The following is a 57,671-nucleotide window of genomic DNA, read 5'->3' as shown; positions in this document are numbered from 1 at the left end:
TAGGCGGCGGTGCAACAGTTGGCCGTGTAGCGTTTGTTTATGATACGGGTATTGTTGTTTTCCTTGCCCTTTTGGGGGTTGTCATAAGTCAGCTAATCATTGGCTTCTTTTTTGCCCCCCGCATTAGCAAAATGGAAAATGTTTATTCCATCGGGGATATTATGGAATTTTACTTTGGCCGTTCCGGACAAATTATCTCTAGTATACTAGCGTTCTTGTTCATGATTAGTATATTCGGTGTTCAAGTTTTAGCCCTGGGGCGTATTTTGGAACCAGTGCTCGGGCTGCCTTTTATTACGTTAACGATCATTGGAGCCTTGGTGACCATTGTTTATACTTGGGCAGGAGGAATGTTAGCCGTTATTTATACAGACGCCATGCAATTTATCCTGTTGACTGTCAGTATCGCTACTGCCGCCGTTATCGGGGTTGTGAAAATGGGCGGTATGACAGAGATTATTGAAAAAGTAGGAGCTATTGATCCCGGACACTTAGTCTTCTTTGGAGGGCCGTGGACCACTGGTGTGTTTATCGCAACATTCTTAAGTTTTCTTTTAGGAGAAGCACTTGCTCCACATTATATCCAAAGATATGCAGCATCTAAAACAGCTAATATCAGTAAATGGAGCACGGTTTCATTTGCCATCATGTATATTTTTCTTACGATTGTCATTATGATTATCGGGTTAATCGGGTTCGTCAAATTCCCAGGAATTAATGGCGATGTGGTATTTGTCACATATGCACAAAAGTACTTGCCGATTGGCATTATCGGACTGCTTTTCGGAGGATTACTTGCAGCAGTCATGTCAACTGGAAGTTCCATTTTAAATACAGCAGCTGTTATTTTCACGAGGGATATTTACGGTAAATATGTAAATAAGAATGCTCCCGATCAGGTTTTATTGAAATGGACAAAATACGCTACCATATTCGTTGGTATAGGTGGTGTCATTGTTTCTCTATGCCTTCCTAGTGTTATGGGCTTGATGCTTTATGTATTTCAATTATGGGCCCCATCCATCCTTCCGCCAATGGCAATTGCCATCTTATGGGGAGGACCTACAGAACGAAAAGTATCACCATATGCGGGACCTCCTGCTATTATCGCGGGGTTACTTATGACACTTTTATGGCTGAATGTTTTAGGGCAGCCTTTTGGAATTCCGGCCATTGTCATGGGGATTCTCACGAATTTACTAGTCTTTTTCATTACTCATAGCTTGACGAAAAATAAGATTCCTTCCCACCTTGCAGACAATAAATCAATAAAAGGATAAAAAATCTTCTTAAATAAAGGAGGACGTAAGAATGAGCGGATGGGATCTTCTTATATATTTCTCGGCCGGTGTTTGTTATTTTGCCGCAGGTGCAGTGGTCGTCGGTTGGTTTAGACATGGAATGAAAAAATAATCTGCAAGATTTATAGAGTGAATCTTGATCTAATAGGGAGAGAAAAGAATGAAGCAAAAGGTAGTCATAATTGGCGGTGGGATCATTGGGCTTTCGTGTGCCTATTACCTTCGCAAAAATGGTTTAGAGGTAACGGTTCTCGAGAAGAATGATTTCGCCGCTGCCTGCTCAAGCGGGAATCAAGGCTGGGTCTGCCCCGCCTTACATGCACCTGTGCCTGAACCCGGTCTTGTTGCGACTTCAATAAAATGGTTGATGAAAAAAGATAGTCCGTTATATATTAAACCTTCTGCCATGCCTCAAATGACCGGCTGGCTTACCCAGTTTATGAAGTATTGCAATAAAGAGGATTTTAAAGCAGGTGAAAAAGCACTTCTCCATCTTAGTCTCTCTACAATAGCATTATATGATTCCCTGGAGGCTGATGGGCTGGAATTTGAAATGCATCGTGAAGGAATGCTTTTTGTATTCCTTAATGAGGCAGAGCTTAAACATAAGGTTGAAAAGCTTCGGGACAATGAAAAGTTATACGGACATGATACCCCGATTGTGCTATCTGGCGACGAAGTACGCGAACTAGAACCTAACATTTCAGAAAAGGTCGTTGGTGGAATTTTGCTCAAAAAGCAGCGGCATGTCCGCCCTGAATCATTGGCAAAAGCGTTTATGAACAAACTAACTTCATTAGGTGTTCAGCTGCGCTCAAAGACAGAGATTACAGGTATTGAAAGGCAGAATGACAAGATCGTCGCCGTTATGTCTGGACAAGAACGATTTGAGGCTGATAAATTTTTACTCACGGCAGGTGCATGGTCAGGTGATTTAGCAAAACAACTGGGTTATTCCCTGCCTATGCAAGCAGGAAAGGGCTATAGTATTACGATATCCAATCCTAATTTGAAACTTAAACATCCATTGTACTTGGGAGATTCAAGAGCTGGGGTCAGTCCCTTTAATGGAGCGATTAGGATTGGAGGAACCATGGAACTTTCCGGAATTAACACCCATTTAGATAAAAATCGAATACAAGGAATCCGACAATCCGTATCAAAATATCTCACAGAAGAATTACATGGGGATTCTGAAATGGAGTGGACAGGGATGCGGCCGATGACACCAGATGGTCTCCCTGTTCTTGGCAAGGTTCCTCAATGGGATAATGCTTTTGTCGCCACCGGCCATGGCATGGTTGGGATTGCGATGGCTCCGGCAACCGGTAGAATTATGGCAGATCTCATTTGTTCTGGAGAAACTGAATTTGATATTGAATGTTTCTCCCCTAGCCGTTTTCAAAAAGAGCCCAAGGAGCGCTCCTCCGTATGAAGAACCATTACAGCGTAATTGTTGTCGGTGCCGGCTCTGTTGGAATGGCGACTGGATATTATTTGGCTAAGAAAGGAATTGACACGTTACTGATTGATTCCTTTGATCCCCCTCACGGAAGAGGAAGCCACCACGGAGAAACCCGATTAATCCGCCACGCTACTGCGGAAGGCAGCCATTATGTTGAACTTGCCCTGAAGGCACAGGAACTATGGCATCAATTAGAAGGAGAAATTGACAAAACATTATTTATTCCCACCGGTACGCTAATGGTTGGAGAATGTGATTCACCATTTATTGATGAAACAGTAAAGAGTGCTAAGGAGTATTCCCTGCCTTTAGAGACATTACATGCAGCAGAGATTCGTATAAGATGGCCTGGATTTTCAGTGCCCAATCATTATATCGGCTATTTCGAACCCAGTTCTGGTGCCCTTTTAAATGAGCAATGTATCATGGCTTACAGAACATTAGGGTTACACTATAAAGCTCATTTACAACCGAATACGAGAGTTGACAGTATCGATTTTTCTGCTGGCGGTGTCATTGTTAGAACGGCGGAGAATACTTATTATGCTGATCAGGTCGTTATTTGTGCCGGAGCTTGGACAGGTAAAATCCTTTCCTCCCTAGAATTGCCTTTAGAACCTGTACGCAAAACGTTGGGCTGGTTTGAAACAAATGATCCATACTATCACTATCCGAAGTTACCTTGTTTTTATTTTAGTTTAAAAAATGAACGATACTACGGCTTTCCTAATATCAATGGGAGCGGCGTAAAGGTTGGGCGGAATGATTCTGAGAGAACAGTAGACCCAGATTTCATGAAGCAGGATTTCAACCAATATCCTAGTGATGAAGGCGATTTAAGAAGCTTTTTAGAGAGATTTTTACCTGGCGCGGCGGGAAGATTAAAACAAGGGACATCTTGCATGATTACAAAGACTCCTGATATGGATTTTATCATAGACCAGCACCCTGAGTATCCACATGTAAAAATAGCTGCTGGTTTTTCAGGCCATGGTTTTAAATATTGCAGCGTTTTGGGTGAAATATTATCCCAGCTTGTTATAAATGGACGGACTGAATATGATATATCGAAGTTTTCTATTACTAGGAGTGCGTTGGTGAGCAATGCAAACCATTCCCCTAATTAATAAAATCAAAAGGAGTAGCTAGATTCTTTTTAAAAACATAGGTTATAATAATTTTAATAAATTAATAAACCGAACATGCAGCAACATGTCCGGTCCAGCAATAGACGGTTCCCTCTAAGGGTCGTCTGTAGTGAAAATAATCCACCTTGGCGCGCTTGAACTCAAGGGTGGATTATTTTTTATTGTGAAATGACAGAATTGGTATGATTAAACTAGTAAAGCTGATGACAAACATCAGAGCTTGAAAAACTGTCATTCAGCATCACCCCCTTTCTGTCTGGGAGTGTGCCGGCCATTCTTGAAAATCCTATTCTATTGCCATTTAATTTTAACAAATCATTGTTATTGTTGATGATTACCTAAGTGAACCCTAATAAATGTTGTGCTACTGTTTTTTCTAATTTCACTATTCTATTTCTTCTATAAAACAAATTCCTTGTGCGGAATGTTGTTTTGCAGGACTAAACATATAATTGCTTAGTAGATTAGTTGCTAAACCTAGAATCACTGATAGGATATTCACTAAAACCACATATTCGATCCTCATGTCTGAAAACAATAACCCGCCTGGCGCTACAACTTTTACAATCAAAAAAAGAAACCATTAGACAATGATTTCTCACTTACTGACTTCTAAAACCTTATTTTCTTGGTAAATTGCTCCACTGCTACTCCTTAACCACTTGACTGATACAAAGGTGCTAACAAGCAGCACGAATGCTCCGAACAGATATGGCAGATTGATATGAATATCGAATAAAAGTCCAGCAAGTATTGGGCCAAAAATTTGTCCGAGACTCATATAGGCATTATTCAACCCTGAAACAAACCCTTGCTCATCACCTGCTTCCTTCGATAGAAGCGTGTTAATTGCCGGCCGTAAAATGTTATTAAAGGTAAAAAAGAACATCGTTATTACCATCACATAAAAGAAGTTACCTGAGAAAAGCAAGAACACTAGCGATACAGCCGATAGCAAGAGCATGCTGCTAATAATGGGCTTTTCCCCAAATCTTTGAATAAGGCGGCTGGTCAGCATTACTTGGTTGAATGTACCAATCAGGGAACAAACCATAAACAGAACGGAAATCTCCCTAATCGTAAATCCATAACTCTGAGTAACGAACAGTGGGAAAATCGCTTCAAAGTGTGCAAGTCCAAACGTAAGAGCGAATATCATGAACAATAGGATAAAATAACGAGATCTCACCGATTGTGCCAGTTGAAGAAAAATATTTTCTCTCTTTGGATTTGAGTGCAAACGCATAAGGCGGATCTCTATAGATTGGGATTCTGTCAATAAAAGTGTGGAGCATACCACGGCTACCATCCCTATACCTGCGGATACGAAGAAAGGTGCCCTTGTTCCAAATTCTGCAAGAAAACCACCCAAACCCGGACCAATAATGAAACCGGATGACATCGAGGCACCTAAAAACGACATGGCTCTGGTCCGCTGTTGTTCTGTCGTGATATCAACAATATAAGCCATAATAGACGGGACTAATGCCGCAGAACCCATTCCACCAATTAAGCGTGCGGCAACTAAAAACGAGAAATGGCCTGCAGTGGCAGCCACTAGGTTGGAAATAGCGAACATACACAGTCCAATGACAATCATTGGCTTGCGGCCGTATCTGTCAGAGAAATAGCCAGCAATTGGCGAAAATAAAAACTGTGTAAGTCCGAAGGCCGACACTAAATAACCTGCTGCTTTCCCATTTGCTCCGAATTCTTTTAAAAGCTCAGGCAGTATAGGAATAACAAGACCAATGCCCAGCATGGCAAGGAACATATAAATCAGTAAAAACGGAAACGCAGATTTTGATGTCATGAATTTTTCTCCTACATTTTTTTACTTCGTTTAAAGCGAGCCCGAGCGATATTTCCTTTGAACATCTATAGCTATACTTTTAGTCCTTCTCGCAATAGCTTCTACAAAACGACCAGTCCGTTTGAAAATATCTCCGTTGGAATTTTATACATACTGGCTATTTTGCCCCTGCTTTTAATAAAATTTTTTCAATCTCTTTAAAGCCTTTTTTACGAGCATGCTGTAAAGGAGTCACCTTATTATTGTCTGGAATGTTCACATCCGCCCCATGCTCTATCAGCAATTGCACCGTTTGCTGCTGCTTATCGTCTCCATTATTCAAAATAATCGCTTCTAATAATGCTGTCCAGCCAAGATTATTGACATGATTCACATCAATATCCGTATGCGTGATAAGTTCTTTTACTACGTCCACATAACCATGTTCTGAGGCAGGGATTAAAGCAGTACCTCCATAGCGGTTTGTAATCGCCGGGTCTGCCCCAGCTTCAATCGTAAGTTTTAGAATATTTATATATCCTTCTGCACCAGCATAGAGGAAGGGATTGTTTTTCATATCATCCCTAATGTTCACATCCGCCCCTGCCTTGATCAGTACTTTTGCGGTTTCTACATCATTGTTATAGGTCGCAATCATAGTGGCAGTCCTTCCTTTTGAATCCTGTGCGTTGATATTGGCCCCCTTCTTAATAAGTTTGCTTATGGTGTCTGCATCACTATGTTCCGCTGCTTGAAGCAACTGTTTATTTATGCCTTCACTCATGATTTCCTTCTCCTTTTCCTGTTTTTTTGGTTCGCCTTCAATGTTTGAAAAACAACCTTGAAGCAAGAGAATACATCCGATAAATGCCATCATCCACTTCCACATAAAATATTCGCCTCTATTCAAATATTGTTGATGCTTAGCTCTTTTTCCATGAGGAGTGGAATTTTTTTATTTTGCATCCTTTTCTCTCGGAAAACGTGTCTCGTTAAATATGTTATTTATTCTTTTCTTCCCAAAGAGCAAAAGGATTTTTCTCATTAGGATATTTATCCAGCTTTATTAATTTAATGTCTCGTTGTTCAATTGGAAGAGCTATTTCCTGATAAACGTATTTCGTTCCTAATCCAATTTCTTCTTCCTCTTGTGCAGTATAGGAAAAATACACATGTTTAAGGTTCGCCCAGTAAATGGCGCTTAAACACATCGGACACGGCTCTCCGCTTGCGTATAGTTCACAGTCGGACAGATCAGGTGTACCAAGAGTGCGACAAGCCTGACGGATAGCTAGAAGTTCAGCATGCGCAGTGGGATCGTGTGTTTTGAGAACATCATTTACTCCCTTCGCAACAATCTCACCATCTTTTACAATCACCGCACCAAATGGTTTTCCATTTTTATTTTTGGTATTGTCGTAAGCTAACTCGATTGCCAATTTCATATATTCTTCATGACTCATTTAAAAACACTCCTTGAGAAATTAAATATGAAATATGATTTTTCTTAAAAATGCATCGCGGTTTCAAACCGTTACGAGAAATTTCTTTTCAGCTAAAATTATGATATCTTATTACGTAATATATGAAAAATATAAAAAAAATTAATTTTACTTAGGTTTTTCATATAGTAAGGGGGTTTTTCCGCTAATGGACATTAGACAACTGCGATATTTCATAGCAATTGTAGAAGAAAGAAAAATTTCTGCTGCGGCTGAAAGGCTTCATATTTCCCAGCCACCGCTAAGCCAGCAATTGAAAACTATGGAAGATGAATTAGGAACGAAATTAATAGAGAGAAATGGGAAATATTTAGGAGTGACGGAAGCAGGAAAAGCCTTATATAAGTATGCTCTGCAAATGACTCAGTTAATGGAAGAAGCCAGAATGGAGGTAAAGGAAGTCGGAAACGGGGGAAGCGGAAGACTGACGATAGGTATCAATACTTTTTCGGTAGTCGGTTTACCTGAGTTGCTTCACCAATATCACAAAAAATATCCTAAGGTTACCTATAAAATTCATCAAAATGAGTCATCTCATCTTTGCCAATTAGTGAGAGACCGGATTGTTGAGCTGGCGATTATACGATTACCGCTCGGATTAGATGATTTTTCAACTATCCATCTATATACAGAACCTTTTTACTTTATTACTTCCAATAAAAAGCAGCTTTTTAATGATCAGGTTATGCTTGCTGACATTCAAAACCACCCTTTGATTTTACCGAGTACAGAAGGATTGGGAGTTTATTATATGATTATGGAAGCATTTTCGAAAGCTCAACTACATCCGAACATTATTGCCGAGTGCTCTGATATCTCCCTTTTATTAGATTTAGTCGCTTGTCAATTAGGAGATGCAATTGTTCCAGAAACCGTCATTAAGCAATACAAAAACTACAATATCCAGGCTTTCAAAATTACAGATACAGAGATATCTGCAAATACTGGCTTAATATGGCTGAAGAATCATTATCTATCAAAAACTGCTCAAAACTTCACTAAACTGTTAACGGGGTATCTCCAGCAAAACGCAGATTTACAGCATTAGGGATATTTCAGTATTTAAAATCCCAATTTCTCAGTGTCATAATTAAGAAGTTGGGATTTATTTATTTGACTATATAGCCCTAAAAGGAAAAAGGACGCAAAACCTTGTTCCGTATATGTTGGAAATAGGTATGACATTGATAGTATCTCCAGCTTTTCTCCTGCTCCGCACGGAATTGATGGTTTCCCATCATTCCGCCTCCCCTATAACGTTTCAAGTTACTCTTATTGATTTTTCCTGCTCTGTTTCTTAAATAAGAAAAAGGCTTTGCCCGTTATTTTAAACAAAGCATCTTTTAATTTAATTCAATAATCTCAGATTTATCACTATTTTGTTATCTATATTTAGCAGATTCTTTAAGTTTAGGTGATAAAATTATGAATCCTACAAATTATATGTTACTATTGTATTTACCATTTGATTTACTGTTTTCATTTTCCCTGCTCATAAGTGAGTGGGGTTTTTTATTTTTTTTTGATAAATAAAAAAACAGACTCTAAAAAAAGAGTCTGTTCATGTTTGCATTATAATTAAGCTTTACGAACGTTAGCTGCTTGTGCACCACGTTGACCTTGCTCAACATCAAAAGTCACTTCTTGACCTTCTTCTAATGATTTGTACCCTTCGCCTTGGATAGCTGAGAAATGAACGAATACATCTTCTCCACCTTCACGTTCGATGAATCCGAAGCCTTTTTCGCCATTAAACCATTTTACTTTACCTTTTTCCATGTTTGTTGCCTCCTAGTGTGCTATCACACACAATGTATTACTATCCTTGCTCTCAGTGATCATCAAGACGAAAAGTTTTTACTTATACTATCCTTTACACCGAACAAAAATAATTCTTCTTTATAATAGCATTTTTAGAAAAAGTTTGCAAGGAATCTGATCTTTCAACTAATCCCTTTTTTAAGTACATTCGTTCACAAAGTATTTATAGGATCTATTCTCACTCTTTTTGGAAGTATATTTTTGAATTGCATTTTTAAATGATACAAAAAGTATTAAGTCTGGATAGTCTACTAACTCTTCTTCACAATCTTAGTCGAAGAAGAAATATATCATTTAAGATTCAAAAGTTTAAAGAATTCTTGTTCAGGTTTTGCTATTTTTGTACCCTTTTCCGATTGAAGATAAATTTCTTTTTCGTCTTCATGCAACACATTAATTTGTATATCCCCAGTGTCAATAATACTTGTTTTTTCACGAGGAAAAACTTCCTTATCCCAATCAATAGCGTCATTGATAAAACGAACAATTCCTTTTATTTTGGTTCTGTCTTTTATTACAGAACAACGTTCCTCAGAAGAACTTTGGTAGATACAGATACTTGTTGGAACTTTATAAATCCAAGTTGTTGCATGCCCAATAGAAGTTTTATCAAAAATAACTTCAGTTCGGTTAGTCATTTTAAAATAGTCTGCCGAAATATATAACTCCCATTCTAATCCGTTTTTTCGCCATCCGGATATAAAACCATTTACATCTTCATTTGATGATTTTTGTTCATAATCAAGTTTCCAACCATACTTCGGAAGTTCCATAGAATAAAAATTGTAAATATCCTTCCAGTGATTTCCTTCCATTACATATTTATGTTCTGTTGGTTTCAAGCCTTTAAATAAAGGGACATCCTTGGTTTGTTCAGGAATAATGGACATCCCTTCATAAGTGTCATCTGTGATTTTTTGAATTGTAAACCACCCTACTACAATTAAAATTACAATAGTACTATACACTAACCCTTTTATTCTTTTCATTGACTCCCCCCTAATCTCTAACCTCATGTAACCAAAAATCATAACCGCAAGTTCCATTAAACTGAAAGTTTAGTGTAATTAGCTACAACTCAAATTTTACAGGTCTAAAGAATAGGTTTTCTAATGTTTCTTTAGTTACCTATCCCATACTTTTTCAGAATAGATTTTCTTTTCGAAACACATTATAATATATCTTGGTAACGTTTGGAAACAAATTGTTTAAAATGTTTATTTTTACAAGGAGGCAGATTAATGGAAATATTTAAAGAAATTACAGTAGAAACAACTGTTCAAGCACCTGTTGAAAAAGTATGGGAATACTGGACAGAACCCACTCATATGACAAAATGGAACTTTGCTTCAGATGAATGGCACTCCCCTTTTGCTGAAAATGATTTAAGAGAGGGCGGGAAGTTCATTTCAAGAATGGAAGCCAAAGATGGTAGTTTTGGTTTCGATTTTGAAGGAGTTTATGATGAAATAAAACTACATAAGTTAATTTCTTATACAATGGCGGATGGAAGAAAAGTGAAAATCACTTTTAACGACCGAGGAAACGAAACAGAAGTAATTGAAACTTTTGATGCTGAGACTACGAATTCAATTGAGTTACAACAACAAGGGTGGCAGGCGATTTTAAATAATTTTAAAAAATACGTAGAGCAAACATACAATTAAAATTTTCTCCATTTAATCATGAATATTTTTCATCAAAATAATAGGCGGTTTATTTGTGGATATTCAATACCCACAGAAACCGCCATTTTTTACTTTTTTCAACAAGTTATTGGCTTATTAAACCATCAAATTTTTTACTCAAAAATAGCGACTGGTCTTGCCCAGCCGGCGCTTGCACCTTTAATTTTTATCGGAAACACGGCGACTTTAAAACCAAATCTTTTTGGCAGCAGGTCAAGGTTTGCCAGCTTTTCTATCTGACAATACTCTGCTTCTTTTCCTACATAATGGGCCGCCCACAGGACACCATCACGTGGATTTTTCTTATAGTCCTCAGCCTGGTTGTACAACGGGATATCCCAGCCCCATCCGTCTGTCCCCATTACCTTAATCCCCTTTTGGATTAACCATCTCGTTGCCTCCGCTGAAACACCGGCATGAATAGCAGCATAATTTTCTTGATAGTATTTTTTGTCGGCATCCGTTCGGACCAAGACAATATCATAAGGCTGTAACTCATAGTCCATTTCATTCAACTGTTTTTCAAAGTCTTCCACCTGAATTTCGTAGCCTGGAGGTTGATTACTGAAGTCGAAAAGAACTCCATTCCCGTAAAACCATTCAAGCGGCAAGGTATCAATTGTTCTTGAGGGTTTGCCTGCGGTGGTATTGGCATAATGCCAGGGTGCATCAATATGGGTACCCGTATGTGTTGTCAGCGTAACCGTTTCAACGGCCCATGCTGCGCGATCTGGAAAATCACTTGGTTTTAAGCCTAAAACTTTCGCCGCCTGTAAGGCCCCTTGTTCATGCGTTTCATATTCAATCCTAGGAGGAAAAGGCTCTTTCGCTGCGTTATCCAGCGGTACACTAAGATCAATAATACGTAAATTGGACCGATTCATTTAACTTACCCCTTTCGTTAACGATCGGTTCATATATATTAAGGGGAGTTAAAGAAAATGTTAGTTACTTTATTTGGATCAATCGCTATTATTTTTTAAAATTATTCCGGGATTGTAGGATATAAGACTAATTTTGATAATATAAAGAGAAGTACTAGAAACAATCCAGCACTGCTGAATCCCTGTGTTGTTCATTAAACAACAACCCTATTTTGAATATTTTGCTTTCCTTTTCATTCCTGATTAAAACCACAATGGATCTTTGTTATCAACATCGCCATTGTAATTGATTAGAATCTCTTCTCCTGCTTTTATATCTGTGTGAGCATAGAAGTCAAAGGTTTCCTTTTTAAAATTAATCTCATAAATTGCATTAGGTTCATACGAATGGTTAAACAATATTCCATAACCAAGAAGGATTGCAGAATGATTTTTTCCATACTCGAAAGTGTAATCAGCGAGTAAGGTTTGCTCAATATATCGATGCTGGTCGTTTGGATAAGAAATGACAGGTGCTTCGTGTAAAAGCTCTCCTTTTTTGATATCACAGGTAGCAAATACCCCTCTATTGAATTCTCCATCACTTAGTGGAGATTTTTTTACCTCAATCATGTTTTACGCCTACTCACTTTTAAATTTTTCTTTCTACCTGTAACCATTCAATTGAACAATGGTCTCTTTTTATATAGAAAAGAGAATATCCAATATACCTTTAGGATATTTACTTCTGACTACTTCCATAACCTATTGGTAACCGGACTTGGCTCCATCAATTAATTTTTGTAGTGACAGAGGATTAATACAAGATGAAGTCATCACTATGGCTGGCGGTCATTTTCACCGTCCGTTTTTTTTGTCCCTTTACTTATATAAGGTTTGGCACTCTTTGATTTGTTGGCACTAGCTTGCCAACGATTCCATCCCTTCTTGCCTGTACCTCTGCCTGTTCCGCCTTTACTCTTAGCTTTACTCAAATCATCACCCCAATATTTTTCTAGGTTGAGCAACCTCTTTGATACACGAAATTTCCTTTTTTATTAACCTGCTTCGCTAACACATTCAGAAAAAGTGATCCTACAATCATAGCACATTTAATTGTTTCAGTCTGTTTCTATGTTGCCCACAGAGTTTTCCTCTAAAAAAAATACAAGAAAATTAGGTGATTCACAATTTATATGCTACACTTGGTTTACCATTTGATTTACCGTTTTCAAGTACCCTGCTCATAAGTGAGTGGGGTTATTTGTTTTTCTTAGAAAAATAAATAACAGACTCTAAAAAGAGTCTGTCCATGTTTGGCATTATAATTAAGCTTTACGAACGTTAGCTGCTTGTGCTCCACGTTGACCTTGCTCAACATCAAAAGTCACTTCTTGACCTTCTTCTAATGTTTTGTACCCTTCGCCTTGGATAGCTGAGAAATGAACGAATACATCTTCTCCACCATCACGTTCGATGAATCCAAAGCCTTTTTCGCCATTAAACCATTTTACTTTACCTTTTTCCATGTTTGTCGCCTCCTAGTGTGCTAAGCACACACAATGTATTACTATCCTTGCTCTCAGTGATCATCAAGACGAAAAGTTATTACTAATACTATCCTTTACACCGAACAAAAATAATTCTTCTTTAAAATAGCATTTTTTGAAATTATTTGCAAGGAACCCTAATTGTTAATAGAAATAATGTATTAAATACATGTTCTCTTGTATTGGATAACGAGAAATATCAGTTGATAACAACTGAACTTCAGTTCTGATTCTAATCCTTCCCCCCTCCCTTCCACGTCCCAATAATCATTGGTTTTAATGAATCTTTTTCACTAAAAGACACCTTTTTTTCATGATAAATCAGTAATTTGTTCTACAACTCAACACGAACACAAACACCAACATTAATGACCAAATTGTGATGAATATAGGAAAATAAATAAAGTCTGACCACCATTATGGAAAGTATATTTCTATTAGTTAGTGAAAAAATAACTATTGTAGAATGAATTAACAAGGAGGAATCAATATGGCTAACTTCTCTGATCTTCACCTTACTGGAGAAACGGTAATTGAATCTGGACAATATATAGATTCAGGTGGAACAAAGAAGGAACTTCGTCAAGGCGCAACATTTCCAAATTGCCCTGTTACAGGAAAGGCAACAACCTGGACCCATGCAAGCCACACTCATCTAACAGGTGAAACTGTTTTAGAATCTGGAAATTATATAGATAAACATGGGGAACATGTAGTTCTTCAACAAGGAGACAAGTTCCCAAATTGTCCAAAGACTGGTGAGTCAATTACTTGGACACATGAACAATAATTGAAAAGTTACCATAATAACGATATAAAATGAGAAAAAGTTTAAAAAATGGCTTAGAAAAAATCTAATCCATTTTTTTGATTTTTATTATGAACTAATGATGACTATTATGTGAGTAGCTGTTTGTTTTTATATGTATTGCATTTGCAGTAAGCCCGTTATTTTCATATCGGAAAGATACAGTTTATATATGGAAAAAGATTCAGCATTATGCTGAATCTTTTCATAGGGGGGAATTGCAAATTGTCCTAGTTTGCAAAATTAATATTACCGAACTTTTATGAACATCTTATGAACAATGTTTTACCATACATTAAATAGCTAGCAAAATTACTAACCAAACTACTCTGTATGTGGAATAAGAAAAAGATGAATTAGCAACCCCTGCTGTTCAACTAAAGCTACCTTTTCATTTTAGTTAATCTCTTCTTTCGATAGATTCTATTTTTAGCAGATACTTTGAAGTTTAGGTGATGGAAAGGTATGATTTCTACAAATTATATGTTACAATTATGTTCACCATTTTATTTACTGTTTTCATGGTCCCTGCTCTTAAGTGAGTGGGGTTTTTTGTTTTTTATGATAAATAAAAAAAGCAGACTCTAAAAAAGAGCCTGTCCATATTTGGCATTATAATTAAGCTTTACGAACGTTAGCTGCTTGTGCTCCACGTTGACCTTGCTCAACATCAAAAGTCACTTCTTGACCTTCTTCTAATGTTTTGTACCCTTCGCCTTGGATCGCTGAGAAATGAACGAATACATCTTCTCCACCTTCGCGTTCGATGAATCCGAAGCCTTTTTCGCCATTAAACCATTTTACTTTACCTTTTTCCATGTTTGTTGCCTCCTAGTGTGCTAACACACACATTGTATTACTATCCTTGCTCTCAGTGATCGTCAAGACGAAAAGTTATTACTAATACTATCCTTTACACCGAACAAAAATAATTCTTCTTTATAATAGCATTTTTAGAAATAGTTTGCAAGGAACCTGATTTTTTAGGACAGCAGCACCACAAAAAATGAAGATGGTTTAGAACTGTTAATACAGATACTAACCATAATCCCGTCATGCCCTCCTTTTTTTTTGACTATTGAGCAGGGTCTTCATGTCTAAATATAAAAAGGCAATAAAATGTAAGCTGGTTTTATCTTCAATTAACCTTCACCCGTTAATATATGCGACCCTAGTTCTTTAAGCATCGTAACTGTTGGTTGAAAAAGATTAGTTTGTAGTTTTTAGGGTAATGAACTGGATTTTAAATATGGATTGGTATATAAATCTCTACTTCCTCATCACCATTTTCCAGTGGATGATAGGTCTCAACAATATAAGATTCAAAATCTCTTTTATAATCTTGATGATCAGCCCATTTTAATAAATGTTTATGTAGGGTATCGATATTAATCATTTTCCCCCTTGTCGTGACATAAGCTTGAGTAGTTTCGATATAATCCATTCCGACTGGAACTTCTTTTAGAGTCTCATTAACAATTACTCCTACATAATAGTGACCTTCCAGATGGTTAGCATCTCTTTTCGGTTCAAAAAGAGCAATTTCAGTACCCGAATGATTTTCAATTTCATCTAAACGAGTTAGAAATTGCTGAGCCTGTTTTGGAATTTCTTTACCAAAGTTCACAAAAGCTCCACTGCCTTTTAGGCCTACAACTCTAAAGATTTTTTTTACCTTTCTACAATCCACCATTATCCCCCCAAAAGATTTTTCGACAGTCACATTTTTTCCTTGTTGATTTTTTATAAAACTATCCTGCCTCGTTGCTTCAGCAAGAAATGGCTACCGTAGCAATCATAAACTTTAATTAACGCCCCCGTTTGTTGGAAGCAAAGCATTCTCAAATGATTTATTCTTTATCATTCTCAGTACGGTCAATTTGTTCTAAAATCCAAGGTTTATCCCCCTCTTTTGTATACGAGGAAAAATACTCTCTGTTCTCCTCAATTAAATTCCAAACCATCTCTTCTTGAACTACAATTTTAAAAGCTTGTTCCTTCGTTTGATTATTCGGGTCATATGCTTTAATCCAATATTCTTTATAGTCGCTTGAATGCCCTTTTTCAATAACAGTTAACATCGAAGTAGTGGATGTAAAAGGGCCCCCGCATGATGTAAGCACTAATAAAACAATTATCATTAAAAAATTTGAAGTTTTTTTCATCCATCTCGTCCCCCCTCCCGCTATCCAATCGTTCAATACCCAATGTTGTCATTTCTATAATGAAGGCAATAATTCCTCTAAATATAACCATTTTTAGAAGGGATTATATTGCTGTTATCAAAAGCCTGGGAACATTATGTATCTGTTAAAAGGATGGAAAGGTTTCCTCCATTGTTGAAATCATTTTATTTATCCTGATTTATTAAAATTAATTTTCACTTTCCAATTTAATGAAATATTAATCTTTCATTCAGACAACGTACAGGTTCGTTTTATATACTCAATTTGCTCAATTTTGTTAGCTGTATCATTTGAGGAGGTAACCATGAAAAGATTAGTAGAGGCGACCATGCAAAGAGCAATTCTCATGATTGTGTGTGTTGTCATTATATTGGCTTGGGGAGGTATTTCTGCTTACCAGATGCAAAGAGATTATTTGCCTGGGATTAACAATACGACCCTTTCCGTTAGTATGAGAGTGCCTGGTTATCAAGCAGCACAGGTAAAACAGCAAGTGACGGATAATCTAGCAAGTGCCGTCAAGACAGTAGATGGTTTATCGAATGTTGAAACCACTTCTTATGATGGTGGATTGTTTATGAGTTTGTATTTTCCGATGAATACAGACATGAAACAAGCGGAGGATCAAGTAAACAAGGCATTAGCAAATGCGGATCTTCCGCAGACAATTACTACTACTCCTTCAGTAACTCGTTTAACAACTAGTTCTTTCCCAATTTTGACTTATAGTATTACCAGTTCAAAATTGGATGAACAAACATTACGTTCAACTGCCACACAAGAAATTGTGAAACAATTAAAATCAGTGCCAGGTGTCTCGGACGTATCCGTAATCGGTGGAGCAAAGGATGGATATGTTTTAACAATCCGAATGAAAGACCTGGTGAAAAACGGATTAACATTGGATGATGTAAATAAATCATTTGCCTTAGCTGTTCCTTCCATGCCCCAAGGGAACATTGTAAACAATCAGTTATCAATACCTGTATCTTTTGATGGTTTGAAATTAACTGAACAGCAAATGGAAAACGCAACGATTAAGAATAAAGAAGGAAATGCGATTCCGGTTTCCGCTTTTGGGACAATCACTCATTCCTTAAATGACCTGAAAACAGTTTCCAGAACAGACGGAGCACCAAGTGTTACGTTAAATGTGATCAAGACACCTTCCGCCAATATTACAGATGTTGCTGACCAAGTAAAAGATCGTGTTGCACACCTTCACTTGGACACTGTTAATCCGAAAGATGTTTCATTTAAAGTTTTACTTGACCGGGAGAAGGAATTAAATAGCTCACTTTTCGGATTAGTTCGTGAAGGATTACTTGGTTGTTTATTCTCTATGATTTGTGTGTTCTTCTTCTTCCGAAATGTAAGAAGCACATTAATAATTGCTATTTCATTACCAATTTCATTACTAGCAACTACTGCCTTTCTAAAATCAATGGGTATCACATTAAACATTTTAACCGTTTCTGGTTTAATTGTTGCCATGGGCCGAATTGTGGATGATTCCATAGTAATCTTGGACAACATGTATCGTAAGAGGGAAGAATCGAAGGAACAATCTAAGCTTTCAGTTCTTGCGTCATCTGTTGTTGAAATGATTCCTGCCATATTAGGTTCTACGTTAACGACCATTGCTGTTTATATTCCTATCGCATTTGTCGGTGGAGTCATCAGTGCTTCATATAGCGGATTTGCTTGGTCTGTTGTGATTGCACTCATTATTTCTTTCTTAGTTGCTATGCTGGTCATCCCTGCTCTTGCTTTTATGGGATGGAAAGGTGGAACCGGACAAAAACAAACGGTCACACTCGATGCAAAAATGAAACCAATTCTTCAATCTGCTTTTGAACATAAAAAAGCGATGATTATTGTTTCTATATTAGTCTTTTTAGCTGCTGGTATCTATTCTGCTTTTCTTCCCGTAAGCTTATTACCTAGTGGGAAAATCGGACAAATTGCCGTTAAAGCAGAATTACCTAAAGGAAGTACGTTAATTCAAGTAGATTCTGAAGTCCAAAAAATCGAAAAAGCCTTAAAAGATAATCCAAAGGTGGATGCTTATTCAGCCAATTTCGGTTCGACGATGATGCCACAAAGTGATGACGTATTTGACCAAGGTGGAGGTTTTATCACCTATCCAAACGTCGCAAACCTTTCTGTTGTATTGAAAAACGACAAGGATGCCGATTCTGTCATCAAGCAATTACAACAACAGCTACCGACATTATCTAAAAACGTTATATATACTGTAACCAGCCAGAACATATCTGGTGATGATTCACAAATGCGGATCCTGTTTACAGGTTCAGACCAAGTAACATTGGATAAAGTTGCGCAGGAAGCAAGAACCAATTTATCAAAGATTGATAACTTAAGTGTAGATGGAAAAGTTGATTTAACGAATGGTTCACCTAAGTTTAAAGTTACTTTTGACCAGAAAGCGATTCAAGACAAAGGTGTACAGGTTTCCGACATTCTAGCAGTGATTAATCGTTACATGTCTTCATCCAAAGATGCAACGATTACAGTGGACCATAAAGCACTTCCTGTGGACCAATATTTAGATCAAATAGCAACAGGAGCAAACTCTAGCATTACGTTAAACGCAACTGCCGATGATGTGCTTGCTTCTCTTGCCGGTGAAACAGTAAAAGGTAATAATGGTGAAACGGTTCGTTTTGACCAAATTGCTAAAATTGCAAAAGATTCTTCTGCTTCTACCATTAATGAACGAGATGGTCAGCCATTCTCTCTTGTTACAGCACAGATTACATCAAATGATATTAGCAAAGTGTCTAGCCAAGCAGAGAAAGCTCTAAGCAGCATCCAACTTCCTAAAGATGTAACCTATTCATTAGGAGGAATTTCTGAACAAGTAAAACAAATGATTTTCGATATGTCCGTTGCAGTTGCATTTTCTATCCTTTTAGTGTTACTTATCACCTCTTCCATCTTCAAAGGATGGAGAGCGCCTTTGGCTGTACTGTTAAGCATTCCACTAGCTTTAAGTGGTGTCGTAATATCATTAATTCTTTTCCACGGAGAATGGAATCTTGCAGCGTTAATTGGTGTTCTAATGCTTACAGGTATCGTGGTTACAAACGGTATTGTGTTAATTGATAAAATCGAAAGAAACCGAAAAGAAGGAATGCCTGTTAAAGAGGCTGTATTAAATGGCAGCCTTTCAAGGATTAGACCTATATTAATGACAGCAGCTGCAACAGTCCTTACGTTGTTGCCACTTGCATTCTCGCATAATGCAGATACGGTTATTTCACAAACACTTGGAATTGTCGTAATCGGCGGTATGGTAACATCAACCATTAACAGCTTTATTATCATTCCAATCATTTATGAATGGTTGCATAAAAAAGTATCAACAAATGTATCTTTAAATACAAAAAGTATCAGCTGAATTTATTAGGCTTGGACATCCAAGCCTTTTTATCCTACAAATTATATGTTACTATTATATTTACCATTTGATTTACTGTTTTCATGTTCCCTGCTCATAAGTGAGTGGGGTTTTTTGTTTTATTATGATAAATAAAAAAACAGACTCTAAAAAAAGAGTCTGTCCATGTTTGGCATTATAATTAAGCTTTACGAACGTTAGCTGCTTGTGCTCCACGTTGACCTTGCTCAACATCAAAAGTCACTTCTTGACCTTCTTCTAATGTTTTGTACCCTTCGCCTTGGATAGCTGAGAAATGAACGAATACATCTTCTCCACCTTCGCGTTCGATGAATCCGAAGCCTTTTTCGCCATTAAACCATTTTACTTTACCATTTTCCATGTTTGTTGCCTCCTAGTGTGCTAACACACACAATGTATTACTATCCTTGCTCTCAGTGATCATCAAGACGAAAAGTTATTACTAATCCTATCCTTTACACCGAACAAAAATAATTCTTCTTTATAATAGCATTTTTAGAAATAGTTTGCAAGGAACTCAATTTTTCAACTATATTAGTTATTATTCAGGAATATTTCAGGATGGAGCACCTTTCGCTATTGATTATTCTTCTTCTCTTAACAAAAGGGCTTCCTTCGCCATAACGGCAAGTTCAATTGTTTCAAGGGTTTTGCAATAATTATTTAAAATCTCCCCATCTAAACTAACTTCTTTATGAATATATTCCAGAACATGCCAATCCTCAAACCAATCATCGCTCTTCGCATCTTCATGAGGGATATTCGGCCAGGCGTATTTTAAAGGCGGGCTGTACAGCCTCACCGCACCCTTTCTCAATACGCAATTCTTCACCCGTCGCTTATAAAGGGATCGGGGAAAAGATTCATTGATATCATTAAACAAATCAGGCCAATAATCTTTCCGTGAGCCCGTGTGAGGGTGTTCATGCACCCATTTCAAGACTCCCGCCAGAATCTTTTCACGCTGAAATAGAAGGGAATACAATTTTTTTCCGAATAAAATTCTTTCATGGAGCGAAGTGAAATACCGTGAGGTGGCGCCGACAAGTGAAGCTTTCTCCCCTTTTTCTCTTGCACAGTAGGGAAAAATAATGTTATTGAGGCGCAAAAAATCATACATTTTAAAGCTGATCGTACCTGTCACGCTTTTTTTGAAATGATTATTTTGAATCAATCTTTTTTCTAAATAGCTTTGTTCATTTATTACCATCGCAATCGCCAATGTATAGCTATCCCCACTGTGCCAAAAATAACGCCACATCGTCTCCATGAAGGTGGAGATGTGAAAAAAAGGTAATAGATGGAACATTTCTCGCCTACCCCTCACACTCAGATCATAAACCAAAAATTGAGGGAACACATCTTGAAAAATCAACCAACTGCCGCGTTCCAAAAAGGAAAAAATACCTTTCTGATCTCTTTCAGGCAGTAATTTTGTCAGCAATTCCCCTTTTAAATCCGTCATGTTCCATCCGACGTTTCGTGATACCATATGTCCGAGAAGGGCCCAATGTATTTCAGGGTGCTGAAGATAAAACTGAAAATAGGCTTGCGTCCGTGTTACATTGTTTTCGTTAAGTTGTCTCGTCTGTTCTCTTATAAGGTGAATATATTGTTTATCATTTTCTGATAAGCAAGGCAGATGGCCGGAAGATTTCTTTTTCATCTTTTTTTTTAATTCTTTTTTTACCTCTGAGAAAGAGTTCAGCAAAAACGGCATCATCCTTTTCACAATTCATTTTGAGTGTTTCGGTCATTCCCATCAAAGGAATGCATATTCATATTGCTCACGGAATATGAATACAACGATGAATATTCGGGAGAGGATGGGTAATATGAGGCATCGTGTATATAGGGAAATGAACAGAATCGCTAATCAGTTAATCCAGGACCAATCAGAGGACGGGGCCTGGCATTACCCTTTCGAGACCGGGATCGCAACGGACTGCAGTATGATTATTTTATTACGGACATTGGAGATAAATGATGAAGAGTTTATAAAAGAATTGGTGAAACGTATCGCTGGAAAACAGCAGGAAGATGGGTCATGGAAGCTGTTTCATGATGAGGAAAAAGGAAATCTGACATCCACGGTGGAAGCTTATTATGCCCTTCTTTATTCTGGTTACCGGGATGGAAAAGACCCGGAAATCCTGGCAGCAAGAAGGTTTATTATGGACAACGGAGGGGCCACGGAGGTCCATATGTTTTTGAAAATCATGTTGGCATTAACAGGACAATGTGAGTGGCCTCACTTGCCGATAAATATTGAAGTGATGCTTTTACCAGACTCCTTTCCCATCAATCTTTTTGATCTCTCCGTGTACGGAAGAGCGAATATTATCCCTTTTTTGATTCTCGCCAATACGAATTTTCGTAAGAGAACGCCTCGATCGCCCAATCTCTCCGATTTGTTTCAAAATAAAGAGGTTCGTTTTTTTTCAGAGGATCAAACTGAAGAGGCCCGTTCGATCATCAAAATGATTAAACAGGGGATTCAGGGGCTGAAATCCCCTGTTAACCTTCGCGAATTGGCATTATATCGTGCCGAAAAATATATGCTGGACCGAATCGAACCGGACGGCACCTTTTTAAATTATTTCAGCGCTACATCTCTCATGATTTTTGCGTTACTGGCGAGGGGGTATTCGAATACACATCCTGTGATTACCCGTGCCGTGCAAGGTTTAAAATCAATGACCTCCCGGATTGACGGTGAACTTCACTGTCAGTACACGACGGCTTCGGTCTGGAATACGACTTTAATCAGTTACGCGCTGCAAGAATCCGGCCTTCCCTATTCTTCCAACACGATTCAAAAAGCTAATCATTACATTCTCTCCCGTCAGCATATCAAATACGGGGATTGGGCCATCCATGAACCGAACATGTTACCGGGGGGCTGGGGGTTTGCGGACTTAAACACAATCCACCCAGATATTGACGACACAACAGCTGCGCTGCGGGCAATACGTACTTTGGCCCTAGAGCAAGCGGAAACCCGGCAAGCATGGGATCGTGGAGTAAACTGGCTCATTTCCATGCAAAACAAGGATGGTGGTTGGCCGGCATTCGAAAAGAATGTAGACAAAAAAGTGTTGAACCTGTTGCCAATAGAGGGAGGAAAAGATTTATTAATTGATCCGTCGACGGCTGATTTAACAGGGAGGACTTTAGAGTTCTTCGGAAACTATACCCATTTAGATTATCATCATCCAATGGTGAAACGTGGGATTCGTTGGCTATTGCGTCATCAAAATTCAGATGGTTCCTGGGTAGGGCGATGGGGCGTGTATATTTATGGGACATGGGCGGCTGTAACGGGAATGGTAGCGGTTGGAGTTGCTCCGAATCATCCAGCTATTCAAAAGGCTCTAACTTGGTTGCGGAAAATTCAGAATCCTGACGGGGGTTGGGGAGAATCCTGTAAAAGTGATATCAAAAATTGCTATGTACCGTTGGGCGAAAGTACCCGCACTCATACCGCTTGGGCACTTGATACACTCATTGCGGCGGCAACTGGGGTTACGCCTGAAATTGAATATGGTGCAGCTTTTTTAGTGAATAAGAAGGAAAAAGATTGGACGACGACCTACCCAAAAGGAAGGGGCATGGCAGGATCCTTTTATCTCAATTATCATTGTTATGAATATGTTTTTCCATTGATTTCCCTGGCCCATTATCAAAAATTAGCTGGCGGGCAGCTTCTCAAGGGTGAGTCACATAAGGATTTTAGTTAAGGATTTGTGTGTTCAAAAGAGCCCTTGAGTGACCTTTGGCATATTTTTATATCCTGTCCCATAAAATGAACAAACCTCAACAGACGGTAGTCTTGGCGAAAAATATCTTACCAACTAAAAAGGAGGTAGACAAAAGGTGTTAGGGGCGCTCCACCAATTTTTGGATCTAAAAACATTAATTTGGCTGTTTCCCATCATTTTTATTTTCCATGACTTAGAAGAGATCATAACCATTGAATCTTCCATGGCTGCGAACAAAGACAACTATCCGAAAACTAGCTTTGTCGAACTAACATTAAGAATGAGGAAAAAACTAGGTTCAACCGCTGCCCAGCTTGCTGTTTCGGCTACATGGATTTTACTGATTATCTCATTCACTTCAGTGATGACAGCCCATTTTTCATCTAACGGAGAGGGTTTTCTTTTATTTACAGCCATTCTTAATTTATTTGTTTTGCAGGCATTCATGCATATTGTTCAAAGTATTATGTTCAGGGGGTACACACCTGGCATCATAACGTCATTGCTCCTTCTTATCCCTTACTGCCTCGTTACATATTATTTTTTAGTCGTATATGGGCAGATGGACTGGCATTTGTTATTCACCAGTCTTCCGGTTAGTTTGGTCATGATCCTAGTTTTCCTAGTTGGCAATCTTTTAGGCCGTTTTTTTATTCGATAACTGGTCCTAGACTTTTTATAAAGTCACTTGACCCTTTCAGGATCAAGGTGATTTTGAGTCCGATTCTCTTCTATATTTCCGATGTTTGTAAGCCCAATTATAAAATAATAGCACACCTTCCGGTGCGCAGCGAAAATATCTGTATACTCAGATTTATTTTTATGGAATTTCTTTTTATTTTCTTTATTTTCTGCATCTAAAATTCGGTAGATCCAATAAACGTATCTTTATGTATTCCTAGAAATTAACACCATTACATTGAACTGTTTTTGACATACTTAAAACAAATGGGGTTGGCTCTTACACAGCTTTACAAACACTAAAGAGCCAATTTTTCCGCCTGGAACGATAGGGCAAATTACAAACCACGCTCTTCGACAATCTCGCCATTTTAATAACAATGACGTGTTCCTAAATAAACGAGAGCCCGAATGTTGAATAACTTGGTAAAGATTTTTATAGATATTAAGGGAATTTACAGTTCTTCATGATTTGTAAACTATGGTGGTGAACATACCGCCAGCTCCATCCGTAAAGTTATTAGAAATATGATGAGAAATATGGCAGTGAAAAGGCCATATACCTGGATTATTGGCTTTAAATAAGACATCCTAAGTTTTACCATCAGCAACTAGTATAGTATTTTTTAAAATTCTATCATTAGCAGCTATAGGGTTACCATCAGCTTTTTCAACTAAAAATTGATGTCCGTGGATATGCATTGGATGATGGTTAATCTGTATAGCTCCTAATCTTAATCGCACAATATCACCGTATTCAACAGGCATAGGCGTGGCAGATGGAAAACTCTTACCATTTATGATAAACATATTAAAGTCCATTTTAAAAGGCTTTAGATTATATTGACCAAGTTCTACTTTTCCCCCTTTTTCTAAACCACTGAGACTCCATTCCTGCATTAACAGTAGATAATCCTTATTAATATTTCTTTCATGTGGATCTAGAAGAATTACAAATCCTCCTAGTAACCCTAGCATATCTTGCTTGGCTACTTTGACGTGAGAATGATATATATGGGTTCCGGGAGGATTCGTTATTTTAAAGTGATAATCATAATAATACCCTGGTTCAATTCTAGGTGAAGGTTCCACATCCAGGACGCCATCCATCACATTAGGAATGTCAAGTCAACTGCCAATGAATACTTGTAGCTTCTGGAAGGTGGTTAATAACTCTGATACTGATATAGTCCCCTGGATAAACTTCCCTAAAGATTTTTTTTACCTTTCTACAATCCATAATTATTCCTCCATAAGATTTTTCATCACTCCAATTAATAGAAGATGGGGTCAGTCCCCCTGTTTACTAAAGCTTTAATGCGCCGGGGGACTGACCCTAATTTCCCTAGTTTTTTACACCAAAATATCAAATGCATCTAAAGTTTCTTTTAATCTTGTTTGTTTAGGAATACGTCTTACTATTTCTTTACCAATTTCAATTGATGCTGTTGCTGCAGGAGATGGTGCATTACAAACATGAATTGAATTTTCCCCCATAATAATATGAAAATCATCTACCATTTTTCCATCATATTTTAAAGCTTGAGCACGTACACCAGAAGGAGCTGGAATTAAATCATCCTCCTTAATTTCAGGTATTAATTCCTGAAGACTTTTCGTAAATTGTTTTTTACTAAAAGAACGGACATATTCCTCCATTCCTTCTTTTAAAAACTTTCCTGCCAGCTTCCAAAATCCACGATAACTTAAAATTTCGGCAAGATCCTTAGCATTGAAATCAGTTTTTTTATATCCTTCTCTCTTTAAACTTAATACTGCATTTGGTCCCGCATCAACTTCGCCATTAATCATACGGGTGAAATGGACTCCTAAAAAGGGGAATTTAGGATTTGGAACCGGATAAATTAGATGTTTCACAAGATATCGTTTTTCCGGCTTTAATTTATAATATTCACCACGAAACGGGACTATTTTCATGTCTGTCATGTATCCTGCCGCAGCTGCCATACGGTCACTGTGTAATCCAGCGCAGTTAATCAGGATTTTGGCACTCAATGTGCCTTGATTAGTTTCAATAGTAATCCGATCTGAACCTTCGTGTATTTTCTCTACTTTTGTATTTAACCGAATCTCCCCACCGTTATTTTTAATAATTTCCGCAAATTTCTGACTTACTTGCCGATAATTAACGATACCTGCCATTGGAACACGAATCGCTGCATAACCATTTACATGAGGTTCAATCTCTTTTAATTCCTCTTTTCCAATGCGATTAATTGTTAAACCATTTGCCAAAGCACGTTCATATAAATTGTTAAGAAGTGGAAGTTCTTCTTGTTTAGTTGCTACTATTACTTTACCGCAAATATCATATTCAATATTGTATTTCTGACAGAATTCTCTCATTGATTGACTTCCCTGATTTGCAAAGCGTGCTTTGAAGCTGCCAGGTTTATAATAAATGCCTGAATGAATAACACCGCTATTATGGCCGGTTTGGTGCTGGGCAATCTCAGTTTCCTTTTCCACTACTACTACATTCGCATTTGGAAATCGCTGATAAATAGCCATCCCTGTTGAAAGGCCTATAATGCCTCCTCCGATGATTGCAAAATCAAACATAATGCCCCCCCTTTACTTTAAACTAAATTCATACAACTCTTTTTTTCTCCTAACCTAATTGTTTTCCGTTCTCTTTAGTACTAACTTCTAACGCTGATGCTATTTGATAAATTGTTGCCTCATCAAACCATTTACCTACTAATTGTATACCGATTGGCAATCCAGTCTTAGAAACTCCGCATGGCATTGATAAACCTGGCAAGCCCAATAAATTAAAAGGACCAGTAAATTTATTTAGTACCGAACTAATATGAACTGTTGAACTCCCTATTTTGATTTCCCTTTCATTAATATTTCTCGGTAAAATTGGAACAGTTGGAGTGACCAAAACATTAATCTCCGAAAAAACTTTACGAAATTTCTGAATAGCTTGTTGCTTAATTTGTTGAGCAGTAATATAATCTGTAGCATTTATGTGCGTACCAGTAAAAAGACGATTTTTAACTTCCTCATCCCACAAATCAGGATACTCTTGTAATCTCTCCTTATGGACCGTAAACGCCTCGCATTTTAAAGTAATTCTAAAAGCTTCTATTAACTCTTCCATATTAGGTATTTCCAAGAATTTAACTTTACCTCCAAGTTTTTGTAAGGTATCCAACATCACACTAAAAGATTGATTAATTTCATCATTCTCCACTTCAAAAAATGATGTTTTTGGGACACCAATGGTCATTCCTTTTAATCCTTTATTAAGTGATGTAGTAAAGTCTGGTGTTTCTCTTTCCGCACAAAAAGGATCATTTACATCGAATCCAGATAACACATTAAGCAAAATTGCATTATCCTGAACTGTTTTAGTCATCGGTCCAACAGTATCCATAGTCCAACAAAGAGGAAATACACCATATTTACTTACTCTTCCAAAAGTTGGCTTAAGTCCAACAATACCATTAAACGAGGAAGGGATTCTTATAGAACCTCCTGTATCCGTACCAAGTGCTGCAAAGCATAAATCTGCAGCAACGGCAGCACCGGAACCACTACTTGATCCTCCCGAAATTTTCTCTGGATTATGAACATTTCTTACTGGTCCAAAATAGGAGCGATCTCCTGTAGTCCCATAAGCAAATTGGTGAGTATTAAGCTTACCTAAAATGACCGCTCCTGCTTTTATCAGTTTTTCGACTACTGTTGCATTGTAGCTGGGAATAAAGTTTTTATATATTTCTGACCCCATTGTTGTTTTTACGTTTTTAGTATAGATAAGATCCTTCAAAGCAATAGGAACACCATGAAGTGGTCCTTTCATGTTTCCAGAATTTATTTCTTTTTCAGCCTGTTTTGCTTGTATAAGAGCTTCATTTTCTGTAATAGTAATATAAGAATTTAATTCTTTATCTTTGGATAATATACGTTCTATTATTTTACGTGTAATCTCGGTTGGTGAAATCTGCTTTTTCCTATAAGCGTAGGACAAAGAAGAAATATCCGTTTTAATTAAGGAATCGTTGTATTGATTTATCAATTAAAGCTCCCCAATCATTACTATTTTAATAGTCTTTACCAAACTAAATAGCCTCCATCAGCATGAATAACTGAACCTGTAGTATATGAAGACGCATCGGAAGCTAAAAAAACAGCTAGGCTGGCAATTTCAGATGGTTCTGCTACCCTTCCAAGGGGAATAAGACTTTCTATATCCTTTACATTTTCTGCGTTTTCAAAAAGTCCCTTAGTCATCGTTGTTTTTGTATATCCTGGTGCAATCGAATTAACCCTTATGTTATACTTTGCCCATTCTGATGCAAGGCATTGAGTTAACATGTGGATTCCTGCTTTAGAAACGTTGTATGCACATTGAGGTTCTTTATTTGCAATGAAACTTGAAATGGAGGCAGTGTTTACTATGGTGCCACCACCACTTTTAATCATTTGAATTCCTACATACTTAGACATTAGAAATACACTATCTAAATTTACTTCAAGGATATTCTTCCAATCCTTAATTGACATTTCTTCAAACCTGGATTTTTGCATTTTGCCAGCATTGTTTATTAAAATATCAATTTTCCCAAATTGCTCCATTGTATTATTTACCAACCGAATGACTTCTTCTTCCTTGGATACATCGATTGGAATAGCTAAAGATGTAATATTAAATGACTGTAGTTCTTTTACAGTTTGTTTTGCATGATCTGCATTAATGTCAGCTACTACAATATTGGATCCAAATTGAGCTAACGCGATTGCTATTTCTTTACCAATTCCTGCTCCTGCACCAGTAACAATGGAAGTTTTATTACCTAAATCAAATTTATTTTTATAATCCATTTGTCCCCCATAAGTTAATAAAAATATTATTTACAAAATATGGAAAGTGATGATAATCCATATAATTTAGTAATTGACCTACCATAATAGTAGACTTACAACATGACATCTCCTAAATTCGGGCCTAACGTTTGTCCGGTATATGCATTTCCATCAGGGTCGGAGGCTAAAAGGACCACAGATGGAACAATTTCCTCCACACTTCCAAAACGATGTAAAGGAAGTTGAGATAATTTTTGTTCTCGCCAACTATAATTAAATTTAGCTAACATCTGTGTTTCAATCGGACCAGGAGCTATACAATTTGCTGTAATTCCATGTTCACCAAGTTCCAAGGCAATTGATTTCGTAAATCCAATAACACCAGCTTTTGAGGCTGCATAGTGACTTACTTCAATACCCCCTTTTTGAGCAAGTTGTGAAGCGAAATTTATAATCCTTCCCGATTTTTGGACAATCATAAATGGGGCAGTATATTTAGTCGTTAAAAAAACACTCTTTAAATTAACATCCAGCATCCTATCCCATGTTTCAACCTCTAAATCTTGTATAAGGCTTTGGTTACAAATCCCCGCAATGTTTGTTAAAATATCAATTCTGCCATATGTTTTTACAGTATGATTCACTAAGGACTTCACAACATTTTCATCTGAGAGATCACCATCAGAAATAATTACCTCAGATCCATAATTTTTTAATTCTTCCAATAATAAGTCCATATCATTTTTATTTTGCCCAAAATAATTTAGTGAAAGTTTCGCTCCCTCTTTTGCAAATTGTATTGCAACAGCTTTCCCTATACCATGTCCTGCACCCGTTATAATTGCTACTTTATCCTTTAATTTCATAAGTCCCTCCTAATTGATTAGGAACTACAAGTAATTCCATAAAAATGTAATTGAAGAACGATTAACGACCTTAAAGCAATAAAAGTCAAGGCGTTTCGCAAAAATAGTATGGATTATTCTTGAGAACACCTTAACTTTTTAATTAACTGATAGGTTAGATTTTAATTTCGAATTTTTTTTTCCTTTATTTATATGGAAAAACAATTGGCTGCAATGGAGCACCAGTAGCACCAACTATCGGCATTGCTTTTCCAATAAAACCCACTTCGTAGATTCTTTCTTTTGCTAATTCCTCGAGCCATAACATTTCAATGATCGGAATTCCTACTTCGGAAAATAAATAAGTATGCACAGGAAAATAATTATCTCTCTCAGGAGATGGGGCCTGCTCAAGAGCAATATTATCCCCACCAATAATCATTGCGCCTAAACCAGCTAAATATTCAGCTCCTTCTATATTAATTCCCGGTGAATCATTACCAAATTTCTCTCTATTCGGCCATACTGTCATTCTGCCAGTGCGAATCATTACAACATCACCTTCTTGGATGGATACACCTTGTTTTTCCATCGTTTCTTGAAGGTCATCTCTTCCAATTCCATAACAGTCAGGCAGCATATCGACACCCTTTGTTCCAGCAACATCTAATAAAACAGCCCTAGCCACAATGATTGGATAAAGTTCTGGTCCGCACTTATTCCAATGCCTGCTTCCAAGATGTTGTTCATCATTAAATCCGTTCCAAATCTCGCCTCTGTAACCAAAATGATTAAAAGTATCAATATGTGTCCCACAATGTGTATACATAGAAATTGCGTCACCAGAGTACCCAATTAGTTCCTTTCCTTCTTGAGTGGCAGCCATGAGATTGTCATTAACATTTCCCTTTGGTGTATGTGTCATCCAAATTTGAAATGGCGGGTCCCCAGCTGCGGTCCAAGATGGCATACCCATAAAGTATTTCACACTTAAATCATATGTTTTTGACATATCTATGGATCTCATAATCTTTTCACGAGATTCAGGAGTAATTAAATTTAACCGACCAATTTCATCTTCCGGCCCCCAAGGGCTTTTACTTACCTTTAATTGGCGAGGGTGAACAAATTCACACATTTAAATGACCTCCATATTAAATAAGTAGTGGTTCATTACATTTCTATCTATTTAGTCCAAAGGTTTCTAAGGTAATATGATTTGATCATAAACTTTCGAAATTATTAATCTATTAATCCCAATAAGATAAGGATCGTTTTCGCATCATTTCACGGTTTTGGGCAGTTGATTTTTGTAAAACAGTATTTGTACCCAAATCCAATACGATTCCATATCGGCGAATAAGGTCTAAGTGATCCACTTCACCTTTTTGATATTTTTCAAACACCACATTGACATCCTCTTCTAGCCATTTTTTCCGATTTTCACGAATATATTGACGGGTTTCTCTTGTCGCTTCTACATCAATTTCAAACTGATCTAGATCCCGATCTATTTCTTTAATGACGACTCCATAATCCTTTTTTGCCCTCTCAATTGAAACGTATTCATCAATTACATCATCCAACACTGCTTCTATATCTCTTTTTAGGGGATCACCTAATCCTCCGCCGCCGGCAGAAGGTCTTGTAAACATATCACCGTTTTTTAATTTAACATTGGAGAAAACTGTTCCTAAAAATTGTTTGTTCTCCTTATCAGGATTTAACCAGACACCGTGAGGAATGGATGGGAGACCTCCGAAAATGCCCCAAGTAATTGATCGGGAGCGGTCACAACAGTATGACATAACGGTATTTTCGATATTTTGCAGTATTCCGCCTTTTTCTACCCCGCAACCCCCTCTAAACTCACCAGGTCCTGCTGAATCAGTAAGGATTTCTAATTTTGTCGTCAAGACTGGGCTCAGTCTTTCCTGACCTTCACTTGGTTGTATCATCATTCCTAAACCAAATACAGCAGTCAATGCATTGGCACCATCACGATCGATTCTTCCGCCATGTCCGCCTGGCATCCAGTCATACCACATGAAATACTGATTGTTATATCCCTCTCGCTTATCATTTCCTCCGACTAATAAGTATTCTAAATTGAAAGAACAGGCAAGAGCTCTTTCTGGCATGATATTTGACCATAACTCAAAACAAGAATTCATAATTTTTTCATAAGCACCAGAACAAAATCCAGTTACAGCAACTGGCCATGGGGCATTCACAACTGAATTTTCCGGAAGATATGTTTGTACAACACGATAGAAACCAGAATTCAATGGGATATCAGGAAAAAACGTTTTAGTTCCAGCATATGTTGCTGAAAGCGCTGCTCCGAAACCTGAATTTAAAAAGATACTAATGTATGGATGAGACCCGCTTAAATCATAAAAAATCTGATCGTCTTTTACCGTCATTTTAACTTTAATTGGGATTAGGCCATCACCTGCCTCTGGATCCATATCGATGAAATCGGTCGTTTCCCATGTTCCATTAGGCATTTTTTTCACTTTTTCTCTCGTCATAAATTCCACATAATCTTGGACCTCATCGAATGCCGTAAGGATTGTTTCTATTCCATATTTCTCTACTAATTGTAGCAGCTGGTTTTCTCCTACTTTTGTAGCAACTGCCTGTGATCGCAAATCTCCCAGACGTTCTTCCGGTATACGCATATTCGAAACAAGCAAGTTTGCGACGTCTTTTAGGTATTCGCCTTTGCTCCAAATTCTCACAGGCGGAATGCGTATTCCTTCTCCATAATGATCTTTAGAGTTCACATCAAAGGAACCAGGAGTTGACCCTCCCATATCTGCCCAATGACCATTGGCCTGCATAAAGGAAATAATTTTACCATTATAGAAAACAGGCCGAATGACGCGAACATCATTGAAATGAGTACCACCACGGTAAGGATCGTTGACAAGGAATACATCTCCTGGATGAATATCATCCCCAAAATCTTCTATAACTGCTTTTGCCGTTAAGTGCAATGTTCCAACATGTACTGAAATATCCTGTGTTCCCTGCATAATGGTGTTTCCATTTGCATCACACATGGCACAACTAAAATCACGATTAAAAATAACAAATGAATAACAGGTTCGAAGAATTTGTTCAGCCATCTGATCGACTAAATTGATGAATCCGTTTTTCAATACTTCAAAAGTAACGGGATCTAATTTACTTTGATGTATACTTTTCGAACTGACATCCTCTAGATTACTTTTAATAGTTAGGCTCATATTTACAGCACTCCTTTAGCAAAATTATTTTTTATAAGTCATGATAATATTTTTGTACGAATCAACTTCTGCAGTAAAACTAGGTGGAAGTACAACTGTGGAGTCTAATTGATCGAGAATAGCCGGCCCTTGTAAAACTGATAGGGTTGGAATTTTCTTACGGTCATAAACTGGCGTGTTTACATAACCTTCTGCTTCTTCAAAATATACATCCCGATAACTTTTAACAGCATCCTCTAATTTACCTTCAGGACTTTCCTTCACAATTTCAGGCTTTGGAACAACGCCAATGGCTTCTACTCTTAAACCATATATTTCTACATTTTGATCTGGATTCAAGAAGGCATATGCTCGCTCATGTTCTTTGTGAAATGTGTTTAAAGCAGTTTCTAAAGATTGAATAGGTCTGCCAATTGGAGTTGATAAAGTTCTCCATTGACCTAAATATCTCATTTCAAGATAGCGAATCAAATTCATGTTTTCATGAGCGATACCTTCTTGTTTTAATAGATTTGTAGCTTCTAATTCTAAGGTCATAAACTCTTTCTCTAACTCTTCAACATTTGTTTCTTGTATATCTTTAACGAAAGTTTTGGAGACATCATGTCTTACATCTACTAATAAACAGCCCATTGCAGCCGCAACTCCAGGATGAGCAGGAACAATCACATTAGGAATATCAATTTCCTTTGCCAAATACGCACTGTGTAATGCACCTGCTCCTCCAAATGCCACAAGGGCAAAATCACGAGGGTCATATCCCTTACGAACGGAAATCAATCTTAATGCATCACACATGTTTGCATTTGCAACTTTTAAAATAGCGTTTGCTGCTTCCTCGTCTGTGTAACCAAACTGCTCTCCGATTTTCCTTACTACTTTTAGTGCAGCTTCTTTGTCCAATGACATTTGACCATCAAGAAGTTCTGTACTTAACCTTCCTAGAACTAAGTTAGCATCTGTGTTAGTAGGCTCCTCCCCCCCACGTTGATAACAGGCTGGACCAGGAACAGCCCCGGCACTTTGTGGACCGTTTCTTAACGAACGACCTTCATCTACCCACGCCAGACTTCCGCCACCAGCACCAATCGTAAGGATTTCAATACTCGGAAAACCGATTGGGTATCCATACTCAATAAACCAATCCTTCGTAATTTTTAATTGACCATCGTATACAAGGGAAATATCCGTACTTGTCCCTCCCATATCCAGACCAATGGCATTTTTAAATCCACACAAATTCGCAATATATTTACTTGCAATAGCCCCAGCTGCTATACCTGAACTAGCCAAACGGGCTGCATATTTCGGTACAGTTTCTGATGTCATCACCCCGCCGCCGGAATGCAGGACTAAAATATCACCCTCATAGCCTTTCTCCTTAATCTTCTCTTCTAATGAATGGATATAATTGCTGACTTTAGGGCCAAGTACAGCATTAATAATTGTTGTACTCATTCGTTCGTGTTCAAAAATTTCTGGCAGGATACTACTTGAGGCACATATATAAACATCCGGTATTTCCTCTTGGAGGATATTTATAGTTTTTAATTCATTCGAATTGTTAATATAGGAATTCATAAAACAAATAGCAATTGATTCTACACCACGTTTTTTCAATTTTTGAGCCAAAGTCCGAATTTCCTTTTCTTGAACCTCGACTAGTACGTTCCCTGCGTAGTCAACCCGTTCATTTAATTCGAAGCGGTCTCTTCTCCGAATGTAGGGAGGAGCAACGTCTATATATGCATCCCACAAATCTTGCTTTGTACCTCGGCGAATTTCGGGGATATCCCTAAAACCTCTTGTAGTTATTAATGCTGTTTTTGGTAATTTTCTTTCGATTAGCGCATTTGTCCCAACCGTTGTTCCATGAGAAAACATAGAAATTTCATTTCCAGATATATTCGCTTTTTTTATACCATCAAGAATTCCGATTTCTGGATTAGAGGGGGTAGAGGATGTTTTCGTAACCGAAATATTCCCTGTTTTTTCATTAAAAACAAATACATCCGTAAAGGTTCCCCCAACATCAACAGCTACTCTAAATTTACTCATCATTTTCCTCCTATATTTTGGGTTTATGATTTATCAAACTTCGCGGTACTTCATTTCTGGCACCGCGAAGTATAGATAGTATAATGGTTATATTCTAAAATTCTTCTACACTCTGTGCCGTTGGAATCTGTTCAGGACTTTTTACCACATGCGTCCTCTGATTACCTTGGATGGAGGGAACAATTTCATTACGTTCTGTATCCAGTACCCAGTCCCTTCCACTTGTTACACCTAAATATTTCTCTGAGTGATTCTCTTCAATTTCAGCTTGTTTATACTTTTTAAACCACCAATATTTCCCTAAATAATAATAAGCAATGAAACTTACAATAAACCCAACAATAAAGGCATAGGAACTAAATACTGTTGCAACCGCCATTCCTAATACCAGCGATATAATCCCTGCAAAATTCCATCCTTTTTTATAAGCAAATTGACCATCCTTTTTGTACAGCTCAGGAACGTTCATTCGGCGTTTTCTGAGTAGATAGTAATCAGCGAACAAGATTCCAACAATTGCTGAATAAACAGAACTCATAATATTTAGGAAATCAGTCAGCACTTCCATCAATGCCCAAGGCTGAATAACCGAACCAACTATAGCTGTAAGTACAACCCCTCCGGCATAACCTATCTTTGGAAATACTTCAGCAAAAACAGTTGCAGGTGTTAATAGATTGGAAGCAGCATTCGTAGACCATTGTGCAAAAACAACCATAATCAACAAGACGATTAAAATTACTCCTGAGGCTGTAGATTGAATCGCCTCTACTGGATTCCAGTTGTTTACCGCGATCATGGAGACCCCGCCAATAACAATCATGGCAGACTGTGTAAGAGGTAATGCTACCATATGGCCTAATAAAGTATTTTTATTTCGTTTCACCCACTTTTTCTCAAATTGAGATGTCTTCACATATCTAGTTAAATTCTGAGAATCGGATGCCGCAGTTGACCAAAAAGCCATATTCACAAAAAACAAGACGATAAACGTGTTCCACACAAAACCAGTGCTTTCTGAGCCTAGGACAGTATTCCAGACATTGTTGCCTGCGGCACTTGCTACACCTTCAAGATTAAAGTACATCCATACCGAAATAATGATAATACATGGTGCTGCAATGTTAGAGAATCGTTCTATTGCCTTAAACCCAAAGGCTGTATTGATTACCTGAGCAATCGTAAACACGATATACCAAAATAGCCAGTTATCAAAGCCAGTGAAATGCAAGAAAATATAATTGATTGCTAATGCTCCAAAATAGGTTTGAATACCGAACCAAAATGCCCCCAGAACAGCCCTAATTAACATTGGAATATAGGAACCTATGACACCAAACGGAGCACGCATATAGACTGGAAAATTGATCCCGTGTTCGATTCCAATATCGCCAGTGATAGAAATAAAAAACCCCAAAACAATATTTGCTAATAAACATGCAAGTAAAACCCAGCCTAGTTTCATAGTCTGAACACCGTCGCCGCCTAATGCAAATGTGGCAATAATGACGGCGATCCCAACCCAAACAAAAGAGTATCCAAGCATCCCCACGTTACGATTAGAGTAAGAAATAGGGATATTATCCTTTTTAATTAAATTATTATCTTTATTCATGGATTAACCACCTCAGAATTTTTTGGGTTTTACCTTCTTATCAGCAATAAATAAAGTACCAGCTGGATGAAATTTAATTACGCAAAAATAAAAATTATGGTTTATAATCTAATCAATTCCTATAAGGAATTGGTATAATTGTAATCGTTTTCATTTGAGCGGTGACAGGCACGAAAACCTAACTAACATCACTACCTACAGTCATATTTTCATTGATAGGGTGTAACGGTAAGTTCTCTCCCATATCTCTTGACGAGTAATCCTTGAGCTTTAATACAGAAATAGTGGATATAATACAAAGACCAATAATATAAAGACTAATTGGAACAGTACTGCCAAACTTATGGAGCAAGTAAACGCAGATCATCGGTGCGATTCCCCCTCCGATAAGAGAGGCACATTGATAGCCAAGGGAAGCGCCACTATAGCGAAGGTGAGTAGGGAAACTTTCCGCAATTAATGCAGCTTGCGGACCATAAAGTACTGTATTAATCACATGGCAAGCACCAATTGCTATAAAGATCCATAATATATTTCCAGTATCCAGAACCCAAAAGAATGGAAAACTCATTGCCAGCGTCAAAATACAACCAGTGACATAAACTTTTTTCCGGTTAAAACGGTCTGATAGAAACGCGAATAATGGTAAACAGAAGAGCTCCAAAATACTTCCAACTGAATTAGCATTCGTAAAGATTTGTTCATCTAATTTTAAGTTTTCTACACCGTACGTAATGACCCACGTTGTAAAAATATAAAAAGGAGCTTGTTCAGCCAAACGTGCAAAACTAGTTAACATTATTTCTTTTGGATGGTTCTTGATCACTTCTAGAACGGGCTTTTTGGCAATCCGCTTTTCCGCTTTCATTTTCGTGAATTGTGGCGATTCCATTACCCCATTTCTAATATACAAACCAAAGCCAACAAGTAAAAGACTAATTAAGAAGGGAATTCTCCAACCCCACGTATAAAAACTGTCACCCGTTAAATAAATTAATAAGGAAACCATTGCCGTAGAGGTAAAAAGACCAATGGGCACTCCTAACTGAGTCATACTTCCCATCAACCCACGGTGTTTCTTTGGACTCCATTCCGTTGAAAGAACAACAGAGCCTCCCCATTCGCCGCCAACCCCGATTCCTTGACAAAAGCGTAAGAGCACCAATAAAATTGGGGCCGCAACGCCAATTTGTTCATGCGAAGGGACCAGTCCAATCAGCGTACTGCTAATCCCCATAAATAATAGTGTAGCTACAAGTGTCGCTTTCCTGCCAATTTTGTCCCCAAAGGCACCAAAAACTGCTGCTCCAATTGGACGTGCTAGGAATCCAACGAAAAATGTTGCAAATGATTGTAATGTAGCAATGTAAGGGTCATTATCTGGGAAAAACAGCCTGGGAAAGACTAAGGCAGCCATCGTTCCATAAAGGAAAAAGTCATACCATTCAATTGACGTTCCAACGATACTTGCAATAGCTGCTTTCTTCACTTGTTTTTTTCGGACTTCTTCTGGAAGGTTATTCCCATTTACTTGATTTACCATACACAACACCTCAAGTTATTTTTTACTCCGCTTTTAAACTTAGGAGAATCCCAAAAGTAATTGAATAATTACCTCTAGGATAAGTATTAATTACGATGGTTGCTGGAATTCTATAATTATAATTAAATTGTTTTCTTATTCATCCAATCAAGCTACTAGATAAAAATTTATATACATAATAAAAATTATGTTTACTAGCCTCTCAGTTTCTATTAAGGAATTGGTGTAATTGTAATGGTTTTCATAGTGGTATAAAACTCTTTGGCAGCTTGACCTTGTTCTCGAGATTGTGAACTGGAATCTTTCATTCCTCCAAACGGTGCTTGTGGTTCCGCTCCGCCTGTTTCTCCATTTATTTGCACAAGTCCTGTTTCAATTTCATCGATAAACTTAAACGCTCTTGCAATATCCTTGGTAAAAATGGAAGCACTAAGTCCGTATATAGTGTCATTTGCCATTTCAAGAGCTTCTTCAAAACTATTTACCTTAATTAACCCGAGTACTGGACCAAATATTTCTTCACGGACAATGGTCATATCGTGAGTTACATTTTCAAAAACAGTTGGGGGTACAAAATAGCCGCTTTGATATTGTTCTCCTTTTAAAGCTTCACCGCCGCAAAGTAAGGATGCCCCATCTTCCTTTCCCTTCTTGATATAATTCATTACAGTGTTCATTTGTTGTTCGGATGCAAGAGGGCCTAAATCTACGGTTGGATCCACGCCGTTCCCAACTTTTAGTGAGTTTGCCTTTTTAACCACTAATTCTTTTACTCTTTCATATACAGAACAATGTACATAGGCGCGGCTTGTCGCAGTACATCTTTGACCGGTTTGTTTCATTGCCCCTTGAACGGTAAGCTCTGCGGCATGTTCTATATCGGCATCATCCATAATGATAACCGGATTTTTACCGCCCATTTCCAACTGGTATTTTGCACCGTGCTTAACAGCACTTACTGCCACTTGTTTTCCCACTTGATTTGACCCCGTAAACGAAATAGCATTCACATCTTTGTGATCAGCCAAGCCTTGGCCAATAATGCTTCCTTTTCCATTCACTAAGTTCAATACACCTTTTGGCAGTCCCGCTTCATCAAAAGCCTGAACAATTTTAGCGGCGGAAATCCCTGTTTCAGATGCAGGTTTGAAAACAACTGTATTCCCATAAATTAATGCAGGTGCTATTTTCCAAATAGGGATAGCAATAGGGAAATTCCAAGGAGAAATTACTCCAACAACCCCTACTGGTACCCGTTTTGTTAGAAGAATATTTTGCTTTTGACTTGAAGGCAATACCTCTCCAATTTGCCTCATTCCTTCTTGAGCATAATACCTAAGAATGGCTACACCTCTAAGCACCTCCCCTTTTGTTTCTCGGAGGATTTTCCCCATTTCTTTTGTTGCAATTTCAGCTATTTCGTCTGCGTTTTTTTCCAGAATATCTGCAGTCCGGTGTAGAAAATTTCCCCTTTCTACAGATGATAGATTTCTCCATGTTGGTAGAGCTTTTTTCGCAATAGCAACAGCATGATCTAAATCTTCCAAATTTGACGCTTGAATTCTACCAATTATTTCATCTTTATTTGCTGGATTGTGAATATCAATCATTTGACCGCTGCTTGCAGCTTGCCACTGTCCATTCACATAATTTAAATAACTTAAACATTCTACATTCGTCTGCATGAAACCACTCCTAATCTTTATTTAACGATGTCACTAAACGTTTTATTTAAATAAATTAAATATAAAAATTAATTTAAATTTTCTGAATTAGGAACACGCATTTTCTTATCTCTTTTAAATTTAATACATGTACCTTTTGATTTGTCTTATAAAAATCACGATGCAGAAATCTAAAATTTTTATCTGCATCGTATTTATTTTTTTATTCCACATTAAACAACTAATTCCCTACTTTAATTTCAAGAATTTTTAATTCATAGAATATTTTTCTCTTTATTTGTTAGCTGCAACCCTAAAAGCATCTTTTAGTGAAGTATATTCTAGACCAAGACTCTCGGCTGCTTCATAACAAGTTACATAACCATTTGCAATATTTACCCATTTCGTTAAAGATAAATTTTCACTGATGGCTTTCTCCAGTCCTATATTAGAAATTTCCAATATATAGGGCAGTGTTGCATTTGTTCGGGCAATTGTTGAAGTTTGAATCCGCCCTGCTACATCACTTATAGGTGTGAGTGATGGGAAAGTTTGATTACTTTCAACCGTTTCAAAACTGATTGCAATGACACCTGTTTGAATCAACATGTCAGCTAGCTTGGGGGCTGTATCTAATTTGAATTGAGCAAATATTATTAACCCTCCTCTGAAAAACTGATATTCTGACGGAAGCGGCTTATTAACTTTTAGAATCATATTGACGTTTTCCCAAACGCCTCTTGCATCCTCAGAAACGAAGGCACCTACATCCATATATTCCTCGTCAGTAAACCCACTTTTCCTGCCTGCACCAGCTTCAATAATGACCTGGTGACCGGCATTTTTGACAGCAGTAACTCCAGCAGGTGTGATGGCAACACGGTTTTCATTATTTGTGATTTCCTTCGGAACCCCAATGATCATGCCGTTTACACCTCATTCAATTAACCTTATAAAATAGTTTTTTTCACCGCTTTGATGGCTTCATCAAAAATAGCGATCATGGTTTCAATTTCTTCTTTTGTCATCACAAGAGGTGGTGACATGGCAATGATGTTTGTTCCTCCATAGGTTACCGGGCGAACAATTAATTTTCGTTTAAAGCATTGTTCTACCAGTAATGGAGCCACTGTTTTATCAGGCGAAAATTGAATTCCGTTTTCCCTATCTGCTAACAGTTCGAACGCACCTAATAATCCTTTAGCGCGTGATTTTGCCACAATTGAATGTTTTTCTTCCAAATAATTAAAACCTTTTGCTAATACCGATTCCATTTGCTTTGTATGTTCTACAAGATTTTCCTTCTCAAGAATATCAATATTTTTTAATGCTACAGCACAGGCAGTAGGGTGCCCGCTATAAGTAAATCCATGGAATAATACATCATTAGATACATTGGCTAGATCATCCCTTAAGCGTTCAGTAATCCCTACTGCACCTAACTGGATATACCCGCTTGTAATTCCTTTGGCCATTGACATGACATCCGGAACAACATTCCAATTATCAACACCAAACATTTGGCCAGTACGGCCAAAACCACAAATAACCTCGTCAGCAATCATAAGAATTCCGTATTCATCGCAAAGTTGTCGAACTGCTTCAAAATATCCTTCTGGTGCGATATGAATACCACCTGCTCCTTGAACGGGTTCCATAATGACTGCTGCAATCGTTTCTGCACCTTCCCTTTCAATAATTCCACGAAGGCTTCTAGCATAATCGGGATCATTCTTATCTCCCAATTCACAATTCGTTTTATGTGGTACAGCATGGAGAAAATCAGGTGCTTTTCCTGGTGCCATTTCCTGAAATTGGCGAATGGCAGTTGCACTTGACGCTGCAACAGTCACACCATGATATCCCCTCTCCAAACCAATAATTTTCTTCTTTTCCGGGAGCCCTTTCAATTTCCAATAGTGACGCACTAGTTTGAAAGCGGTATCATTTGATTCCGAACCGCCTGATGTATAGAAAAAAACATTTAAATCTCCAGGGGTAAGACTGGCCAGTTTTTCAGATAATCTAATGACTGGTTCATGGGATAAATTATTAAAAGCCGAACTGTATGCAAGTTTTCCCATTTGTTGACTTGCTACTTCTCCTAGTTCCTTTCTGCCATGACCGATGTTGACATTCCAAAGTGAAGCAAGGGCATCAATATACTGATCACCATGCACATCTTTCAAATAAACCCCGTTTCCCTCCGTAAAAATAAATTTAGGTCCTTTTTCTTGGTGCTGCTTCAAGGAAGATGTTGGGTGAAGGAAATATTTCTTATCCAGCTCCTCTAATCTTTTTATTTCCTTTTCATCCATCACTTTCAATTGATTCATTGTTAATCCCCTCTCTGTTATCTTTTCTAGATTCACAATATTAATATGCAAGAATGATGCCAACCTCTTTTTATTCATAAAAAAGGAGGTTACCTCCTTTTTTTAAAATCAAAATGCAGTTAGACATCGTAAATAATGCAAATTGACATTATTTTTTAAATTTTCAATTTATACAAAATGTTTTTTATGCTAAGATTTCTTTTAGAGGTGAAAAATTATGGACCAGCTTATAGACCATGAAATTATTAACAAGCAATTAGAGACAATTATCAATTCATCTTTGGACGAAATTTTTGTAACTGATGGCAATGGTACCGTACTTCGAGTGAATCCCACTAGTGAAGCGTTATATGAAATTAAAGCAAAAGATCTTATTGGTAAAAATTCAGAAGAACTTGCAAAGGATGGTCTCTATTCTCCTTCCATCTTTCCAATCATTAAAGAGCGAAAAGAAAAGGTTTCAATGATTCAAAGAACTAGAAGCGGCAAAACTGTCCATGTGATTGGAAACCCAGTATTTGATTCCGAAGGTAATATTGAAATTATTATTTTCACTTCTAGAGATTTAACCGAAATAAGAGAACTCCGAGATAAAATCGAACGCACCGAACATTTATTGGAAAGTTACCAGGAGGAACTTGCAGAATTAAGAAGTTTTCAAAATAAGGATCAAGGGGATTTTATTTCTTATTCACCAAACATGCGTAAAATTTCAAAAATGGTTGAGAAAATTGCTAAGGTCGACTCCACGGTTCTTGTAACGGGAAAATCGGGTGTTGGGAAAGGCGTTATTGTCTCAAATATACATCATAAAAGTGCAAGAAAAGACAAACCCTTAATCCATGTAAACTGTGGTGCCATCCCAGAGACTCTAATAGAAACAGAACTGTTTGGATACGAGCCCGGTTCCTTTACTGGCGCTAAAAAACAAGGAAAAAAAGGATTATTTGAAGAAGCCGATGGGGGTACGTTGTTTCTGGATGAAATCGGAGAAATGCCTCTAAACCTTCAGGTTAAACTGTTGAAAGCGCTTCAAGAAAATACGATACAACGTGTTGGGGGTACAAAATCAATAGAAATAGATGTAAGAATTATTGCTGCTACAAATAAAGATTTAGAAAAAATGGTGGAGGATGGGACTTTTAGAGAAGACTTATTTTATCGATTAAATGTAATCCCTATCCATATTCCTCCTTTAAGGACTAGACAAGAAGATATATCTTATTTAATCGATTATTTTTTAAATAAATTTAATAGCAAATACAATTCCTTGACTACTCTTTCCTTAGAGGTGGAGAACGCTTTATTTAACTATGAATGGCCTGGTAATGTTAGAGAGTTAGAAAATTTAATTGAACGTTTGGTGGTAATGTCTGATGACGAGGAAGTTCAATTAAAAGATTTACCTCGCAAAATTTCAAACTCTGTAAAGGTTGATTCAAATTATTTAGTCCATCTTTATGATATATGCAGTTTAAAACAAGCCCAAGAAGCAGTAGAAGAACAATTGATTAAAAAAGCTTTTAAAAAATATAAAAGTTCTTACAAAGTAGGCGAAGTCCTTGGCATCAACCAGTCAACCGCATTTAGAAAGATACAAAAATACTTAAAGACAGAACGTGTCGATTAATCCGCATGTATTCATTTTTTCACCATTCTGAGGATATTTTTATAAGCATTACACTTACAAAAATAAGGAAAAAGGGACAATTGTTTTTGCCCTTTTTCCCCTTGCTGTTTTCTCAGCTGATATCACATGCTTCCGCCAATAATTCAACTAAATGAACTGCTCTAATTTCGTCTCTTAAGCCCTCTCGTTCTACACCCAAAAGCATTTGTAAATGGCATCCAGGATTCGTTGTAATAATGATCTCTGGTTTTATTTTACTTATATTCTCCATTTTTAAGTTTAATATCTCCATTGATTCCTCAAAGTGAACAATATTATATATCCCGGCAGAACCACAGCACATATTCATATTTTTGTGTGGAATATAAGATATGCCTGGGATTTTCTCAATAAGTCGAACCGGTTCCTTTTCAACTTTTTGAACATTTTTTAAATGACAAGAAGGTTGATACGTAACCGTTTTCTGTATTTCCATTTTAAAAGGTAACTCTAATTGATCCAATATGAAACTAATATCTTTACATTTATCGGAGAATAGTTCTGCACGTGGATACCATCTGTCAGCTTCATCAAACAAAAGATGATATTCAACCATCGCTGCTCCACAGCCGCCTATACTATTTACGACATAATCAAACTGGTATTTTTCAAACGCTTCAATATTATGTTTAGCTAAGGAAATGGCCTTTTCCTTTTCACCACTATGATGGTGTAGAGCACCACAACACGTTTGTTCTGCAATTAATACAACTTCACATCCCGCAGCTGCCAGTAACTTCATACTTAAATCGTTAATGCGTTTAAAAAAGGTATCCATTATGCACCCAACGAAAAAGCCGATACGAAACCTTGGGCTTGTGTCAGGCTGAATGGCTGAATGCTTACGCTTTTTTACATTCACTTTTGGTGTAATTTTCTCAAACTGGCGCATAGGCTCTGGTAAAATATTGGTGAATCCGATTTTTCTTGAAAAGTCATCTATTTTGAGTGTTTGGTATAGTTGTAGGCCAGACCCGATAAAATGCAAGACATTTTTATTTGGAATCATGTAATCAAAAATCAGCTTTTTCATAGCTTTTTCTTTTAGCGATTGTTTTCTCCGACGCTGTTCGGTTAAAACATCAATGGCCGATTCCAATATTTTTCCGTACTGGACATTGGTGGGGCAAGCCGGTTCACACGCCCTGCAGCCTAAACATACATCCATTGGTCCAGCCAAATCATCTAATGAAATTCTTCCTTCTGCAGCCATTTTAACAAGATTGATTCTTCCTCTCGGCGAATGGGTTTCCTTTCCAAAGGTAGCATACGTAGGACAAGATGGCAGGCAATAACCGCACTGGACACAATTAACTGTCTCATTGTACGCGAGTTTGTCCAACAATATGGTTTGCTTATCCATTGTGCAACACTAACCTTTGCCCTGGCTCAGGGAAAACTTTCCCTGGGTTTAATATATTATTGGGATCCCAAGCCATTTTAATTCTCTTCATCATTTCAAGACCTTTTGTCCCAAGTTCCATTTCCATGAATGGCGATTTCATGATGCCAATCCCATGTTCTCCGGATAATGTTCCGCCTAGTTCGATGGCTGCTTTAAATATTTCTTCAACCGCCAATTCTACTCGCTTCATCTCCTCTGTATCTCGCTGATCGGCGATAATATTGGGATGTAAATTCCCATCACCCGCATGGCCAAAGACCACTAGATTAATATCGTGGGTTTCCTTTATCTCTTTCAGTTTCTTAAACATATCCGGTATTTTGCTTCGTGGTACTGTTGCGTCCTCAGATATCTTAGTAGGTTTGATTTTTACGATTGCCGGAGAAACTAGCTTTCTAGCTTTCCATAATTCATTTGCTTCTTCATCATTTTCAGCGACAATTACTTCCCTAGCACCAACGGCAAGACACGTTGATTTAACCTTCTTCATTTCCTCCTCAATAGAGTAGGGGTGTCCATCAAGCTCTATCAATAAAATGGCTTCAACATCCGTTGGTAAACCTAATGGCTTATACTCTTCGACTGCTATAATGCAGGCTTGATCCATAATTTCCATTTTTGAAGGCAATATTCCTGAGCTTAAAATGCGCGATATCGCATGCCCGGAATCCACTAGATCATCGAATAATACGAGCGCTGTTTTGGTGGCAATCGGCTTTGGAATTAATTTAAGAATGGCTTCCGTGATGATACCTAAAGTTCCCTCTGACCCCACAATTAATTTGGTTAAATCATACCCTGTCACATTCTTAATGGTCCTGCCTCCAGTTCGAATGATTTCACCTTCAGGGGTAACCACCTCAAGCCCGATCACATAATCTTTGGTAACCCCATATTTTAGTCCTCTGGGTCCCCCAGAATTCTCTGCCAAATTCCCTCCTATAGTGGAAACATGTGCACTGCTAGGATCTGGAGGATACATAAAACCAAATTCATTAGCTTTAGCATTAATATCGGCTGTAAGTACTCCCGGTGAAACTACGGCTATGGAGTCATCGGGATCAATTATTAATTTGTCTTTCCATAGGGAAAAATCCAGAACGATTCCTCCGTTTACTGGCAGTGGGCCCCCGCTTAAACTTGTTCCTCTTCCCCTAGGATACAAAGGGATTTTATATAGATTCGCCAATTTAACAACCCCGACAACTTCATCAGTTGAAATCGGTTGTAAAACCAATTCAGGAAGATGTGTACCAAATGAAGCATCAAAAGAATAACTAAATAAATCTTCTCTTCTTTGAAGAATTCTTTTTTTGTTGACTATAATCGCCTCTATATTTCTTAGGCATTCTTCTGTTATGGTTGCCAATGTTACACACACTCCTTCTAAAATGACACTAATGATAAATAAAATTATTCACAATGCATAAATAAAATAACTAAGGTTTATTACTTGAAGATAATGTAATGTTTTAATTAAAAACCTCCTTATTTATTTCGATAAACAATATCATGCAAATTTCATGCCAATATTTTTCTTTATTTAATTTTTGTTTTTAGTCTACGATTAGGTTTTTACAGTAATTCTATAAACACTTTAATAAGTTGAGAAAAAAAGGAAGAATGCATTTTAAGTATAAATAAACATTAATTTCTAAAGGATCAAACCAATCCCCTAATTAATAAATCAAAAGGATTAAATAGTTTCTTTTTCACAAACTTAGATTATAATCTTAAGAAATTCATAAATAAAAAAAGACCGAACATGCAGTAACATGTCCGATCCAGCAATAGACGGTTCTGTTGGGCAATAATCCACCCAGATCAACTCAAGGATGGATTATTTGTAATTGTAAAGGGAGATTTCCTACCTTTAAAGAGTTCATTTCCCTCTACACTACTTTTGTATCCTTCGGTGGTGTATTCTTTTCCTCATAGAACAGCGTGATGTCAGGATCAATCTCGCCGATTCCCATGTATCTTGCTTTATAATCTTTCAACAGTGCTAAGAATCGTTTACTTAATAGAAGGAGCACGACAACGTTCACAAAGGTCGGAATCGCTGATGTAATATCGGCAAAGTACCAAACGGCTTTGCCAGGCATTCCAACACTTACAGCATAGATGACCATCGACAATCCAGGGATTGGATAGAACCATGTGAAAAATGTGAGGAATTTACGTTTGAACTTTGTCCCTTTATTTTTGAATAAATGACGTAATAAAATTTCGTAATAAATATACCAGCCTGTTGTGGTAGTAACACCAAATAACACGACAGAAATCGTAATAATATAACGTCCGGTTTCCCCAATTCCTGCTTCGAAGGCCGCTAGCGTTAATTCTGCACCAGATAATCCGGATGACCAAACACCTGAAATAATAATCGTTAGTGCGGTAATCGAACATACGATAATAGTGTCCACAAATACTTCGAATGCACCCCAAATCCCTTGCTTCACAGGGTGATCAACTTTTGCTGTGGAGTGTACCATTGGAGATGTTCCCCATCCAGCTTCGTTACTGTAAACCGATCTCGCTACCCCCATCTGGATTACCTGGGCCACAGCAGCACCGGTAAACCCGCCAACCGCTGCGGTTCCCCCAAATGCACCGGAGAAAATCAGGCTAAATGCATGGCCAGCCTCCCCTAAATTCGTAAAAATGATAAAAAGTCCGGATAAAACGAAGAATAATACCATAAACGGAACAATTTTTGAAGCGATCATTCCGATATGTTTAATACCGCCATAAATAATATAATAGGTAACTAGTGTAAGACCTATCGAGGCAGGGATCATCCCAATACCGAAAGTCGAGCCTACTGCTTCAGAAATAGTATAGTTTTGTAATGTAAAGAAGAAAGTCCCAAAAATACCAAAACCAAAAATAACCGCCGGGATCATCCATAGTTTGAACTTCTTTTCCTCCCCAAGACCTTTTTCCATATAATAGGTCGGCCCGCCATATGGTTCACCATTTTCATCCGTGTTGCGGTAATGAACCGCAAGCGTTACCTCGACCGTTTTAATAATCATCCCTACAAGGGCACATAACCACATCCAAAATACCGCTCCAGGTCCTCCGACTGCAATAGCAGTGGCAACACCGCCGATATTACCAACGCCGACTGAACCGCCAATCGCCGTACTAATCGCTTCAAAAGAAGACAAGATCCCTTTTGCATTATTTTCCTTTTCCTGTTTCTTGAAAAGACTTCCAAAAGTGGATTTTAGGATATGCGGCAAATGAACGAACTGAAAAAACTTCGTCGCTACCGTAAAATACACACCTGCAAATAAAATCGTAAAAATGAGAGGTAACCCCCATAAAAAGCCAACTACTTTCTCTAAAAATTCTCCCAAAAGCTTTCTCTCCCCTACATAGTATTAATTTTTGCCGTGGTGCTCTTTTCGTACTGAATATTCCCGTTGATAACTGTCATTTCAATGTCCGTATGTAAAAGCTCATCCGGATTCTCCATCTTGAATGGATTATGGGAATAAACCGTCATATCCGCTAGTTTCCCGCGTGAAATGGTTCCTTTTATCGTTTCTTCATTTGTTGGGTATGCCCCCATTTTGGTAAATAACTTAAAGGCATCATGCATGGATAATTTCTCATTCACATTCCAACCATCATGGTGATCACCTGGCGCTTTTCGGGTAACCGCCGCATGGATTCCAAGTAATGGATCAACCGGTTCAACAGGTGAATCAGAGCCGCCGGCACAAATCACATTGGATTCCATTAAAGTTTTCCACGCATATGCCAGCTGAAGTCTTTCAGGTCCAAGTCGTTCTTCTACCCATGGGAAGTCCCCAACAACAAATCTTGGTTGAATATCGGCAATTCGAGTCGGAACCGCTAATCTAGGAATTAAGTCTTTTCTCAATGCCTGGACATGAATCAAACGATCTCTATAGGATACAGCTGGAAATTGGTCTAGCAGATCCAAGATATTTTCCAATGCCTGATCGCCAATTGTATGAACGGCAATAGGCATGGACAGCCCCCGTGCTTTCCGAATGATGTCATATAGTTCATCATTAGAATACATCGCATCCCCAAATGTATCTGGGGCATCATGATAAGCCTCAGATAATAAAGCCGTTCTCCTGCCAAAGGCCCCATCCGCAAAAATCTTCACTGCACCAATTTGCAATGTTTCATTCCCGAAACCGGTATACATTCCCGCTTCTTTTAAATCATCCAAGTATTCATGATCAATTAACAGATTAGAGCGCAGCCCAAGCCCCTCTTGGTTTAATAACTCATCATATAACCGGTAAGTAGTATGTAATCCACCTAAGAAATTCGGATCATTCGTATGTACGCTGGTTAAGCCCTTTTGCATGGCGATTTGGATTGCCCGTCTTAATGCTCCTTTTAGATCTTCATAGGAATACTCTGGGATGTATTGTTTAAAGATCTCCGAAGCTGTTTCTAGTATGAGCCCATTCGGCCGCTTCGTTATTTCATCTAAAACAATGGCCCCTCCTTGCGGGATCGTCATGTCAGAATGGTACTGACAAATCTCGAAAGCCTTACTATTCACAAGAGCCGCATGTCCACAAATCCTAGGGATCAATAAAGGATTATGTGGCGCAGCGTAGTCAAGTTCTGAAATAGTGGGAATCCCGCCATCCGTGAAGAGATTTTCATCCCATCCTCTCCCAAGCAGCCACTCCCCTGGTTTTAGCGTCTTTGCTTTAGAAGCAATCTTACGCAGCATCTCTTCTTTAGATGTGACACCTGTTACATCGAGACTTAATAAATTGATGGCGATTGCAGACATGTGTAAATGGCTGTCAATGAGACCCGGGGTTACTGTCTTTCCTTCTAAATTGATGATTTCGGCATCGTATCGTGTCCAATAGGCCATAATCTCTTCTTTTGAACCCAAATCAATAAATCTTCCATTTTCCACAACAACAGCCTCAACCTGTGGTTTCATCGCATCAAATGTATAAAAATTCCCATTTGTGAATATCTTCCTCAATCATTTCCATCCCCTTTCTCTTTAATAAAAGAACAAGAAGGCGTTTTCACAACACCTTCTTGTTTTTAATAATATACAGAAAATTAATAATACAGTCAATCTTTCGTGAACAAATTTTACTAGTTTAATGGAAAAAAGAATACCAATCGATATTACCTATTTGAAATAGATTAACAATATTAATTTTGAACCACACCACGGACAAAAAGCAATTCCTATACTTGAAAAACCGCATCATGAACTATCAATCCGTAGTCATTATCTTTTTTTTCAAATATGATTATTTTGTAAGGACACTCAAAGCGACTTTTATGAATATCACACATAAAATTAGCATGATAAGCCAGTAGGAGCAACATACCCGATGTTGCTCCACTCGACTATTGCTACCCGATAGTATAAATACACTATTTCACAATCTTTCTTGTAAAATAAAAAAAGTGTCCTTTGTCCTTGCAGAATCTTACCCTTGGTATAAGAAGAAAACTTACAACTCAATATGCTCGGATTGTGGACTGAGAAGTTTTGTGAATAAAACTGTTGTTTAATTTGTCCAATCTCTTCATTTCCCCAATACATATATTATTTTAGTTATATATAAGGAGTGATTTATTAATGGGAATTAGAAGACAGTGTGAATGTTCTGGCACAGCTTTCACTGATATATTCGGACCATTATCCGCTAACATTTGTCCATCTTGCTTTATAGAAGGTAGTACAGTCACTTATGAAAACACATCTATTGGTTTTAGCTTTTCATCTAACAATGTTAACCCCCCAGAATGTTTTTCTATAAATGGTCAAACCATATTGAATACAAGTGGCACTGGGACAATTACAACAGGTACTGAAACTTTCACTGGTACTTTTACCATTACCTTAGTTGATGGTCCTGGGGAATTTGATGATAGTATAATATTTACTTTAGTTGGTATTGATACAGAGGGTTTCCCCTTTGCACACACATCTGTAATTACTGGATTATCGGAGGAAAGTGTAATTATTACTGGTTGTAATTTAACCATTACTGACAAAGGCATTGACTCTAGTGCAGCCAATAGCGTTCACACTGAAAAATTTTCTGAAATAAAGACATTAAGTAAAGGCAAATGGTATGAATATACTTCGTAGTACACATTAGTTAGTATATTTTGTTTCATTTAGGAAACAAATTCTCCCTTTTTACTTCGTAATATAGGTCTAATGCTCATTACCTACTTATAGCATGGTAACTTTTATCCCTTAGTAAGACCATCCCAAGCTTCCTTTGTCGCTTGGTTAAACGTGAGTACTGTCCATCCTTGACTTTCCTTGGATGGACAATTTTATTTCAACGAGGACTTGTAAATATTGTTTAAATTTGTTCCATAGACTTTACGTTTTATAAATACCTACTGCAATTTTATAGTGAATTATCTTGGTCTTACATTTTTATTAGAATGAATTTATAATTTCTTAACAAAAACTGTTATTCTTTATTATCAACAGTTCCTAATCCTTATTCAAGTAACCTGCCACGATAGCACAATAAGATTAAGGGATCGACACAGCCATTCCTTATTTAACATAAGCTCCTAGAAGAAATCTTTATAGTTGGAGATCTAAATGATTTAAAGTCCCATTCAAATATTTATTTGATTCTCTCCGCTAGCTCTAAAATAATTCCCTCTGGACCACGAACGTAGCATAACTTATAACTTTCTTCATATTGCTGTATCTCACTAAAGATTTCTGTTCCCTTCTTTTTCAATTTTGCAACAATAGCTTCAATATCTTCCACATTAAAGCAAATATGTCGGATACCAAACGTATTTGCAAAAGGTTGCTGAATATCTTTTTCATCTGACGGCGTATAAAATTTGACTAGCTCTATCCATGCCTGACCATCTGGCATCCCTAATGCTACACATGCCGTTTTAACATCATTAAGCCCAATTACTCTGTCCAACAGTTCTCCATCCATTTCCCATTCCGCTTGCACTTCAAGTCCTAAATCAAGAAAAAACGCTTTAGCCTCTGAAAGATCATTTACGTTTATACTCACATGATCTATTCTATTGATTTTCATATCTCATACCTCCTATGTCCTGTTATTTTCAATACCTGTTTTCGTGTAAGGTTTGTTTGAAATTCTAATTCGCTTAAAACAGAAAATATCCTTCTTCAACTAACCTGCCCTTTATTATAAAAAGAAATAGCCGCCAAAATGACAGCTACGATTTTAAACTCTTGCTCCCATTATTTTAAGTACAAAATTTCACAAACTCTATTTACTCAAGCAAAAATTAGATGTCTATTAATTACTCCAGACAGAACTACTTGGGTTAATTAATCAGTGCCCATCGATTTGAATATAATATTTTTTTCCTTTCGTAGTTACATAGAAATGAAAGTTACGATCATTTTTTAAATTTTGCAATTCCGCCAGGATGTAATTTTCATTATAATTTGTTTCAAACTGAATGCTATATAGATAACCGTTTGCTAATGTAGACTCCAATGATAAATGTGTAGAAGGAAATACCCGTTAGTCAAAATAGAAATTGCTGCCATAATGACAGATCAAATCTTCAACTATTGCCCCCAGTTGTTGAAGAAGAAGTTATTATTTTACAATTCTCACTAATATTTTTTCAGGCATTTCTATACGGTCAATGTCAAAACTGTTGATTTTCAGGATTAATTCTCCTTCTCGCTTTTGGGTTTCTTCTCCCACCCAACAACTGTACAGTTCAAAAAAGTCTCCTGGTCCAAGATAACTATTCATCAACTTGCATAGCGCAATTAGTTTCTCCTTCGACTCTTTACAAGTTCTCTTGTTAATATATTTTGAAATTTCAATACCCCAATCACTTGAAACTTCATAAACATAAGGAGTAGTAAATTGATATTTCTTCACATTAAGTCGATGCCCTTCATCTGAAAAACAACTTCCAATGGTAACTAAATCGTCTGATTCATCATTGATAGGTAATACTACATTAGAACCTATATAGGTAGCTAAACTCATTTGCGTTCACCCCTGTTCACTTCTGACTAAATTCTATATTTTTGTTCTCAAACTAGCCCCGTTGAAACTATTCTGCACCGTTAGCCCAATAACAATTTCAATAAAAAGGTGCCTTAATCCGTCTTGAACCAAAGCCCCTGTTACTTTAAGTGCATTCTTTCACATTCTATATCCTAGTTTTCATACAGTGAATCATCAACTTCAACAGTATATCAGATTAATCAACCACAAGTTTTTATGTAATGAATCAACATTTAATATTACCTCAAACTGAAATAGGCACTTAAATCAGTGACAATGTCCTAACAGAAATCATAATTTGTTGAAGAGAGTACAGATATATATGATGGTTTCATTTAAACGAAACTGACGAATTACCCTCGTTCATCTCTCTAAATAGGTGTATGACTGACTAATTAATAAATACAAAGGGGAGGAAAAAATGCAGAATCTACAAAACGAACTTCAAATGTTAGGAATGGATAATTTCCAAGTTGGTAATTTAATTACCATTGATCCAAACCTCAATGATCCGCGGCATTTTGGCGGAATGCGTTGCGGCGGCGGAATGCGTTGCGGCGGTGGCATGCGTTGTGGTGGTGGCATGCGTTGTGGTGGTGGCATGCGTTGTGGTGGCATGCGTTGCGGCGGAATCCGTTGCGGGGGCTTTCGTTGTGGAGGATTCGGATGTTTCGGTTGCTTCGGCTGTGGTGGTTGTGGTGGTTGTTATAGCGGCTACAACTATTACAACGATTACAACGGTTGGTACAATTACTAATTCACAAAAGAAAAAATGGATATCTATTGAAATAAAGTGCCCATGCATAATTTGCCGCAAGGGCACTTCTTTACTGATTATCATTTTGGACAAAAAATCGTACACTAACTGATAGTGTACAATCGTAACGATTAGGAATTCGTTCTTTCACTAACCTGCCCCGATAGTTCAATATCTGCACGTTTCTATTTCCATAATCAAGGTAATAATTCCTCTTATTTAACCGAAAAGGAGGAAATTGTTATGTTATTATCAAAAGCCTGGGAACTTTATGAATCAGATAAAAGGATTGAAGAGACATTAAATGCGTAGGGGCTCTAATCAAAGCTACTTATCCAATACTCTAACGATGTGAATATTGAATCATTGATTATTGATAAGTTGAAAGAATACTTGGCAAAATCTAGTGAACACCTAAAGCCATCAAGTATGGCTCACCGAATTCGATTTATTAAATCGCTATTTCGTTGGTCACACGAGGAAGGTCATATGCCCAAAAATCCAGCTGCCAATCTCAAAGAACCTAAACAAGGAAAACGGATTCCAGAATTTTTAACGGAAAGAGTAATTGACCATCTGAGGGAAGCTCGTTTTACTCCGATGGAAAAGGTATTATTTGAATTTATGTTTTCAACAGGTTGTAGAATAGGTGAAATTGTTTCTCTTGATAAAAATTGTATTTTTGAATATGGATTGGCAAAAGGCAACGGACACTTCGCTGCCTTTTCACTATTGCACCGGATAGTTTAAGGACAATTTTTCACAAACCAGCTTACAAATTTGAGCTATTCTTATAATTTAGGCATTGTAATAAATCATTTTTTCCAATAAGCTTTTGCTTCTTCCTCAAGCACCTTTAATCTTTTGTAGTAATCAGGAAACTCGTTAAGATGAGCTAGAGCAATTTTCCCCGTTATAATAGGATCATCACCACTTACATTTGTTTGGCTGGATATTTTTCCATGTTCAAGCTCTGTGTTTACTCCCATCCAAAACTCATCTAAATCAAACTTACTTTTACTAAAATTAATGCCCAAAAGTAGAGCGATTGCTGTTGCTTCCTCTTTAGAAAAAGATTTATCCCTAGTTGCAGAACAATTATTTCTATACCTGTTTGGACTTCCGGTGGTTGGATAAGGATATCGCGTACCATGGTTATAACGGTTAATAAAGTGGTTTAAATACCAATTATTATAGTAAGACAAAACACATCACTCCTAAACCTAGATATCACACTATACGTTATTTACCTGTTTACGAGCTTGTCTCCTAAAAGTTAAACAAATATCAAATTTAACAAAAGAATTTGGCTTATTAAACTGCATCCATTAATGCCGTCAGTATCATATCTATGCTATAGCTGCTGTTAGAGGCGTGTTCTCCGTTGCCGACACTTCGTCAAATAGCTCGACAAATATTTGATGTAATTCGTGATATATAGGGCCACACGTTCTGGAACTGCAGTGCAATTTTTTGTCCTATTCAAAAGAGCGGCGCGATGGCCATGAGCCTTGCAACTTGCGGATCAGGATAATTTGGCCCGTATGATAAGCGTCATGGAGAATGAGGCTGTTCAGCCACTCGTCTAATGGACGATTAGTAACAAGAGCTTGCAATTGGTCAGCGTTTAAATTCGTAATACGCTCACGGATGCCAAGATGGACGCTTTTTAGCCTATTTTGCGTGGCTTGCCAATCGCTCTCCGTTTTCAAACTGACTGCGAACGTATCATCATTCGTCAACCCTTCTGGATACTTCGATTCCTCACCGGTAATTCTTTTGAGCAACCGTTCCTTGTAAAAAATCAAATGCTCAACTGTCTCCCAAATCGTGTTCGCATGCTCGCCAGCCGGGCGCCAATCTGCTTGCTCTGCCGTAAGCGCTTTGAGTGCGTCAGCCAGTGGCGGATACCAATCTTCTTTATCGTAGCAAAAGTCCCAGTTTTGAAGTAACGATTCCGTTCTGTTCATTCCAAATCCTCCTTAGCGCGTATTGTAACCATCTAAACAAATATTTTACCATAAAATTCTAATTCCTTCTTCACTAAACAGCTTGTTTAGTTGAAGAACACCTACTGTATATTTTCCATCCTCTTTCGTTTCCAAATAAAAACAATAATAAGAACAGCTATTCCCAAAAAGGGAATCCAAAAAATCAGATTAAATTGTTTTAATTCGTTTTCAAGATTAACTATTTCAGTGGGAGCTCTACCTTCCCCTAGTAACAATAAATCTTTATCAGCACTAATAAGTTCAATTGTTCTATCACAAATATTTGAAGTAAGTACGTCATTTCCATTGTTTTTAGCATAAACCAAATATTCCTGACCTTCATTAAAGTCCATACTACAAGAAGATGGTTCATCAATTAATACAATCTGAGATGTTGAAAGCCCTTTCCATATGCTTGTTACCTCAAACAGAATCTTTCTTGAGTATTTATCTTGTTTCATCTCAATTATTTTTCCATTAAAAACTGCATCGGACAATTCTAACTCTTTTTCAACTGATTTTGTTTCAACACACTTACACGCATAACTTACTGAAGGTTTTACTGTTAAAGCAAAAGTAGAGAGACAAATGAACATTGTAAAAACAAGAGATAATTTCTTTACCACTTTACACCCCCATGTTTAATTAATCACTATGTATCTACTTCTAGATAAAACCAATAAACAAATTCCTGTTAATCTCCTACTGTTATTACCTTTCTAACGTTTCCATTTCTATAATCAAGGCAATAATTTAGTTTACTAGGACACGAAAAAGCGAGACAACTAGGATTTATGCTTAGTTAAGTGGAAACGTCAGAAAAGAATTTTATAGACAATATTTTTAAAAACGGATGGAAAAAGGCAACGGATACTCCTCTGCCTTTTCGCTATTGCACCCGATCGTTTAAGAAGAAATCTCTAACGTTGGTGAGCTAAATCATTTAAAGTCCCATTCAATATTTATCTGATTTTCTCCGCCAACTCTAAAATAATTCCTTCTGGACCACGAACGTAGCATAACTTATAACTGTCTTCATATTGCTGTATCTCGCTAAAGATCTCCGTGCCCTTCTTTTTCAATTTGGCAACAATATCTTCAATATCTTCAACATTAAAGCAAATATGTCGTATACCCAGCGTATTTGCAAAAGATTGCTGAATATCATTTTCATCTGACGGCGTATAAAATTTGACTAGCTCTATCCATGCCTGACCATCTGGCATCCCTAATGCTACACATGCCGTTTTTACATCATTAAGCCCAATTACTCTGTCCAACAGTTCTCCATCCATTTCCCATTCCGCTTGCACTTCAAGTCCTAAATCAAGAAAAAACGCTTTAGCCTCTGAAAGATCATTTACGTTTATACTCACATGATCTATTCTATTGATTTTCATACTTCATACCTCCTACGTTCCTGTTATTTTCAATACCTGTATTCGTGTTAGGTTTATTTGGTATTCTATTTCGCTTAAAACAGGAAATATCCTTCTTCAACAAACGGCCTATAGTATAAAAAGAAAAAGCCGCCAAAATGACAGCTCCGATTTTAAACTCTTGCACCCGTTAGTTTAAGTACAATATTTCACAATCTTGCTTTCTTGGATAAAAACTATTACTAAAAGTATTATTTTGTGTAAATATTCTA

51 protein-coding genes and 1 pseudogene (1 of these 52 running past the window's edge) are annotated in these 57,671 nt (G+C 37.4%); 13 read left to right on the top strand and 39 right to left on the bottom strand.

Annotated features, from left to right (window positions below; genetic code table 11):
• From IE222_RS12080 to solA, 3 genes are all read left to right on the top strand, one after another.
• On the top strand, positions 1 to 1,280 hold the 3' portion of the coding sequence (locus IE222_RS12080) for a sodium:solute symporter family protein (protein ID WP_191273101.1). It extends 166 nt beyond the left edge of the window; the window shows 1,280 of its 1,446 coding nt (coding positions 167–1,446); its start codon lies beyond the left edge, outside the window; its stop codon occupies positions 1,278 to 1,280.
• Between the two features lie 181 nt (positions 1,281 to 1,461).
• Entirely contained in the window at positions 1,462 to 2,736 is a 1,275-nt protein-coding gene (locus tag IE222_RS12075; RefSeq protein ID WP_191273099.1) for an NAD(P)/FAD-dependent oxidoreductase, read from the top strand.
• Positions 2,733 to 3,893 carry an N-methyl-L-tryptophan oxidase gene (gene solA, locus IE222_RS12070; RefSeq protein WP_191273097.1) on the top strand — a complete coding sequence of 387 codons (1,161 nt, stop codon included), beginning with the start codon at positions 2,733 to 2,735 and terminating at the stop codon, positions 3,891 to 3,893. The genes IE222_RS12075 and solA overlap by 4 nt, the downstream gene beginning before the upstream one ends.
• Before the next feature lie 172 nt (positions 3,894 to 4,065).
• Here solA and IE222_RS26915 read toward each other — a convergent pair whose 3' ends face one another.
• The 4 genes from IE222_RS26915 to IE222_RS12055 form a co-directional block, all read right to left on the bottom strand.
• Positions 4,066 to 4,149 (bottom strand): putative holin-like toxin, encoded by an 84-nt coding sequence (locus IE222_RS26915; protein WP_223282684.1) that lies wholly within the window; start codon positions 4,147 to 4,149, stop codon positions 4,066 to 4,068.
• 363 nt (positions 4,150 to 4,512) lie between these two features.
• Positions 4,513 to 5,727, bottom strand: a complete 1,215-nt coding sequence (locus IE222_RS12065) for an MFS transporter (RefSeq protein WP_191273095.1) — start codon at positions 5,725 to 5,727, stop codon at positions 4,513 to 4,515.
• Between the two features lie 157 nt (positions 5,728 to 5,884).
• Positions 5,885 to 6,595: an ankyrin repeat domain-containing protein gene (locus IE222_RS12060; RefSeq protein ID WP_191273093.1), complete on the bottom strand. Its 711-nt coding sequence runs from the start codon at positions 6,593 to 6,595 to the stop codon at positions 5,885 to 5,887.
• Positions 6,596 to 6,707: 112 nt separating this feature from the next.
• Entirely contained in the window at positions 6,708 to 7,169 is a 462-nt protein-coding gene (locus IE222_RS12055) for a nucleoside deaminase (RefSeq protein WP_191273091.1), read from the bottom strand.
• Between the two features lie 187 nt (positions 7,170 to 7,356).
• On the opposite strand from IE222_RS12055, the gene IE222_RS12050 reads away from it, so the two are divergent.
• A complete protein-coding gene (locus tag IE222_RS12050; RefSeq protein ID WP_191273089.1) occupies positions 7,357 to 8,256 on the top strand; it encodes a LysR family transcriptional regulator in 900 nt (299 codons plus the stop codon).
• Between the two features lie 530 nt (positions 8,257 to 8,786).
• Here IE222_RS12050 and IE222_RS12045 read toward each other — a convergent pair.
• Positions 8,787 to 8,987, bottom strand: coding sequence for a cold-shock protein (locus IE222_RS12045; protein WP_066399688.1), 201 nt, complete (start codon positions 8,985 to 8,987; stop codon positions 8,787 to 8,789).
• A gap of 332 nt (positions 8,988 to 9,319) precedes the next feature.
• Complete coding sequence (locus tag IE222_RS12040; protein ID WP_191273087.1) at positions 9,320 to 10,018, bottom strand: hypothetical protein; 699 nt, start codon at positions 10,016 to 10,018, stop codon at positions 9,320 to 9,322.
• A 252-nt stretch (positions 10,019 to 10,270) separates the two neighbouring features.
• On the opposite strand from IE222_RS12040, the gene IE222_RS12035 reads away from it, so the two are divergent.
• Positions 10,271 to 10,696 carry an SRPBCC family protein gene (locus IE222_RS12035; protein WP_191273085.1) on the top strand — a complete coding sequence of 142 codons (426 nt, stop codon included), beginning with the start codon at positions 10,271 to 10,273 and terminating at the stop codon, positions 10,694 to 10,696.
• 134 nt (positions 10,697 to 10,830) lie between these two features.
• On the opposite strand, the gene IE222_RS12030 is transcribed toward IE222_RS12035, so the two are convergent.
• The 4 genes from IE222_RS12030 to IE222_RS12015 form a co-directional block, all read right to left on the bottom strand.
• The gene (locus IE222_RS12030; RefSeq protein WP_191273083.1) at positions 10,831 to 11,601 is read right to left on the bottom strand and encodes a cyclase family protein; all 771 of its coding nucleotides are present in this window, start codon (positions 11,599 to 11,601) and stop codon (positions 10,831 to 10,833) included.
• Positions 11,602 to 11,844: 243 nt separating this feature from the next.
• On the bottom strand, positions 11,845 to 12,213 hold the full coding sequence (locus IE222_RS12025; RefSeq protein ID WP_191273081.1) for an SET domain-containing protein: 369 nt from the start codon (positions 12,211 to 12,213) through the stop codon (positions 11,845 to 11,847).
• A 206-nt stretch (positions 12,214 to 12,419) separates the two neighbouring features.
• Positions 12,420 to 12,575 (bottom strand): DUF3934 family protein, encoded by a 156-nt coding sequence (locus IE222_RS12020; protein ID WP_191273079.1) that lies wholly within the window; start codon positions 12,573 to 12,575, stop codon positions 12,420 to 12,422.
• Between the two features lie 333 nt (positions 12,576 to 12,908).
• On the bottom strand, positions 12,909 to 13,109 hold the full coding sequence (locus tag IE222_RS12015; protein WP_191273077.1) for a cold-shock protein: 201 nt from the start codon (positions 13,107 to 13,109) through the stop codon (positions 12,909 to 12,911).
• A gap of 511 nt (positions 13,110 to 13,620) precedes the next feature.
• Between IE222_RS12015 and IE222_RS12010 the strand changes: the two genes are divergently transcribed.
• Positions 13,621 to 13,920 carry a hypothetical protein gene (locus IE222_RS12010; RefSeq protein WP_191273075.1) on the top strand — a complete coding sequence of 100 codons (300 nt, stop codon included), beginning with the start codon at positions 13,621 to 13,623 and terminating at the stop codon, positions 13,918 to 13,920.
• Between the two features lie 636 nt (positions 13,921 to 14,556).
• Here the strand turns inward: IE222_RS12010 and IE222_RS12005 are convergent.
• From IE222_RS12005 to IE222_RS11995, 3 genes are all read right to left on the bottom strand, one after another.
• Positions 14,557 to 14,757: a cold-shock protein gene (locus IE222_RS12005; protein ID WP_027322326.1), complete on the bottom strand. Its 201-nt coding sequence runs from the start codon at positions 14,755 to 14,757 to the stop codon at positions 14,557 to 14,559.
• Between the two features lie 424 nt (positions 14,758 to 15,181).
• A complete protein-coding gene (locus IE222_RS12000) occupies positions 15,182 to 15,631 on the bottom strand; it encodes a GyrI-like domain-containing protein (RefSeq protein ID WP_223282670.1) in 450 nt (149 codons plus the stop codon).
• A 157-nt stretch (positions 15,632 to 15,788) separates the two neighbouring features.
• Positions 15,789 to 16,103 carry a hypothetical protein gene (locus tag IE222_RS11995; RefSeq protein ID WP_191273071.1) on the bottom strand — a complete coding sequence of 105 codons (315 nt, stop codon included), beginning with the start codon at positions 16,101 to 16,103 and terminating at the stop codon, positions 15,789 to 15,791.
• Between the two features lie 325 nt (positions 16,104 to 16,428).
• Here IE222_RS11995 and IE222_RS11990 point away from each other — a divergent pair, with 325 nt between their 5' ends.
• Complete coding sequence (locus IE222_RS11990) at positions 16,429 to 19,548, top strand: efflux RND transporter permease subunit (protein ID WP_191273069.1); 3,120 nt, start codon at positions 16,429 to 16,431, stop codon at positions 19,546 to 19,548.
• Between the two features lie 181 nt (positions 19,549 to 19,729).
• Here the strand turns inward: IE222_RS11990 and IE222_RS11985 are convergent, their stop codons facing one another.
• Both IE222_RS11985 and IE222_RS11980 read right to left on the bottom strand, forming a co-directional pair.
• Positions 19,730 to 19,930 carry a cold-shock protein gene (locus IE222_RS11985; protein WP_191273067.1) on the bottom strand — a complete coding sequence of 67 codons (201 nt, stop codon included), beginning with the start codon at positions 19,928 to 19,930 and terminating at the stop codon, positions 19,730 to 19,732.
• A 222-nt stretch (positions 19,931 to 20,152) separates the two neighbouring features.
• Entirely contained in the window at positions 20,153 to 21,289 is a 1,137-nt protein-coding gene (locus IE222_RS11980) for a DUF2515 family protein (protein ID WP_191273065.1), read from the bottom strand.
• 115 nt (positions 21,290 to 21,404) lie between these two features.
• On the opposite strand from IE222_RS11980, the gene shc reads away from it, so the two are divergent.
• Both shc and IE222_RS11970 read left to right on the top strand, forming a co-directional pair.
• Positions 21,405 to 23,309: a squalene--hopene cyclase gene (gene shc, locus IE222_RS11975; RefSeq protein WP_191273063.1), complete on the top strand. Its 1,905-nt coding sequence runs from the start codon at positions 21,405 to 21,407 to the stop codon at positions 23,307 to 23,309.
• 136 nt (positions 23,310 to 23,445) lie between these two features.
• Entirely contained in the window at positions 23,446 to 23,991 is a 546-nt protein-coding gene (locus IE222_RS11970; RefSeq protein ID WP_191273062.1) for an HXXEE domain-containing protein, read from the top strand.
• 485 nt (positions 23,992 to 24,476) lie between these two features.
• Here IE222_RS11970 and IE222_RS11965 read toward each other — a convergent pair.
• From IE222_RS11965 to IE222_RS11905, 13 genes and pseudogenes are all read right to left on the bottom strand, one after another.
• A pseudogene (locus IE222_RS11965) lies at positions 24,477 to 25,103 on the bottom strand (multicopper oxidase domain-containing protein).
• A gap of 261 nt (positions 25,104 to 25,364) precedes the next feature.
• A complete protein-coding gene (lhgD, locus tag IE222_RS11960) occupies positions 25,365 to 26,594 on the bottom strand; it encodes an L-2-hydroxyglutarate dehydrogenase (protein WP_191273060.1) in 1,230 nt (409 codons plus the stop codon).
• A gap of 49 nt (positions 26,595 to 26,643) precedes the next feature.
• Positions 26,644 to 28,062 carry an amidase gene (locus IE222_RS11955; RefSeq protein WP_191273058.1) on the bottom strand — a complete coding sequence of 473 codons (1,419 nt, stop codon included), beginning with the start codon at positions 28,060 to 28,062 and terminating at the stop codon, positions 26,644 to 26,646.
• A 35-nt stretch (positions 28,063 to 28,097) separates the two neighbouring features.
• Entirely contained in the window at positions 28,098 to 28,868 is a 771-nt protein-coding gene (locus IE222_RS11950) for an SDR family NAD(P)-dependent oxidoreductase (protein WP_191273056.1), read from the bottom strand.
• A gap of 95 nt (positions 28,869 to 28,963) precedes the next feature.
• Entirely contained in the window at positions 28,964 to 29,716 is a 753-nt protein-coding gene (locus IE222_RS11945; protein ID WP_191273054.1) for an SDR family NAD(P)-dependent oxidoreductase, read from the bottom strand.
• A gap of 184 nt (positions 29,717 to 29,900) precedes the next feature.
• The gene (locus tag IE222_RS11940) at positions 29,901 to 30,833 is read right to left on the bottom strand and encodes a cyclase family protein (RefSeq protein WP_191273052.1); all 933 of its coding nucleotides are present in this window, start codon (positions 30,831 to 30,833) and stop codon (positions 29,901 to 29,903) included.
• A 112-nt stretch (positions 30,834 to 30,945) separates the two neighbouring features.
• Positions 30,946 to 32,949 (bottom strand): hydantoinase B/oxoprolinase family protein, encoded by a 2,004-nt coding sequence (locus IE222_RS11935; RefSeq protein WP_191273050.1) that lies wholly within the window; start codon positions 32,947 to 32,949, stop codon positions 30,946 to 30,948.
• 24 nt (positions 32,950 to 32,973) lie between these two features.
• Positions 32,974 to 35,007 (bottom strand): hydantoinase/oxoprolinase family protein, encoded by a 2,034-nt coding sequence (locus tag IE222_RS11930; protein ID WP_191273049.1) that lies wholly within the window; start codon positions 35,005 to 35,007, stop codon positions 32,974 to 32,976.
• A 94-nt stretch (positions 35,008 to 35,101) separates the two neighbouring features.
• Positions 35,102 to 36,622 carry an NCS1 family transporter gene (locus IE222_RS11925; protein WP_191273047.1) on the bottom strand — a complete coding sequence of 507 codons (1,521 nt, stop codon included), beginning with the start codon at positions 36,620 to 36,622 and terminating at the stop codon, positions 35,102 to 35,104.
• Between the two features lie 178 nt (positions 36,623 to 36,800).
• Entirely contained in the window at positions 36,801 to 38,165 is a 1,365-nt protein-coding gene (locus IE222_RS11920; protein ID WP_191273045.1) for an MFS transporter, read from the bottom strand.
• 212 nt (positions 38,166 to 38,377) lie between these two features.
• Entirely contained in the window at positions 38,378 to 39,850 is a 1,473-nt protein-coding gene (gene gucD / locus IE222_RS11915; protein ID WP_191273043.1) for an alpha-ketoglutaric semialdehyde dehydrogenase GucD, read from the bottom strand.
• Between the two features lie 273 nt (positions 39,851 to 40,123).
• Positions 40,124 to 40,753, bottom strand: a complete 630-nt coding sequence (locus tag IE222_RS11910) for a Rossmann-fold NAD(P)-binding domain-containing protein (RefSeq protein WP_191273041.1) — start codon at positions 40,751 to 40,753, stop codon at positions 40,124 to 40,126.
• Positions 40,754 to 40,779: 26 nt separating this feature from the next.
• Positions 40,780 to 42,243, bottom strand: a complete 1,464-nt coding sequence (locus tag IE222_RS11905; RefSeq protein WP_308435603.1) for an aminotransferase family protein — start codon at positions 42,241 to 42,243, stop codon at positions 40,780 to 40,782.
• Between the two features lie 139 nt (positions 42,244 to 42,382).
• Here IE222_RS11905 and IE222_RS11900 point away from each other — a divergent pair, with 139 nt between their 5' ends.
• Complete coding sequence (locus tag IE222_RS11900) at positions 42,383 to 43,795, top strand: sigma-54 interaction domain-containing protein (protein WP_191273039.1); 1,413 nt, start codon at positions 42,383 to 42,385, stop codon at positions 43,793 to 43,795.
• 112 nt (positions 43,796 to 43,907) lie between these two features.
• Here IE222_RS11900 and IE222_RS11895 read toward each other — a convergent pair whose 3' ends face one another.
• The 5 genes from IE222_RS11895 to IE222_RS27030 all read right to left on the bottom strand — a co-directional run bounded on the left by IE222_RS11895 (position 43,908) and on the right by IE222_RS27030 (position 50,567).
• Positions 43,908 to 45,197: a (Fe-S)-binding protein gene (locus tag IE222_RS11895; protein ID WP_191273037.1), complete on the bottom strand. Its 1,290-nt coding sequence runs from the start codon at positions 45,195 to 45,197 to the stop codon at positions 43,908 to 43,910.
• Entirely contained in the window at positions 45,190 to 46,575 is a 1,386-nt protein-coding gene (locus tag IE222_RS11890) for an FAD-binding oxidoreductase (protein WP_370465040.1), read from the bottom strand. The genes IE222_RS11895 and IE222_RS11890 overlap by 8 nt, the downstream gene beginning before the upstream one ends.
• Positions 46,576 to 47,131: 556 nt before the next feature.
• Positions 47,132 to 48,604: an alanine/glycine:cation symporter family protein gene (locus IE222_RS11885; protein ID WP_191273035.1), complete on the bottom strand. Its 1,473-nt coding sequence runs from the start codon at positions 48,602 to 48,604 to the stop codon at positions 47,132 to 47,134.
• A gap of 14 nt (positions 48,605 to 48,618) precedes the next feature.
• The gene (locus tag IE222_RS11880; RefSeq protein WP_191273034.1) at positions 48,619 to 50,241 is read right to left on the bottom strand and encodes an amidohydrolase; all 1,623 of its coding nucleotides are present in this window, start codon (positions 50,239 to 50,241) and stop codon (positions 48,619 to 48,621) included.
• Positions 50,242 to 50,456: 215 nt separating this feature from the next.
• Positions 50,457 to 50,567, bottom strand: a complete 111-nt coding sequence (locus IE222_RS27030) for a DUF6980 family protein (protein WP_440590007.1) — start codon at positions 50,565 to 50,567, stop codon at positions 50,457 to 50,459.
• Positions 50,568 to 50,856: 289 nt separating this feature from the next.
• Here IE222_RS27030 and IE222_RS11875 point away from each other — a divergent pair, with 289 nt between their 5' ends.
• Positions 50,857 to 51,372: a hypothetical protein gene (locus IE222_RS11875; protein WP_191273032.1), complete on the top strand. Its 516-nt coding sequence runs from the start codon at positions 50,857 to 50,859 to the stop codon at positions 51,370 to 51,372.
• A 499-nt stretch (positions 51,373 to 51,871) separates the two neighbouring features.
• Here the strand turns inward: IE222_RS11875 and IE222_RS11870 are convergent, their stop codons facing one another.
• Positions 51,872 to 52,309, bottom strand: coding sequence for a VOC family protein (locus IE222_RS11870; RefSeq protein WP_191273030.1), 438 nt, complete (start codon positions 52,307 to 52,309; stop codon positions 51,872 to 51,874).
• A 537-nt stretch (positions 52,310 to 52,846) separates the two neighbouring features.
• The gene (locus tag IE222_RS11865; RefSeq protein ID WP_191273028.1) at positions 52,847 to 53,251 is read right to left on the bottom strand and encodes a hypothetical protein; all 405 of its coding nucleotides are present in this window, start codon (positions 53,249 to 53,251) and stop codon (positions 52,847 to 52,849) included.
• 442 nt (positions 53,252 to 53,693) lie between these two features.
• Here IE222_RS11865 and IE222_RS11860 point away from each other — a divergent pair, with 442 nt between their 5' ends.
• Positions 53,694 to 54,029 (top strand): heterocycloanthracin/sonorensin family bacteriocin, encoded by a 336-nt coding sequence (locus tag IE222_RS11860; protein ID WP_191273026.1) that lies wholly within the window; start codon positions 53,694 to 53,696, stop codon positions 54,027 to 54,029.
• 489 nt (positions 54,030 to 54,518) lie between these two features.
• Positions 54,519 to 54,779, top strand: a complete 261-nt coding sequence (locus tag IE222_RS26365) for a site-specific integrase (protein ID WP_223282667.1) — start codon at positions 54,519 to 54,521, stop codon at positions 54,777 to 54,779.
• Positions 54,780 to 54,844: 65 nt separating this feature from the next.
• Here IE222_RS26365 and IE222_RS11850 read toward each other — a convergent pair whose 3' ends face one another.
• The 4 genes from IE222_RS11850 to IE222_RS11835 all read right to left on the bottom strand — a co-directional run bounded on the left by IE222_RS11850 (position 54,845) and on the right by IE222_RS11835 (position 57,420).
• Positions 54,845 to 55,234: a DUF5661 family protein gene (locus IE222_RS11850; RefSeq protein WP_191273024.1), complete on the bottom strand. Its 390-nt coding sequence runs from the start codon at positions 55,232 to 55,234 to the stop codon at positions 54,845 to 54,847.
• 273 nt (positions 55,235 to 55,507) lie between these two features.
• Positions 55,508 to 55,999 (bottom strand): DinB family protein, encoded by a 492-nt coding sequence (locus IE222_RS11845; protein WP_191273022.1) that lies wholly within the window; start codon positions 55,997 to 55,999, stop codon positions 55,508 to 55,510.
• A gap of 101 nt (positions 56,000 to 56,100) precedes the next feature.
• On the bottom strand, positions 56,101 to 56,646 hold the full coding sequence (locus IE222_RS11840) for a hypothetical protein (RefSeq protein WP_191273020.1): 546 nt from the start codon (positions 56,644 to 56,646) through the stop codon (positions 56,101 to 56,103).
• A 336-nt stretch (positions 56,647 to 56,982) separates the two neighbouring features.
• Positions 56,983 to 57,420, bottom strand: coding sequence for a VOC family protein (locus IE222_RS11835; RefSeq protein ID WP_191273018.1), 438 nt, complete (start codon positions 57,418 to 57,420; stop codon positions 56,983 to 56,985).
• Positions 57,421 to 57,671 lie beyond the last annotated feature (251 nt).

It is taken from the genome of Neobacillus kokaensis (assembly GCF_014656545.1).
GTDB classification, from domain to species: Bacteria; Bacillota; Bacilli; order Bacillales; family Cytobacillaceae; genus Neobacillus; species Neobacillus kokaensis.
The sequence above is the reverse complement of the archived record's forward strand: the minus strand, read 5'-3'. Positions and strand labels throughout refer to the sequence as shown.

Bases quoted from the DNA above. Each gene is read 5' to 3' on its own strand.
- IE222_RS12075 (WP_191273099.1), top strand. From the start codon at position 1,462: ATGAAGCAAAAGGTAGTCATAATTGGCGGTGGGATCATTGGGCTTTCG.
- solA (WP_191273097.1), top strand. From the start codon at position 2,733: ATGAAGAACCATTACAGCGTAATTGTTGTCGGTGCCGGCTCTGTTGGA.
- IE222_RS26915 (WP_223282684.1), bottom strand. From the start codon at position 4,149: ATGACAGTTTTTCAAGCTCTGATGTTTGTCATCAGCTTTACTAGTTTA.
- IE222_RS12065 (WP_191273095.1), bottom strand. From the start codon at position 5,727: ATGACATCAAAATCTGCGTTTCCGTTTTTACTGATTTATATGTTCCTT.
- IE222_RS12060 (WP_191273093.1), bottom strand. From the start codon at position 6,595: ATGTGGAAGTGGATGATGGCATTTATCGGATGTATTCTCTTGCTTCAA.
- IE222_RS12055 (WP_191273091.1), bottom strand. From the start codon at position 7,169: ATGAGTCATGAAGAATATATGAAATTGGCAATCGAGTTAGCTTACGAC.
- IE222_RS12050 (WP_191273089.1), top strand. From the start codon at position 7,357: ATGGACATTAGACAACTGCGATATTTCATAGCAATTGTAGAAGAAAGA.
- IE222_RS12045 (WP_066399688.1), bottom strand. From the start codon at position 8,987: ATGGAAAAAGGTAAAGTAAAATGGTTTAATGGCGAAAAAGGCTTCGGA.
- IE222_RS12040 (WP_191273087.1), bottom strand. From the start codon at position 10,018: ATGAAAAGAATAAAAGGGTTAGTGTATAGTACTATTGTAATTTTAATT.
- IE222_RS12035 (WP_191273085.1), top strand. From the start codon at position 10,271: ATGGAAATATTTAAAGAAATTACAGTAGAAACAACTGTTCAAGCACCT.
- IE222_RS12030 (WP_191273083.1), bottom strand. From the start codon at position 11,601: ATGAATCGGTCCAATTTACGTATTATTGATCTTAGTGTACCGCTGGAT.
- IE222_RS12025 (WP_191273081.1), bottom strand. From the start codon at position 12,213: ATGATTGAGGTAAAAAAATCTCCACTAAGTGATGGAGAATTCAATAGA.
- IE222_RS12015 (WP_191273077.1), bottom strand. From the start codon at position 13,109: ATGGAAAAAGGTAAAGTAAAATGGTTTAATGGCGAAAAAGGCTTTGGA.
- IE222_RS12010 (WP_191273075.1), top strand. From the start codon at position 13,621: ATGGCTAACTTCTCTGATCTTCACCTTACTGGAGAAACGGTAATTGAA.
- IE222_RS12005 (WP_027322326.1), bottom strand. From the start codon at position 14,757: ATGGAAAAAGGTAAAGTAAAATGGTTTAATGGCGAAAAAGGCTTCGGA.
- IE222_RS12000 (WP_223282670.1), bottom strand. From the start codon at position 15,631: ATGGTGGATTGTAGAAAGGTAAAAAAAATCTTTAGAGTTGTAGGCCTA.
- IE222_RS11995 (WP_191273071.1), bottom strand. From the start codon at position 16,103: ATGAAAAAAACTTCAAATTTTTTAATGATAATTGTTTTATTAGTGCTT.
- IE222_RS11990 (WP_191273069.1), top strand. From the start codon at position 16,429: ATGAAAAGATTAGTAGAGGCGACCATGCAAAGAGCAATTCTCATGATT.
- IE222_RS11985 (WP_191273067.1), bottom strand. From the start codon at position 19,930: ATGGAAAATGGTAAAGTAAAATGGTTTAATGGCGAAAAAGGCTTCGGA.
- IE222_RS11980 (WP_191273065.1), bottom strand. From the start codon at position 21,289: ATGCCGTTTTTGCTGAACTCTTTCTCAGAGGTAAAAAAAGAATTAAAA.
- shc (WP_191273063.1), top strand. From the start codon at position 21,405: ATGAGGCATCGTGTATATAGGGAAATGAACAGAATCGCTAATCAGTTA.
- lhgD (WP_191273060.1), bottom strand. From the start codon at position 26,594: ATGTTTGATTTTGCAATCATCGGAGGAGGCATTATAGGCCTTTCAACA.
- IE222_RS11950 (WP_191273056.1), bottom strand. From the start codon at position 28,868: ATGGATTATAAAAATAAATTTGATTTAGGTAATAAAACTTCCATTGTT.
- IE222_RS11945 (WP_191273054.1), bottom strand. From the start codon at position 29,716: ATGAAATTAAAGGATAAAGTAGCAATTATAACGGGTGCAGGACATGGT.
- IE222_RS11940 (WP_191273052.1), bottom strand. From the start codon at position 30,833: ATGTGTGAATTTGTTCACCCTCGCCAATTAAAGGTAAGTAAAAGCCCT.
- IE222_RS11935 (WP_191273050.1), bottom strand. From the start codon at position 32,949: ATGAGCCTAACTATTAAAAGTAATCTAGAGGATGTCAGTTCGAAAAGT.
- IE222_RS11930 (WP_191273049.1), bottom strand. From the start codon at position 35,007: ATGAGTAAATTTAGAGTAGCTGTTGATGTTGGGGGAACCTTTACGGAT.
- IE222_RS11925 (WP_191273047.1), bottom strand. From the start codon at position 36,622: ATGAATAAAGATAATAATTTAATTAAAAAGGATAATATCCCTATTTCT.
- IE222_RS11920 (WP_191273045.1), bottom strand. From the start codon at position 38,165: ATGGTAAATCAAGTAAATGGGAATAACCTTCCAGAAGAAGTCCGAAAA.
- gucD (WP_191273043.1), bottom strand. From the start codon at position 39,850: ATGCAGACGAATGTAGAATGTTTAAGTTATTTAAATTATGTGAATGGA.
- IE222_RS11910 (WP_191273041.1), bottom strand. From the start codon at position 40,753: ATGATCATTGGGGTTCCGAAGGAAATCACAAATAATGAAAACCGTGTT.
- IE222_RS11905 (WP_308435603.1), bottom strand. From the start codon at position 42,243: ATGAATAAAAAGAGGTTGGCATCATTCTTGCATATTAATATTGTGAAT.
- IE222_RS11900 (WP_191273039.1), top strand. From the start codon at position 42,383: ATGGACCAGCTTATAGACCATGAAATTATTAACAAGCAATTAGAGACA.
- IE222_RS11895 (WP_191273037.1), bottom strand. From the start codon at position 45,197: ATGGATAAGCAAACCATATTGTTGGACAAACTCGCGTACAATGAGACA.
- IE222_RS27030 (WP_440590007.1), bottom strand. From the start codon at position 50,567: ATGTGTGATATTCATAAAAGTCGCTTTGAGTGTCCTTACAAAATAATC.
- IE222_RS11875 (WP_191273032.1), top strand. From the start codon at position 50,857: ATGGGAATTAGAAGACAGTGTGAATGTTCTGGCACAGCTTTCACTGAT.
- IE222_RS11870 (WP_191273030.1), bottom strand. From the start codon at position 52,309: ATGAAAATCAATAGAATAGATCATGTGAGTATAAACGTAAATGATCTT.
- IE222_RS11865 (WP_191273028.1), bottom strand. From the start codon at position 53,251: ATGAGTTTAGCTACCTATATAGGTTCTAATGTAGTATTACCTATCAAT.
- IE222_RS11860 (WP_191273026.1), top strand. From the start codon at position 53,694: ATGCAGAATCTACAAAACGAACTTCAAATGTTAGGAATGGATAATTTC.
- IE222_RS26365 (WP_223282667.1), top strand. From the start codon at position 54,519: ATGCCCAAAAATCCAGCTGCCAATCTCAAAGAACCTAAACAAGGAAAA.
- IE222_RS11845 (WP_191273022.1), bottom strand. From the start codon at position 55,999: ATGAACAGAACGGAATCGTTACTTCAAAACTGGGACTTTTGCTACGAT.
- IE222_RS11835 (WP_191273018.1), bottom strand. From the start codon at position 57,420: ATGAAAATCAATAGAATAGATCATGTGAGTATAAACGTAAATGATCTT.